The sequence below is a fragment of the Waltera sp. genome (genome assembly GCF_046969025.1).
In the GTDB taxonomy this organism is placed as follows: Bacteria; Bacillota; Clostridia; order Lachnospirales; family Lachnospiraceae; genus Acetatifactor; species Acetatifactor acetigignens.
The window spans coordinates 1-51457 of sequence record NZ_JBKVQF010000026.1 but is presented as its reverse complement, the minus strand read 5'-3'; the positions used below and the strand labels follow the sequence as shown (position 1 = coordinate 51457).

At 46.6% G+C, this 51457-nt stretch carries 43 protein-coding genes, 1 CRISPR repeat array and 1 riboswitch; of the genes, 5 read left to right on the top strand and 38 right to left on the bottom strand.

Translation table 11 applies throughout. The features are described 5' to 3' along the window. Positions 1 to 54: 54 nt before the first annotated feature. From ACLTOH_RS13135 to ACLTOH_RS13100, 8 genes are all read right to left on the bottom strand, one after another. Positions 55 to 507 (bottom strand): signal peptidase II, encoded by a 453-nt coding sequence (locus ACLTOH_RS13135; protein WP_412224237.1) that lies wholly within the window; start codon positions 505 to 507, stop codon positions 55 to 57. Positions 508 to 555: 48 nt separating this feature from the next. Continuing rightward, positions 556 to 1557 (bottom strand): helix-turn-helix domain-containing protein, encoded by a 1002-nt coding sequence (locus ACLTOH_RS13130; RefSeq protein WP_412224236.1) that lies wholly within the window; start codon positions 1555 to 1557, stop codon positions 556 to 558. Positions 1558 to 1711: 154 nt separating this feature from the next. Beyond that, on the bottom strand, positions 1712 to 2347 hold the full coding sequence (locus ACLTOH_RS13125; protein WP_412224235.1) for a GNAT family N-acetyltransferase: 636 nt from the start codon (positions 2345 to 2347) through the stop codon (positions 1712 to 1714). Between the two features lie 90 nt (positions 2348 to 2437). Beyond that, on the bottom strand, positions 2438 to 4534 hold the full coding sequence (locus tag ACLTOH_RS13120; protein WP_412224234.1) for a M28 family peptidase: 2097 nt from the start codon (positions 4532 to 4534) through the stop codon (positions 2438 to 2440). A 51-nt stretch (positions 4535 to 4585) separates the two neighbouring features. Then, complete coding sequence (locus ACLTOH_RS13115; RefSeq protein WP_337631519.1) at positions 4586 to 6025, bottom strand: methyl-accepting chemotaxis protein; 1440 nt, start codon at positions 6023 to 6025, stop codon at positions 4586 to 4588. A 251-nt stretch (positions 6026 to 6276) separates the two neighbouring features. Continuing rightward, entirely contained in the window at positions 6277 to 8025 is a 1749-nt protein-coding gene (locus ACLTOH_RS13110) for a methyl-accepting chemotaxis protein (RefSeq protein WP_117466526.1), read from the bottom strand. A 199-nt stretch (positions 8026 to 8224) separates the two neighbouring features. Beyond that, positions 8225 to 9556, bottom strand: a complete 1332-nt coding sequence (locus tag ACLTOH_RS13105; protein ID WP_412224233.1) for an MATE family efflux transporter — start codon at positions 9554 to 9556, stop codon at positions 8225 to 8227. 69 nt (positions 9557 to 9625) lie between these two features. Continuing rightward, positions 9626 to 11038, bottom strand: a complete 1413-nt coding sequence (locus tag ACLTOH_RS13100) for an alanine/glycine:cation symporter family protein (RefSeq protein ID WP_412224232.1) — start codon at positions 11036 to 11038, stop codon at positions 9626 to 9628. Positions 11039 to 11113: 75 nt separating this feature from the next. Further along, a riboswitch (glycine riboswitch) is annotated at positions 11114 to 11233 on the bottom strand. A gap of 135 nt (positions 11234 to 11368) precedes the next feature. Here ACLTOH_RS13100 and ACLTOH_RS13095 point away from each other — a divergent pair. Further along, complete coding sequence (locus ACLTOH_RS13095) at positions 11369 to 13033, top strand: GGDEF domain-containing protein (RefSeq protein WP_412224231.1); 1665 nt, start codon at positions 11369 to 11371, stop codon at positions 13031 to 13033. 778 nt (positions 13034 to 13811) lie between these two features. On the opposite strand, the gene ACLTOH_RS13090 is transcribed toward ACLTOH_RS13095, so the two are convergent. From ACLTOH_RS13090 to ACLTOH_RS13070, 5 genes are all read right to left on the bottom strand, one after another. Then, positions 13812 to 15140 carry an MATE family efflux transporter gene (locus ACLTOH_RS13090; RefSeq protein ID WP_227062249.1) on the bottom strand — a complete coding sequence of 443 codons (1329 nt, stop codon included), beginning with the start codon at positions 15138 to 15140 and terminating at the stop codon, positions 13812 to 13814. Positions 15141 to 15150: 10 nt separating this feature from the next. Then, on the bottom strand, positions 15151 to 15603 hold the full coding sequence (locus ACLTOH_RS13085; RefSeq protein WP_227062227.1) for a MarR family winged helix-turn-helix transcriptional regulator: 453 nt from the start codon (positions 15601 to 15603) through the stop codon (positions 15151 to 15153). Between the two features lie 204 nt (positions 15604 to 15807). Continuing rightward, positions 15808 to 17280, bottom strand: coding sequence for a C69 family dipeptidase (locus ACLTOH_RS13080; protein ID WP_412224230.1), 1473 nt, complete (start codon positions 17278 to 17280; stop codon positions 15808 to 15810). A gap of 74 nt (positions 17281 to 17354) precedes the next feature. Then, entirely contained in the window at positions 17355 to 18665 is a 1311-nt protein-coding gene (locus ACLTOH_RS13075; protein WP_412224229.1) for a glycoside hydrolase family 28 protein, read from the bottom strand. Positions 18666 to 18788: 123 nt separating this feature from the next. Continuing rightward, positions 18789 to 19469 (bottom strand): class I SAM-dependent methyltransferase, encoded by a 681-nt coding sequence (locus ACLTOH_RS13070; protein WP_242993684.1) that lies wholly within the window; start codon positions 19467 to 19469, stop codon positions 18789 to 18791. Positions 19470 to 19705: 236 nt separating this feature from the next. On the opposite strand from ACLTOH_RS13070, the gene ACLTOH_RS13065 reads away from it, so the two are divergent. Beyond that, positions 19706 to 20671 (top strand): tRNA dihydrouridine synthase, encoded by a 966-nt coding sequence (locus tag ACLTOH_RS13065; protein ID WP_412224228.1) that lies wholly within the window; start codon positions 19706 to 19708, stop codon positions 20669 to 20671. Between the two features lie 21 nt (positions 20672 to 20692). Here ACLTOH_RS13065 and ACLTOH_RS13060 read toward each other — a convergent pair whose 3' ends face one another. Beyond that, positions 20693 to 21748: a transglutaminase domain-containing protein gene (locus ACLTOH_RS13060; RefSeq protein WP_412224227.1), complete on the bottom strand. Its 1056-nt coding sequence runs from the start codon at positions 21746 to 21748 to the stop codon at positions 20693 to 20695. 189 nt (positions 21749 to 21937) lie between these two features. Here ACLTOH_RS13060 and ACLTOH_RS13055 point away from each other — a divergent pair, with 189 nt between their 5' ends. Continuing rightward, positions 21938 to 22492 carry a hypothetical protein gene (locus ACLTOH_RS13055; protein ID WP_337545851.1) on the top strand — a complete coding sequence of 185 codons (555 nt, stop codon included), beginning with the start codon at positions 21938 to 21940 and terminating at the stop codon, positions 22490 to 22492. A gap of 33 nt (positions 22493 to 22525) precedes the next feature. Here ACLTOH_RS13055 and ACLTOH_RS13050 read toward each other — a convergent pair whose 3' ends face one another. From ACLTOH_RS13050 to ACLTOH_RS12980, 15 genes are all read right to left on the bottom strand, one after another. Then, positions 22526 to 23542 carry a metallophosphoesterase gene (locus tag ACLTOH_RS13050; RefSeq protein ID WP_337545853.1) on the bottom strand — a complete coding sequence of 339 codons (1017 nt, stop codon included), beginning with the start codon at positions 23540 to 23542 and terminating at the stop codon, positions 22526 to 22528. Between the two features lie 24 nt (positions 23543 to 23566). Next, positions 23567 to 24727: an aromatic amino acid transport family protein gene (locus ACLTOH_RS13045; protein ID WP_337545855.1), complete on the bottom strand. Its 1161-nt coding sequence runs from the start codon at positions 24725 to 24727 to the stop codon at positions 23567 to 23569. A gap of 39 nt (positions 24728 to 24766) precedes the next feature. Beyond that, complete coding sequence (locus tag ACLTOH_RS13040; protein ID WP_118538654.1) at positions 24767 to 25153, bottom strand: type II toxin-antitoxin system HicB family antitoxin; 387 nt, start codon at positions 25151 to 25153, stop codon at positions 24767 to 24769. A gap of 1 nt (position 25154) precedes the next feature. Then, positions 25155 to 25343 carry a type II toxin-antitoxin system HicA family toxin gene (locus ACLTOH_RS13035; protein WP_118538655.1) on the bottom strand — a complete coding sequence of 63 codons (189 nt, stop codon included), beginning with the start codon at positions 25341 to 25343 and terminating at the stop codon, positions 25155 to 25157. Positions 25344 to 25619: 276 nt separating this feature from the next. After that, on the bottom strand, positions 25620 to 25805 hold the full coding sequence (locus ACLTOH_RS13030; protein ID WP_118538657.1) for a hypothetical protein: 186 nt from the start codon (positions 25803 to 25805) through the stop codon (positions 25620 to 25622). Between the two features lie 56 nt (positions 25806 to 25861). Continuing rightward, a CRISPR array of direct repeats spans positions 25862 to 29901; the repeat unit is 32 nt; unit sequence ATTTCAATCCACGCTCCCACGAGGGGAGCGAC. 174 nt (positions 29902 to 30075) lie between these two features. Next, positions 30076 to 30366 (bottom strand): CRISPR-associated endonuclease Cas2, encoded by a 291-nt coding sequence (cas2, locus tag ACLTOH_RS13025; protein WP_118538659.1) that lies wholly within the window; start codon positions 30364 to 30366, stop codon positions 30076 to 30078. Between the two features lie 8 nt (positions 30367 to 30374). Then, positions 30375 to 31406 (bottom strand): type I-C CRISPR-associated endonuclease Cas1c, encoded by a 1032-nt coding sequence (gene cas1c / locus ACLTOH_RS13020; RefSeq protein WP_337545210.1) that lies wholly within the window; start codon positions 31404 to 31406, stop codon positions 30375 to 30377. Then, the gene (cas4, locus tag ACLTOH_RS13015; protein ID WP_178025717.1) at positions 31403 to 32068 is read right to left on the bottom strand and encodes a CRISPR-associated protein Cas4; all 666 of its coding nucleotides are present in this window, start codon (positions 32066 to 32068) and stop codon (positions 31403 to 31405) included. Before cas4 ends, cas1c begins: the two co-directional genes overlap by 4 nt. Next, positions 32068 to 32979 (bottom strand): type I-C CRISPR-associated protein Cas7/Csd2, encoded by a 912-nt coding sequence (gene cas7c / locus ACLTOH_RS13010; protein ID WP_337545211.1) that lies wholly within the window; start codon positions 32977 to 32979, stop codon positions 32068 to 32070. The genes cas4 and cas7c overlap by 1 nt, the downstream gene beginning before the upstream one ends. Further along, entirely contained in the window at positions 32980 to 34710 is a 1731-nt protein-coding gene (gene cas8c, locus ACLTOH_RS13005; protein ID WP_337545212.1) for a type I-C CRISPR-associated protein Cas8c/Csd1, read from the bottom strand. After that, the gene (gene cas5c, locus ACLTOH_RS13000) at positions 34707 to 35369 is read right to left on the bottom strand and encodes a type I-C CRISPR-associated protein Cas5c (RefSeq protein ID WP_337545213.1); all 663 of its coding nucleotides are present in this window, start codon (positions 35367 to 35369) and stop codon (positions 34707 to 34709) included. The genes cas8c and cas5c overlap by 4 nt, the downstream gene beginning before the upstream one ends. A gap of 237 nt (positions 35370 to 35606) precedes the next feature. Beyond that, positions 35607 to 37766 (bottom strand): CRISPR-associated helicase Cas3', encoded by a 2160-nt coding sequence (gene cas3, locus ACLTOH_RS12995; protein WP_337545214.1) that lies wholly within the window; start codon positions 37764 to 37766, stop codon positions 35607 to 35609. 23 nt (positions 37767 to 37789) lie between these two features. Further along, on the bottom strand, positions 37790 to 38725 hold the full coding sequence (locus ACLTOH_RS12990) for a hypothetical protein (protein WP_337417903.1): 936 nt from the start codon (positions 38723 to 38725) through the stop codon (positions 37790 to 37792). 160 nt (positions 38726 to 38885) lie between these two features. Next, the gene (locus ACLTOH_RS12985) at positions 38886 to 40343 is read right to left on the bottom strand and encodes an aldehyde dehydrogenase (protein ID WP_118538675.1); all 1458 of its coding nucleotides are present in this window, start codon (positions 40341 to 40343) and stop codon (positions 38886 to 38888) included. A gap of 181 nt (positions 40344 to 40524) precedes the next feature. Next, positions 40525 to 41862: a sodium-dependent transporter gene (locus ACLTOH_RS12980; RefSeq protein ID WP_337415084.1), complete on the bottom strand. Its 1338-nt coding sequence runs from the start codon at positions 41860 to 41862 to the stop codon at positions 40525 to 40527. 202 nt (positions 41863 to 42064) lie between these two features. Between ACLTOH_RS12980 and ACLTOH_RS12975 the strand changes: the two genes are divergently transcribed. After that, positions 42065 to 42940, top strand: coding sequence for a LysR family transcriptional regulator (locus ACLTOH_RS12975; protein ID WP_118538677.1), 876 nt, complete (start codon positions 42065 to 42067; stop codon positions 42938 to 42940). A 123-nt stretch (positions 42941 to 43063) separates the two neighbouring features. Here ACLTOH_RS12975 and feoB read toward each other — a convergent pair whose 3' ends face one another. Then, on the bottom strand, positions 43064 to 45403 hold the full coding sequence (gene feoB, locus ACLTOH_RS12970) for a ferrous iron transport protein B (protein ID WP_227064595.1): 2340 nt from the start codon (positions 45401 to 45403) through the stop codon (positions 43064 to 43066). A 202-nt stretch (positions 45404 to 45605) separates the two neighbouring features. On the opposite strand from feoB, the gene ACLTOH_RS12965 reads away from it, so the two are divergent. After that, positions 45606 to 47108 (top strand): methyl-accepting chemotaxis protein, encoded by a 1503-nt coding sequence (locus tag ACLTOH_RS12965; RefSeq protein ID WP_337417899.1) that lies wholly within the window; start codon positions 45606 to 45608, stop codon positions 47106 to 47108. Positions 47109 to 47346: 238 nt separating this feature from the next. On the opposite strand, the gene ACLTOH_RS12960 is transcribed toward ACLTOH_RS12965, so the two are convergent. The 8 genes from ACLTOH_RS12960 to ACLTOH_RS12925 all read right to left on the bottom strand — a co-directional run bounded on the left by ACLTOH_RS12960 (position 47347) and on the right by ACLTOH_RS12925 (position 51294). Then, a complete protein-coding gene (locus ACLTOH_RS12960; protein WP_412224226.1) occupies positions 47347 to 47736 on the bottom strand; it encodes an SWIM zinc finger family protein in 390 nt (129 codons plus the stop codon). 97 nt (positions 47737 to 47833) lie between these two features. Next, positions 47834 to 48271, bottom strand: coding sequence for an NUDIX hydrolase (locus ACLTOH_RS12955; RefSeq protein ID WP_302768463.1), 438 nt, complete (start codon positions 48269 to 48271; stop codon positions 47834 to 47836). A 21-nt stretch (positions 48272 to 48292) separates the two neighbouring features. Continuing rightward, the gene (locus tag ACLTOH_RS12950) at positions 48293 to 48775 is read right to left on the bottom strand and encodes an NUDIX hydrolase (RefSeq protein WP_302768461.1); all 483 of its coding nucleotides are present in this window, start codon (positions 48773 to 48775) and stop codon (positions 48293 to 48295) included. 36 nt (positions 48776 to 48811) lie between these two features. Further along, complete coding sequence (locus tag ACLTOH_RS12945; protein ID WP_302768459.1) at positions 48812 to 49324, bottom strand: hypothetical protein; 513 nt, start codon at positions 49322 to 49324, stop codon at positions 48812 to 48814. A 365-nt stretch (positions 49325 to 49689) separates the two neighbouring features. Then, on the bottom strand, positions 49690 to 50172 hold the full coding sequence (locus ACLTOH_RS12940; protein ID WP_302768457.1) for a GNAT family N-acetyltransferase: 483 nt from the start codon (positions 50170 to 50172) through the stop codon (positions 49690 to 49692). Positions 50173 to 50187: 15 nt separating this feature from the next. Beyond that, positions 50188 to 50406, bottom strand: coding sequence for a GrpB family protein (locus tag ACLTOH_RS12935; RefSeq protein ID WP_337415087.1), 219 nt, complete (start codon positions 50404 to 50406; stop codon positions 50188 to 50190). Positions 50407 to 50785: 379 nt separating this feature from the next. Next, a complete protein-coding gene (locus ACLTOH_RS12930; RefSeq protein WP_117467112.1) occupies positions 50786 to 51010 on the bottom strand; it encodes a hypothetical protein in 225 nt (74 codons plus the stop codon). Further along, entirely contained in the window at positions 51007 to 51294 is a 288-nt protein-coding gene (locus ACLTOH_RS12925; protein WP_117467114.1) for a hypothetical protein, read from the bottom strand. The genes ACLTOH_RS12930 and ACLTOH_RS12925 overlap by 4 nt, the downstream gene beginning before the upstream one ends. Positions 51295 to 51457 lie beyond the last annotated feature (163 nt).

Here is a 51457-nt window from a genome sequence, read left to right as displayed (position 1 = left end):
CCGCGTTTCTTATACCCTGCCAAGGGCTACGGGATTATTTCACTAACTTTCAATTTACAGCATTCCAAGTGCCGATAGCAACGCACCGATGATAATGCAGAAATCTGAGCAGTTGAAGACGATCTTGCGGAACGCCTGCCATTTCACCGGGAAGCTCACGTAATCCACCACGTAACCTCTGCGGAGGCGGTCATAGGTATTGCTGAAAGCACCACCAAGTAACAGTGCTAGTCCCAGTCGCAGCAAATTGTTGCCTCGACGTCCCAGGCTCACAATAAAGACAACGGTCAATAGCAGCGTAAATGCCAGTGAAACAGCAGCCACCAGACGCCTTCTCTTCTGTCCGGCATTGAGCATCATGCCTTTATTGTAATGTTTGCGGATCAGCAATTTTCCCCTGCAGATCTCTCGTTCTTCCCGCTCGTCCACATGCGACTCTATATAATTTTTTAAGAAAAAATCTCCCCAGAAAATTCCTGCCAGTATCACAAGGCATACCACTGTCATATATTCCGCTCCTTATTCACGCCGTCCGTATTTCCCCTTGCAATCCGCTTATTCGCGCTCTGCTTTCCGATTCTTTATCTTCAAAAACGCCAGAAGTGCCCCATACAATACTCCGGCCACAGGCCATACGACCCAGGTAATGTCCCAACGCATCGTCGGCAGGCTGATAGCCAGATAAACCGCTGTCCAGACACACCAGTAAATTGCTGTCACATGCTCATACTTCCGGTTAACTGCCTTATTCTCCACAGTATAATCCCCCTCCTGAAGCAATTTCTGATAACCGCCCCAGATAATACCGGACCACACGAACAGCCATACAGCGATCGCCACTACAATGAGCAAAGCATCCGTAGCAAGGATTACCGCATAACCATTATTCCCGAAAAAAATAGATACTGCCAGCAACGGTACCACTCCCAGAATACACAATACAACACCCAGGGTTATGCAGATCCGGTAGGTTCCCGCAAATGTTTCTTTTGCTTTCTCCACGATTCCGGACACCCCATATTGCAATGTCAGCTTTTCTTTTTCCAGATATTCATATTTATTATACGGGATTCCGGTGAGAAGAAATACCGCTACCGCAACTACCACCATCAGTAACAGTACGATGAGACCGATTCCTCCTGCGACATTTTCTGTAACCGCTCCTCTTTTGGCACCTGCCATTCCCAACAACCACAACAATACAACAGGAGAGAGCACACATAAGGATACCGCCGGAGCAATCCGGGCAGCATATTTTTTCGTAGCTTCCAGAAAAGTATTAGCTTCCTCCACCGTGATCACTTTGCCCTCTGTGATCTCCGGTGTCATTCCATCGGTGAATTCCGTCTCTTCCATTTCATCTTTTAATAAGTAATCCGTAGTAACTCCGAACAACTGGCTCATACTGACAATGCGTTCCAGATCCGGGATTGAGGCTCCGCTCTCCCATTTGGATACAGACTGTCTGGAAATGTCCAGGCGTTCTGCCAGTTCCTCCTGGGACCACCCATATTTCTTACGCAACATTATTATTTTTTCTGACAGGATCATTTTCATTCTCTCCTTCTTTTATTAACGTTTTCTTGTGCACACATAGATCGTCGACATAGGAAAATCATAACAAAAGAGCCGGTTGACAACTACCAAGTGCCCTTGAAATTTTGTCAACCGGCAGTTGCGTTTCCGGATTTTTCTGAAATTTTCAGCAATATTACTGTACTTCACGGATCAGACAGTATTGCTTTAACGGGAAATTCTTCTCCATCACACCATATACTTTGAATCCGAACTTTTCATAGAATTCCACGTTTTTTGGATTATGTGTTTCGAGGGAGATCATCAGTTCGTGCTTCTGGGCATAGCCAATGGCTTCCTCCAGAAGCTCCGCTGCAATTCCGTGATGCTGCATGGTGGGATCCACTGCCAGATAAATGATGTGCAGCCGTTGGTTCTGATGCAGCTGATCCGTCCAGCTGGAATTCAGATAATCCTCACCCTTCATAAAATTCCGAAATGTCTTTAACGAAGGGTCCTCCTTGATCAGATAGGAATCCGTCTGTAAAGCAGCCATGGCCTCTGTAAAATAGAACTGAAATACATTGTACGGCTCCGCTTCATCCGATACCACCAATACACTGTTCAGATCCGCGCTGTCTGCGAAGATCTCACAGGTCGCATAAAATTCATCCATGTCACATTTAAACAGCTCCGGCATCAGATTTTTACGGACTTCCGGATCCGGAATCAGCGTCTCGTACAACGGATCGTGTGCAAAGCACTGATTCAGCATTTTCTCCACTTTCGGAAGATCTTCCTTCTGCACACGATATAGCTTATCACTTTCCATAATTGTATTTACTGTTATCTCCTTATTATGATGATATCGATCCCCGGCTTTGTTGCCTGTGGATCGTTCCGTGCTCTGCTCTCGCCATCATTACAATTCGAATATCTCTGTCACAGATCTCTCCATTTGTTGCACGATATTCATCAGGCTGACCACAAGCTTGCTGCATGCATGCTCCAGGCTGGTAATTTCTTCCCGGTAGTCCATTTCCTTCATACCGGATCCTGTCAACATCTCCAGTTGTTTTTCTTTTTGGAGAAGCTGCTTGACCGTTCCATATAGATTTTCATGCTCCGGCAGCCTTCCGTAACCCCATTTCAGGCGATCCTTCGGCTGATGGAATACATAATCCGTAAAATGCCTATATACTTCTTCATCAAAATTAAAGGCATAGGCATTGTTGTCTACCTGATAAAGCTTACGAAGTGCGGAGGAAAGTCTCTGTTCCTTCAGATTTCTCACCGCTCCGCCCAGAAGTCTCAGATTTGCACTGCATATCTCATGAGGATACAACACATTTCCGTACCAGTCAATCCGCACAAAAGCGTCCTGCTCCTGTTGGAACCTTGCGAGCAGCTTCTGTTCCAGCGGTCTGATCTGCCGGAAAAGTTTCTCCGCCTCGTCGTATTTTCCATCTCTAAGCAACTGTTTGTAGTTACGGTTGTATTCCTCTACCGCTTCATATTCCTCCCGGCATCTTCTGAGTGCCCGGTCACTTAAAGTCTCCAGTTCCTCAATTTTTTCAAGCAAAACCCGTTTTTTCTCTCCCAGCTGCCCCGCCACATCGGCGCGGTAGCAGATTTCCCGACACTGTTCCAAGCCCTTGCGAATCCGCTGCACCACCGGTGAAAACTGCAACGGTACCACTGCCGTTTCATCGAGTGCCAGGATCAACAGGGCAAACAGCTCATGATGCAGACGATATACCTGTTCATCATAAAACTCATCGTTATCAAACTGAGAATGGTAGTGGGTCTCCATAAAGCTTCCGCCGGTGAAATCATTTACCATGGACGGTACACCTGCGATCGCCATGGAAAAATCATCCGACCAGGTCTCGATCGGAGATGTCACTGCTGTCTCTTCCGGATAGGCTATCGTCAGATTCGGCAGATCCGCCAGATATTCCGCCAGAAAGCTGACGTATTCATAGCAGCTGCGGATCCTCGCTCTGGTACCATGCGCCAACGCCGGGAGTTCAAAGTTCAGGTCTGCGATCACCTTGCCCACCCATTCGGGATGTGCGGTGAATATCTGCTCATAAGCTCCCGTAGACCAGTCGAAATTGGAATCCACCACGCCCCATTCCTCGGATGCCATGGCACAGATCACAATGGTATTGTTCGGTTGAAAACCACTGTCCAGCAACGCCTTTGCAATACCAAACATCAGGGCGACCGCTGTATTGTCATCCTGGAATCCGTCAAAATAGGAGTCATAGTGGGCAGACAAAAGCACCATGCGGTCAGGATGTTTTCCGGGAATCCTTCCCACAATATTATAAGTCGTGCAGTTTCTGGTCACCCTGGATTCCGCATCAAAGGTGACCGTTATTTCCTCCTGATCACGCAGCAGCTCCAGCAGGCCGGCCGCATCTTTTCTGGAAATGGAAAAAGCGGGAGCATCCTCCGGTCCGGCGATATCCTGTGCATTCAGAGCTTCATCGTCGATTTCGCCGTAGCCGCCGCTCTGCACTGCGATCAAGGCTGCTGCTCCCTTCAGATGTGCCTGGTATACCGGATAATTGATCCACCACTCATCCCTCTGGTTAATCTCCACCAGTACCAGTTTATCCCTGACATCTTTTCCCTGATAGTCCGTCTCCGTTCCTTTTCCCAGATACATCATGGAAAATTCCTTCGGGCCATCGGTGACAAAGGTTGTCTGATAGGCTCCCAGCTCTGCTGACACGGTCTCCCCGGCTGCATTCGTATAGCTTAACGCCGCCTTATGAAATTCCCAGCCGTCTACCGTCACGGCATCCTTTGTAACCTCAGACAGTCCGATTTTTTCCATTTCTGTCTTCAGCATCTCTCCGGTCTCAAATTCTGCCTTAGAACCCGCCGGGCGATACCCCAGTGTCGGATGTGACCGGTATTGTTCCATTCGCTTTGCCAGTTCATACGAATACGGTATATCCAGATTCTGTAACACCTTTTTCTGTAAAGTCACCCCGTTGTCATGCATATTCTGTCACTCCTGTTTCTATCCTGTCCGTTCTGTCACAGGAACCGTTACTTATTTTTTTACCATAGAATTCATATTTTCAGTAATTTTCTGCAGAATCTCTCTGTTTCTCTCTTCCGCTTCCAGTGTCTCACTGGCATGGGCAGACACTTCTTCCGTAGTCGCTGAGATTGTCTGAATGGAATCCACGATCTCCTGGTTGGCTGTTTTCAGAGCTTCTACTGTCTGAAGCATCTCACCCAGATTATCCACAATCGTATAGCTGCTGTCTTCAATTGCCGTGAAACTGTCCGCCGCACGCATCGTTCCTTCCCTTTGGCTGCCGATACCGTCTATCATCTGACGGATGACCGTCACCACTTCTCCAATCGCTCCGGATACATTTTGGATCAACTCCGCGATGTTACCGGTAGCATCCTTTGTCTGGGTGGCCATTCCCGAAATCTCCGTCGCCACTACGGAGAAACCGCGGCCGGCTTCACCGGCTCTGGCTGCTTCTATGCTGGCATTCAGCGCCAGAAGACTGGTCTGATTAGCTATTTTGCTGATGATTTCCACGATGGAATGCATCTCCTGCATATAATGATCCAGCGTTTCCAGCTTCTGTGCCGCCAGTTCACTGTTTCTTGCAGAATCCTCTGCCTGCTCCTTCAGACCTGTCATCTCTTCTTTTCCGGCATCCAGCATTTCTATCGTATGTTCCATATTGCTTCCGATCGTCTCTGCCACTTCACCCACAGTATTTACTTTTTCCTGAATAGCCTCCGTCTGGGACGTCTGCTGCTGAATCGCCGCTGCAGACTCCCCGGAACCTGCAGACACCTCCTCCATGGCTGTTTTGGTACTGTCAAAAGCAGTTTCCAGTTTATTCAATTCCGCTGTGATATCAGCTACTGAAGTCTCCATCCGGCTGCTCATTTCCATGACCTCACGTAAGGTTGCTTCCGCGCGGTCCTGCGCAGCTGTAATGCTCTCTATATTTTCATCGGTGTTCTTCTGGTTGGATATGGTAGCATAGATGGATGTAATGCACAGCAGAATCATTACCGAAATCTGTATAAATCCTGCGTCCTGCCCCAGATAGCCAAATCCCCCTTGTGTGGCTCCCAGGAGCACCACCAGGATATTCTCTACCACCGTCCCCACATTAATAAGTGCAAATGCCTTGACATCATGATAAGGCATGACTGCAAACATCATGGGAATTACAAATGCATACACCATGTTGCACTGTGCCGTAAAAAGCAGCACCGTATAAAACAACGCAAATCCGATCAGTGACAGATGTTTTATAGCTTTGGTTGCATGATCCCTCTTCCAACAAATAAATTCTGCAAGAACCGGTATGATCCCAAGAAGCATCAGCACTACCAATACCGGAACCGACACTGTGTGTTCAACAAATCCGATCACGCTAATGAAAAGCATACATGCATTGATCACACCATGTGCTATCATGGCCACCCGGTTACTTCGTTCCAACTCTTTCATTTGCATTCTCCTTCTCTCCCGTATGATATTATGCCAGGTTCAAAAAGTCTAAGCCCATATGAGCTTGCTTATAAGTGGGTGAAAGACCTTAAATTCATAACGTAATTCCTCACATCCCTTATATTGTAATTCATGATGGTATCCCCGTCAATAAAGCACACGAAAATGCAGTCCGGTTTTCTATGAAAAACGGACTGCATTTTCTGTCATTTATATGTTATCTCCCTGCCGGACAGCTTCCAGCACCCTCTTTATACCTTGAAAACATCCAGTACCTTTTCCAGCTTATCCGCTAATGCCAACAGGTTCTCAGAAGAATTCATCAGTTCTGTCATGGTATCACTCATGCCATGAGCCGCCTGCATGGTACTGTCTGCGGATGCTGCATTCTGTTCGGAGATTGCCGACAATCCTTCCACTACATCACGGATCGCACTTCCGGACTGTCCTAAGACATCCATCTTCTCCCGGATACCGTCAATATGCTGCAGGGAATTCTCCACACCATCCGCTACTGCCGCAGTCTTCACACCGGTCTCCTCTAACTTGCTCTGCTGGTGATTCATGTTGGCTTCCACTTCACCCATGATCTCCACCATTCTGCCGGAAGACTCCATGATATTTTGGATGATCTGCTGGATCTCGGTTGCGGAGCGCTTAGACTGGTCAGCCAGCTTACTGATCTGCTCTGCTACCACTGCGAAGCCTCTTCCCGCTTCTCCGGCTCTGGCTGCTTCAATGCTGGCGTTCAGTGACAGCAGATCTGTCTCGTCCGCAATATCCTGAATCATGGATACTGCCTTGGTGATATTCTGAATTGCTCCGTTCATATCCGTAATCTGTTCCGCTACCCGCAGGACGGATTCCTTGGTGCTCTCGTTGGAGCCGTTCAGTTCCTTCATGATCTCTTCGGAAGCTTTCTCCGCTTCTGCCATCCTGCCGGCATAATCCGTCAGAGATTTTACTTCCTCAGATATATATTCGATCTGCTCGCCGATACGCACTACATTTTCATTAGCATCCGTTGTCTCATTGGCCTGATTCCTTGCGCCGTCTGATATCTCGCCGACAGCATGGTATACATCATTCACAGATTCCTGGGTATCCTGTGCCATCTTGATCAGTTTGTTGGAAGATGCTGTCAGATCATCCGCGGAATCCTTGATCTCTGTTACGATCGAACGGAGAGTTTTTTGCAGTTTTACAGAAATACGATATACATCCCCAAGTTCATCCTTTTTACGGCACTGCTTTTCATCCGGCTCTGCATCCAGTTCTCCGTTCACGATCCTGCCTAGGAAATGCTTCGTCTTCTTCATGGTCTTCACCATGCTACGGGATAATACGCTTACCAGCGTTGCCGCCACAAGAACACATGCCACAGCGATCAGAATAATATCCTTCACCTGCATCGAGATTGTATCCTTGACATTCTGCATCGGCGTCGCCACTTCGATGGCACCGATCACAGAGCCATCAGAATTGATCAATGGCTGATAATATACATAATAATCTACTTCGGAAATGTTGCAGTCCGTCAGGAACAAAGCCTCCCCAGTCTGAATCTGTGCATAGACATCGTCTTCCAGCGCCGTACCGTTAATACGTCCTCCTTCCGGCTTGGTCAATGTCGTGATCAGACGCATATTTCCATACAAAAAAGACACCTGGAAGCCTGTCTTCTCCTGCAATCCATCGATCAACTGTGTCTCCCCGGAAATGGATGTGCCGCCCTTGCGCACCTTGCCTCCCTTATCTCTGGTGTAATCGCCTTCATACAGATTCGTGTAGGTTTCATCCACACTGACACCAACGATCTGCAGAGACTGCTCAATCTGTTTCTCAATTCCGGTCTCTAATGCTTTGGCCCCCACCGTAGCCACCAGTGCACATACAATGATCATCGGCAGAAGGCTTAACGCCAGTATCTTTTTCGAAATTGTGAAAAATGGCTTTTTGTTCCCTTTTACTTTCGTTTTCTTATTCTCTGTCTTCTTCATACTTACCACATCTGCCTTTCTGTAAAAGACTTTATCACATTCGGTCCGTCTCGAAAACGTTTAAGTATTTTCTCGGTAAATTCATTGTAACATTTTCCATATAGTAATACAATTCGACAAAATTACAAGTATTTTATTGTTAAATTTGGTCATTTTTCCTTAACGTTAAGTAAAAATATCTCTTTTGTTTACGAAACAGTTAAGTTTTCTGCTTCCAGACCGGCATACGCAGTATCTTTATCAATAGCGGAATGATCATAATAAACCACACAATAGGCTCCGCTGCGATGACACCCGGGTATCCGAACATGGGAACCAGCGTCGCCGCGATCACAATTTTCCCTATCATTTCCAGCGAGCTGGAGATCAGCGGTACGATCCGTTCTCCCAGTCCCTGCATGGAGTTTCTCACAATACAGATTACCGCCGTCACATAATAGAACAAAGTATCTACCTTGAGATATAACGTTGCATTGTAGACCACTTCCGGGTTTTCACTGCCCGTGACCAGCCATACCAGCCAGTCACCGATGGTATAAGCAGTCACAATATTAAGCGTACACCAGATGCAGGTATAACCGGTTGCCAACAGGATTCCTCTGCGGATCCGTTCGATTTTGCCGGCTCCCAGATTTTGTCCGCAATAGGTCGCCATTGTCTGACCGAAGACGCTGAACATGATCATGAAGATCTCGGAGATCTTGCGGGCTGCCGTATGGGCAATGATAATATTCTGTCCCAGCTTATTGATGGAGGTCTGCAATGTCAATGTACCGATATTGACCAGCGAGCTCATGAATCCCATGGAAAGACCGGAGCTTAACATATTGCGGAGCATTCCGGCATCCTGCAGCTTCATATCATCCACACGTATCCGCAGAATTTCATACTTTTTCCACAGATAGACCGCACACACCACCACAGCGATCAGCTGCGACAGCACAGTAGCAACTGCGGCACCCAGCACTCCCATATGCAGCACCACGATCAGAAGCAGATCTCCTCCGATATTCAGCACCACCGACACTGCCAGCACGATCAGCGGGGTCACGGTATCTCCGATTGCTCTTAAGGTCGCCGATAATACATCATATAATAAAGTAACAACAAGTCCCGCTATGATCACGGACACATACTGTGTTGCTGTGTTCAGCAGATTTTCCGGCACATTCAGAAATCTGAGGATCGGCTGCAAAAATACAAGCCCTCCTATCGTCAGTACCACAGCTGCCAATAGGCCAAGCACCAGAGAATTGCCCAAAGATCTGCGCAATCTGTCCATATCCTTCGCTCCGAAGCACTGTGCCGAAATAATAGCAAAGCCATTGCACATTCCCATCAGGAATTGTACGATCAGATTGCTCAGCGTCGTCGTGGCCCCCACTGCCGCCAGGGCATTATCTCCCAGAAAAGTACCTACGATGCGGGTATCTGCCAGACTGTAAGTAAGTTGCAATAAATTGGCCAAAAAAATAGGAAGGGCAAACGTCAGTATCAAAACTGACGGTCTGCCCTTTGTAAGATCTTTCATATAGTTCCTCACTTCTACACTTCCGGGAAAAATATAGATTTTCCCGCGTGATAGGGCTACAGAACTTTTTTAAAACTTTTTCTTGGCATTGTCAAGGTATTTCTTGGTCTCAGCCACCACAACACCGTTTAATGCCAGCAGTGCGATCAGATTCGGGATCGCCATCAGACCGTTGAAGATATCTGCGATGGTCCATACTGCCTTAACAGTCATGTAGGGTCCGATGAATACGCAGGCAATGTAGATCCAACGGTATACTTTGATCGCCTTCGGCTTCTGACCGATCAGGTATTCCAGGCATCTCTCACTGTAGTAATCCCAACCGAGGATCGTGGTAAATGCAAAGAATACCAGGCATACCATCAGGATAAAGGATGCAATAGAGCTGTTAAAAGGCAGCCCCTGCTGGAAAGCTCTGGTGGTAACATCCACGCCGTCCAGACCTACGTTCCAGGAATCGGTAATTACGATCGTAAGACCGGTCATGGTACAAATGATCAGAGTATCAATGATGGTACCCAGCATTGAGATCAGACCCTGTTTGGCAGGAGAGTCGTTCTGCGCTGCAGCCGCTGCGATCGGTGCACTACCGATACCTGCTTCGTTGGAGAAAATACCTCTCGCAATACCCTTCTGCATTGCCATGATAACCGCTCCCAAAGCTCCACCGGCTACGGCACGCATACCAAACGCACTCTGTACAATGGTCACGATAGCTGTCGGAATGGCAGTTACATTAAAGATCAATACTAACAGGCAGGATACCACATAAGTCACTGCCATAAAAGGAACGATGACCTGTGCCACGGTGGAGATACGCTTTAATCCACCGATAACTACCAGTGCCACGCAGATGGTCAAAAGGATTCCGGAGATCACCACGCTCCAGGAATAGTCCATGCCGAAGAGCTGTACGGTATGTGCATTATTTGCATCGAAGAAATTATGTACCGCACTGGTGATACCGTTGATCTGGGTAAAGGTTCCGATACCGAACAATCCTACGCATACACCCATAAAAGCGAAGATCTTCGCCAGCCATTTCCAGCTCTTACCCATACCGTTCTCGATATAGTAGAAGGGTCCACCGATGATGTGTCCGTCCTCTGCTACCACACGATACTTCACCGCCAGCAGACACTCGGAATACTTCGTAGCCGTACCTACCAGCGCAGCGATCCACATCCAGAACAAAGCTCCGGGGCCGCCTGCTACAATAGCCGTTGCCACGCCAACGATATTACCGGTTCCGATGGTAGCGGACAATGCCGTACACAGTGCCGCAAAGCTGGATACTTCGCCGTCTTCGCCCGACTTTTCATTGGCAATTAAGTGTTTGATTGCATGGGGAAGCTTCGTGATCTGCAAAAAATGAAGTCTGGCTGTAAGAAAAAGACCGGTCGCCAGAATGAGGACGATCAGGGGGATGCCCCAGACGAAATCATCCACTGTGGTCAGAAAGTTACTAATCATGTCTAACATATTCCCTCTCCTTCCGTCACCTCTTGTGACGTCCTATCGTAGATTGATTTCTTCCGAAGAGAATGGGAATAAGCATATAGATGCTCTGTCCTTTTGCCTGAGAGATTGGCAGCTTTACTGCCGTACACCTTCGGCGCCTTCTATACGGAAATATGATAATTGCTTTCCGTGGAAGGACTCTCCAGAGTAAATCTTTACCGCGCTAAAGCGGCAACAAAATCACAATAGCATACTTTTTCACCCATTGCAACTTTTTTTTATCTTTAGTCATTGATCTGACCAACACAGGCATTGACTTTTATGGTACCTAATTACTATAATATAATTCATATGAATACTAACACGAACAATCACAAAACTTCATATTCCATTATACGTGGACTGTTTTTCCTGATCATGTGTTCTGTGATTTTTACGGTACTGTACTACAGTCTGCCCAAACAGAACCGTGAGCCGGCAATATCGGATTATATTGACTTTTCAGAAGGCTGGACCACCTCCGATGGAAGCCCCGTTGATTTTTCCCATATCAGCGGCACCTGCACAGTGACCAAGAAGCTTCCTGCGCTGACTCACGACATGGCACTTTTCTTTTTTTATAAAAGTTCCAATGTCACGATCCTGATAGACGACCGGCAGATCTATGAGGCCATACGACCGGAGGGAGTTTTCTTCGGCAAGACGCCGGGAGCCTCTTATGTCTCTCTGCCCATCTACCGGGAAGATTCCGGGCGCACGCTCACCCTGGTGATCGATAATCCTTACGGAGACGGCAGTGGCAAGATCAATCATATGTACCTGGGACGTAGTGAAGATATCCTGATAAGCCGCATCCGCGACAAGGCACCCGGATTCGGCATCAGCTTCCTGATCGCCCATCTTGGTCTGGCATTTATCCTGTTTTATCTGCCATTACACAAGAAGCACATCATCGGCAGTGAGATGCTTTATCTGGGATTATTTGCTCTGAATACCGGTATCTTTATGTTGGCAGATAACCGTATGCTGCAGCTGATCCTGCGTAACAGCCATATTTATCATACAATTGCGGAACTTTTTATGATGCTGATCACCATTCCACTGTTTCTGTACCTTGGCAAAATGTATACAGAGTACTCCCCTGTGATGGTACAGACAGTATGCCTGATCAGTGTCATGGATTTCAGTATACGTTTCTGCCTGAATCTGACCGGTCTCAAGGACTTCCATGAAAGTCTTCGTCTGACCCATATTACTTTTGGCATTCTGATTGCACTTGTTATCTATGCCATCGGCAAGGGGTTTTATCAGAATCAAAGGCAGCATCTGAAGCACAATCTATATCATAACCTTGGAATTCTGTGTCTGTGCTTTGGCGTTCTACTGGATATCCTGCTGCTATGGTTCGGCAGTGCTCCCGAGACCAGCTTCTTCACACGGATCGGTGTGCTTATGTTCCTGATCATGGAAGCAGTCCAAGTTACCCTGCGCCTCATGACCAACTATCAGGAAGGTGTTCGCATGCAGCTGCTCAGCCGCCTGGCTTATCGCGACGGTCTGACCGACCTGCTGAACCGTACTTCCTATATGGAAGAATTGAAAAGACTGGACGCATCCCATAATTTTCATGTGTTGCTGGCACTGTACGATGTGAATAGCCTCAAATATGTGAACGACACCTACGGTCACCAAAGCGGTGATGAAATGATCCGCCGGGTAGCGGATACTCTGTCGGCACATCTTGGTTCCTTAGGAAAATGTTACCGGATTGGCGGAGATGAGTTCGTATTCCTGTCGACCGTATCCGATTCCGAAAAAGAATTTCTCAAGCTGCAAAGAGATTTCGAAGCGTCTCTGGGAACTTTGAAGCTTCCTGACGGTTCCGAGCATCCCATTACTGTAGCCATGGGATATTCCGTACTGACCCATAATATGCCTCGTTCCATGGACGATATGGTCCGGGAGGCCGATGCCAGAATGTATGAGGCGAAACGACGAATGAAAACAGAAAATTGATCATAAGATTGGCAGCGTTTTTGCTGACAATCTTATGAATAGCGTGGCTCATTGCAGAGAACTGCCAACAAATGTGGAGTGCCCTTTGCGAAACATTTATGAATTGGGGACATGGCTCGTAACGTAGGGTTGCCATAGCCCCCACGCAGAAAGGACTGCCCCCCGGACTCGGATGCTAGCTACAACTGTGGATTTTCTAAAGGAAAGTGGTCAAGTGTTTCTCATCATGACGGGGCCGCCTTTACGCTGCCATCCATGTCGCTTACCGGCTAACGCGAACATCGTGTTCGCGTTGCCCCTGCGGCTTAACCACTTTCCAAGAAAATCTCACAGTCTCCGCCGCATCTACGCCCGGGGGAGCAGTCCTTTTCTGCTGGAAACCTTCCGCCTCAGCGTGGACACAGGTGATAGGAACAAGCTTCTCTGTATCCTTAAACCAAGGTATGGGGCGTTACGCACAATATTTGATAATTAAGCCCCGCTATCGTAAGACTGCCGGGGCTTAATTGACTAAATTTGATGATTACGCCCCGCGTATCGTAAACTGCCGGGGCTTAATTGACTAAATTTAATGATTACGCCCCGCGTATGGTAAACTACCGGGGCTTAATTGACTAAATTTGATGATTACGCCCCGCGTATCGTAAACTACCGGGGCTTAATTGACTAAATTTAATGATTACGCCCCGCGTATCGAATAAGACAGCGATTTGTGCGCAAGCGCCCATCGCTGTCCTCACTATGCCTATGCGCGGCTCATTGCCCGCGTAACTCTCAATTAACTACGCTTGGCAGCATGTTCCAAATAGAGAAAAAAAGCCACATTCAGAACAATGCCCACTGCAGTAGAGATGGGGGCTGCGAGGCCGATATTGGTGAGACTTGCGTCCGGTTGGATACTCATATAGTAAGCAAAAGGAAGTCGGACGAGAAGTGTCTGGATCAGTCCCTGAAGCATGACCCACACGGTCTTGCCATTACCGTTAAAATATCCCATCATGCTGAACAGCACAGCAGTCAATAGTGTCTCCGGTGCGAAACCTTTCAGATACTCATACCCTCTCTGCACCACTGCCGCATCCGCGGAGAAGATACCTGCCAGCAGATCCCCCCGGAAGAACACCAGTGAAAAGGCAAAGCATCCCACCAAAAGTCCGATGCCGATACCGGTGAACATGGTCTTCTTCGCCCGCTTCTGTTCTCCGGCACCTACATTCTGTGACACGAAAGAAGAAGTGGACTGCATCAGTGCACCGGGGATCAGCATGGCAAAGTTAACGATTTTGCATGCCACGCCGTAGCCAGAGGAAGCTTCCAGTCCCAGGCGGTTGACAAAGGCACACAGTGCCAGGAAAGAGCCTTGCGTCAGACACTCCTGCAAAGCTAACGGCAGACCAATCTGCAGGAATTTACCGCACTGGGGATTCAAACGGAAATCGTATCCGGTAATGGTAAAGGGCAGTCCCTTTTTCACAAGGCGTACAATTGCAAACACTACGCTCAATGCCTGTGCAAAAACAGTAGCCAGCGCTGCTCCCATGGCATCCATGCCCAGTCCTGCCACCAGCACCAGATCACCCACGACATTGACAATGCACGCCACGAATACAAACAGCAGCGGGGAATTGCTGTCACCCAGTCCACGGAAAATGGCTGACAATACATTATATGCCACAATAAAAAAGATTCCGGCACCGCAGATCCGGATGTAAGCAGCGGTCAGCCCTACCGCCTCTTCCGGTGCCTGCATGAGAACCGCAATAGGACGGGCAAAGCCCACCATAATTACAAACAGCACCAGCGAGATCGCTGCAAATACAACGGTTCCGCCGCCGATAATGCTGCCGATCTGATCCTCTCTCTTCTCCCCGAGATACCGGGCGATCAGCACGGTGATACCCATGGCCAGCTGAGTCACCACAAAGGTCACCAGATTCAGCACCTGACTGCCGGTGGATACACCGGAAAGTCCGGAGGTGGAGCCGAACCGTCCCACTACCAGCAGGTCTACCGCACCGTAAGCCGCCTGTAAGATTAAGGCTCCCAAAATGGGAACCATGAAGCGAAGCAACTTTTTCAAAATGCTTCCTTGTGTAAAATCCATCATGTCATTTTCTTTATTTTTCAAACTTCTCTCTCCTCTCGCACATCACCTGATAAAAGGTCTCTATGGTCTGTATCATCACTTTCGCATCTGCTTCGGAAATGCTCTCCAGATACGGTGCCAGACCGACAAAATAATTCTCATTATATTTTTCCGACAGTTTTCGTCCCTCTTCTGTCAGAGAAATATAGGTGATCCTGCCGTCTTCCGCCGCATTGGCTTTCCGCAGATACCCCTTTTCTTCCATTTCTTTTACTGTCCGTGTCACGCCGGGACGGGGGATATTCAGATAGTCACTGATATCTGAAATCTTCACAGCAACCCCCTGCCTCTCCATGATCTGGATCACATCCAGGAAATGAATATAAGAAGGTGTCACGCCTGAGGGCAGCGCCGGAAGCATCTCCCGGATCCGTTTTGCCTGATAACAGGCATCCAACATTCGTTTTATGGTCTGAACCGTCATTCTTTTTCCTCTCTGATATCTTTTTTCTATTCTTTAATTGTCTTTATAGTTACCACTAGTAATTATCTTTGGTAATTATATGTAAACATTTCAGATTTGTCAATGAGATATTTTCATAAACACAAAAACAGCAGACTCTTTTGGAGAATCTGCTGTTTTCCTTTCTCTTCATTCAGATCATGAAGTTTCCACCTGGATGATTGTTTACGCATCCGATCTGGCATAGGCATTTTTCATCTGTCCGCTAAGTTCGTACAGTACCTTGTCCAGCGTGTCGGCTGCTGCCTCCCGCAGCATTTGGGCCGTCTTTTCGTTGGCTTCTTCCTGCAATTTCTTACATTTGCCCTCATCGTTCTCCTGCGCCAGCAATGCATCGTAGTGATTCAGGATCACATGGCTCTTCGCCGCCACCTTTTCCTGATAACGTTCGATATGGAACACGGATTTGTTGTAAGAAGCATCGGCCATGGCTGCGATCATACGGCTCATCCAGTAGAAGTTCTCCGTGGAGACTTTTCCGGTGGTCGCTGACAGGTACTCAGGTGTCCTATCGATGCCGGTATAAAAAGGTGCCAGTACATTAAAGGCATTAGAGGCCAGCGCCAGCCACTGAACCGGCTCTCCCTCCGGACGCATCTGGATCAGGGTCAAGACGTCATTGCGGTTGATGCCGATGGAACGATAGGCTCCCCGCATGGACTTATCTCCATAAGCCGCATAAGGATCGTAGGGCGTTCCCTGATAATGGGAAGACAGCACATATTTCACATCTTCCACCGTGATTTTCTTCTCCGGCACCATGCACCAGGGCAGATCATCGGAAAACGGTGTGTACTCTGCATTCGGGCCATCCCAGATCTTTGTACGGGGATTCAGGGTCCGCAGCATATACCAGGCTCTTGCGGTATTGTATACATGGTCGGAATCGTCATGGCTTCCAAAGGCATCTCTGGCGGAAAAACTGCCGTCCTGTGACAGATCCAGGTAGTTCTTTTCAATAAATTCTTTCAGATCCGCGGAACACATATGCTCCTTTTGCTCCGTCAGCGCATCTTCCAGATCAAAGGCATCGATTCCGAACTGGTTCGGCATCACCACATAAGCGTCGTCCGGCACTCTCCGGGCGATCCAGTGATGGCCGCCGATGGTCTCCAGCCACCAGATCTCGTTTTTATCGGAAAAAGCAATCCCGTTCATCTCGTAGGTACCGTATTTCTCCAACAGGCTTCCCAGACGTGTGACACCCTCTCTGGCACTGTAAATGTAAGGAAGCACCAGAGACACAATGTCCTCCTCGCCGATGCCGCCGGAGATCTCTTCCACACCATCCTTCGCCGGAACATATTCCACCAGTGGATCCGCTCCCAGAACTCTGGCATTGGAAGTGATGGTCTCTGTGGCCGTCATGCCCACACCTGCCGCATTGACACCGTGCGCTGCCCAGATACCCTCTCCGTCCAGTGCATTGGGGACTGCGGTATAACGCATGGGATCCTCCGGCAGATTGATCTCCACATGGGAAAGCACGGATTTGTATTTTTTCGGCTGTTCTTCCGGATGCACCACAACGAATTTCTTCGGTGTGAACTGCCCCGAAGGAGAATCGTCATTCCGGGCGATCATGGTGGAACCGTCATAAGATGCTTTTTTTCCTACTAATATGGTTGTACATGGCATAATCATTACCTCCTGATACTGTGTTTCAAAATTTTCTTCTCCGGCACCGGAAATCTGTGTTCCAGTCCTGGCACTTATGCCAGCTTCTGTCCGTTAATGACTACATTTTGAATTGTCTCCGGCCTGCCCTGTAAAGGCTCGATCTTTGTGAACTGTCTGCAGCCGGTGACTTCAATATTCTCCATCTGCAGATTTCTGAAATACGGGATGTCGTCCTCATTTTCCATGGCAATGGTCTCTTCCCGGTTCAGGGAATTGAGCACATAGGACATGGTCAGGATCACTGCCTCGCCCTTGATCTCGCTCATATGGATATTGCGGAGAGTGATATTTTCCACCACGCCGCCGCGGCCCAGCGCACTCTTCATGCGGACACCCACATCGGTTCCCACGAAAGTACAGTTCTCCACCAGAATATCCTTTACTCCGCGGGACATCTCACTGCCGATGACGAAGCCGCCATGGCCTTCGTTCACCAGACAGTCATGGATGTAAACATTGCTGCAGGGCCCCTGAATCTTGCGGGCAATGGCATTTTTGCCGGACTTCATGCAGATGGCATCATCTCCGGTCTCAAAAACACTGTGATGAATATGCACATTAGTGCAGGACTCCACATCAATGCCGTCACCGTTCTGGGCATAATAAGGATTGCGGACCTGTATATGCTCCACCGTAAGGTTCTCGCAGAAATAGGGGTGGATATTCCATGCCGGAGAGTTCATGAACGTTACGCCTTGCAGAAGCACATTTTTGCAATGGCGCAGACTGATCATCACCGGGCGGTAAAAATCATAATAAGGTGCCGCAGCAGCCAGTGCTTCCTCGGTGTTTCCCTGAATGTTGTGGTGATTTCCTTTTAAAATCGACTCTGTGGGCATCCAGATCGCTGTTTCTTTCGTCTCTAACACATAAGGGCTGATGGTAAACAACGTATCCCACTGTTTTTCCGTCATCTTAAACTTCTTGATCGGACGCCATTTATCACCGCTGCCGTCAATGATACCATCTCCGGTGATGGCGATATTTTCAGCATTTTCCGCTGTGATGGGAGACACGGTACGGATGCAGTCCTGCCCTTCATAACTGGTAATGCGCAGGGGATAATCCTCTTTGGACTTGATGAATTTTAACATAGCCTGACTGTCCAGATGAAGATTGACACCGCTTAACAGCCGGAGCGGAGCCACCGCCCAGATGCCTGCGGGAACTCTTACCGTACCGCCCCCCTGCTCCGACACTTCGCAGATCGCGCGGTTAATGGCCTCCGCATTGTGTCTGCCGGTCTCGATCTGCAAATCGCCGCTCTTCGCGCCGTATTCTGCTATGGACACCTCCCGGTCCGGGAACTGGGGAATTTCTACTTTATAATTCTGATTATACATGGTTATTGTTTTCTCCTTTGAATATTTTCATGGATACTTTCACATTTTCTATGTTTCTGATTCTAGCGTGTTCCGTTTCGGACTTCCACCCGGTTTTTGCGTTTTTCCGAAGGGTTCTACTGCTTATTTGTGCCCTTCCGCGCAGATCCAGTCCTCGCCGTCTTTTAAGTGAATCCGTACCTCTTCAAATCCTGCATTTTCCAGCAGTTCCCGGAATTCTTCCGGTGTGGGATTAAACAGATGGAATCTTTGAATGTTTTCCCGCACCTGTTCCGGCAGATCCTCCTTCTGGTAAATGTCGGCCACCAGTAAAAAGGTTCCCTGCTCCTTCAATACCCGGTAGACTTCTTTCAGATTTTCCGCGGGATCCGGCCAGAAATAAAAGCTTTCCACCGTAATGATCTTGTCAAAAGCATTGTCCGCAAAGGGCAGTTTTTCCACTGAGGCTTCCACGAGATCCATTTTTCCCTGCTGCAGTGCTTCTGCATTGGTTTTCCCGGAAAGCTCCAGTGAAGTGGCGGAATAATCCACTCCGGTCAGATGTCCGTCACGCACCTCTTCACTCATGCGTTTCAGAGTTGCTCCTCCACCGCAGCCGATGTCCAGAATCCGGTCATTTTCCCGGATCTTCCAGTGTTCCAACGCCCAGCCGGTCACTGCGTAGTGGCTTTCGTTCATGCGGCGCAGCATCTTCTCCCCATCCTCCCCGACCGGTTTCCCGGGGTTGCCGGAGATGGTGATCTCCTGCTGGGTGCGTTCGTTGGTGGTTAGGTTCATGGTATTATTCTCTGTTTTTTCAGTCATGATCTTTATTCCTTCTTCCAGCCGCTTTCTTTTTGGATCTTTGCGGTTTTCTTTGCAATTTTTACTATCTCTATTATAATAGTAACTGTTTATAATCATGTAAAGGGCAATCCCGTTATTGAGAATATCTCTGCATAAGGGATTTGGCAAAACACCCGATACAAAGTACAATCTGCGAAAGCATACGCCGGAAATGCAATGGAACGCTTGCAGGTTACGGAAAGGCATACATTTTTATGAAATATTATCTTGCCCCCATGGAGGGACTGACCACTTATAATTTTCGCACTAACTGGAACCGCTGTTACGGCGGCATGGACAAATATTTTACCCCTTTTATCTCCAATCGGCACATGAACAGCAGAGAACGCAACGATGTGCTTCCGGAACATAATGTGGGCATGTACACCGTACCGCAGATCCTGACCAATAAGGCGGAGGAATTTCTGTCGCTGGCAGAGCAGCTGGCCGGATATGGCTACCACGAGGTCAATCTGAATCTGGGCTGTCCTTCCGGGACGGTGGTGGCAAGAAACCGTGGTGCCGGCTTCTTAGGCACACCCCGGGAACTGGAGGATTTTCTGGACGAGATCTTCGAAAAATGTCCACTGGAAATCTCCATCAAGACCCGCATCGGCATGGACTACATGGATGAATGGGCTCTACTGCTTAAAATATATCAAAAATTCCCCATGAAGGAACTGATCATTCACCCCAGACTGCAAAAGGAAGGTTACAAGGGGACACCCCATCTGGAAGCTTTCGCAGAGGCGGTGGAAGCCCTGCAATGTCCGCTGTGCTATAACGGGGATATTACCTCTCCGGAGTCGCTAACGCAGATTCTTACGAAGCTTCCCAGTATCGATACGGTCATGATCGGCCGGGGAATTTTGCAGAATCCGGGATTATTGCAGGAATTGAAGGCTGCCTCCACGGAGAGTGTTGCGCTGCCGTCTTGTGAAGAGCGTCTGGCTGTCCTGAAAGAATTCCACACTTCCCTCCTGACCGGTTATCAGGAGATCATGTCCGGCGATACCAATACGCTCTATAAGATGAAGGATCTCTGGACTTTCTTAAGCCACAGCTTCGAATCTCCGGACAAATACGTAAAAAAGATCCGCAAAGCCACAGATGCCAGCGACTATAAGCTGGCCGTCAATGCGTTATTCCGGGAGTGCGCATTGAAGTCGGAGAATTCTTGATCCTGACATCATCCCATACCTTTATTCCCCGGTGTCGAACTGTTCTCCTTCGTTGGCGTCTTCCATGACGACCTCCGGCTCCGGGATGCCTGCATTTTCCACATAGCTGAAATGAATGACCGCCTGTGGCCAGTTGAAGCTGATCCGGGCGGTCTTCTGCCGCTCCTCGCCTGCCTTGCGGATCAGTTCCAACAGTTCCTGCAAGACTTCTCTGGTCAGATAGCCTCCCCGCCACTGGAACGTCATGGCCCGGCCTTTTTTCGCCATCTGCTGTGCTCTTTTATATACTTCTTCCGTTTTCGTAAAGGAAAGTTTTTTCTCCTTGTAATAAAAATGATCGTTGTCCGGACAGCCGGGTGCCGGGGCGATCAACGGTTCATGATCCCGGAACACTGCTTTATCTCCCAGATTGAAATAGTCGTAGCGGATCTCTCCGGGTGCTTCCGCATTGCCCTGATGTTTTCCCAATGTATTGTCAAATGTGGCATCCAGATGGTAATACTGCCCGCCGATCCGCACAATATTCCAGGTGTGACGGTACTTGATCCCTTTCTCCGGATTGTTGCCGCAGATAGCGATTACACACCACACACCCAGCGTATCACAAAGAACCTTCACCGATTTGGCAATGCCCTCGCAGACACCCACGCCCTGTCCCAGCGGTCCGATAATCTCATGGGAATAGGGCTTTTTCAACTTATCGTAGGTGATATTTTCGCAGATAAAGTCGTGAATGTACTTCTCTTTTTCCCACTCTGTGAACTTTGCGGCAGGTCTTGCCAGCTTTTCCACCCGGGACTGCATGGCTTTCTGATGTTCTCTGATCTTATTTTTCTCAAACAGATACTCCGGCACGAAGATGATATTGGGGGAGTCCTGATAATATCTATACCGATAACTCACTACCCAGAAGATCTCCGGATGATCCAGCCGCAGTCGGAAAAATACGTCATACAATTCTTCCGCCGGGATCCGCGGCAACTGGATCTCGTCTGCCAGCGCCAGCACTCCCTGCTGCATAGCGTGATAGGCGGCCTGCTGGGGCTTGTTCATTTTCTGATAGTAATATGGTTCCATGGTAGTTTCCTATTCTATTGTTTTCATCTGTCTTATTTTTACATTTTAACAGAAGGTTTTTCTTTTGGGTGGATGTTTTTGATATTTTTGATATTTTTTTGATATTTTTTGAAACTTTTGCAGCAGATGCATAGTCTAACCATCAGAGACCTGTAAGATATGGTTTTATTTAAGAGAGGAGTTTTACTTATGAAAAACAAAATGATCTGTGCACTTTTAACTACTGTGATGGTATTGTCTTTTGCTGCCTGTGGCAGTCAGGGAAATGCAGCAGCTTCGGCGGAAAGTACGGTGACTTCCGAAAGCGGTGCGGAGGCTTCTACTGCTGAAAGTTCTGCTGCTGAAGCTAGTGCTGAGACAACTACAGAAGTTTCTGCTGATGCGGCCAATGGTACTTCATATGAAGACAACTTTGCAGTTTCCACAGAGGATGCTGCCGCTTTCGCTAAAAAGATCCAGGATGCCGTAGCCGCTGAAGACCTGAATGCTCTCGCTGATCTGGTCAATTATCCGGTCTATGTTGCTCTGGGCGATGGCAGTGTGATCGAAACCAGGGAAGATCTGATTGCCTTAGGTGCAGACAAAATCTTCACCCCTGAATTGAAAGACTCTATGGCTAATGCTGATCTGTCCGAATTAAGCCCCAGTATGGCAGGCTTCACCCTCTACAGCACCGGTGACGGCCCCAACATCACCTTCAATGTCCAGAACGGAGTACTCGGCATCAGCGGTATCAATTACTAATTTCCGCTTTGAACCATTAAGGGGAGCCTTTCATCAGGCTCCCCTTACTCGTGTCGAAACAACCGTTGTCAACGGTACCATAGTGATATCTATGTTCCCGTTTGTCTTACGCGTGATCAGCGTGGCTCCCCGCTGGATATATTGCTTCGCGATGCCGGAATATCCCAGATAATCAATGGACATTCCGTAAGTCATGCGGATACCTTTATAGGTCAGTGACAACGTATTCAGATGATCGTGTCCACAGAAAATCCATTTCAGCCAGCCGTTATCCACCGCTTTTTCAAAAAAATGAGGTGGTCGGTTCGATATTCCGAAGTACTCGTCCTTTTCTCCGATACTGCCGTGTTCATAAATCACGCTGTGATCGCCCAATTTCATTTTCTCATAAGCTTCCTTAAATTCTGCGGGCGGCATGTGGAAAAATGCCATGGCAGGCACTTTTCTCTCGTTCAGTTTTTCCATGCACCAGTCCGTCTGATCCTCATGGATCCGGTCGAAACCGCTGAAAAACCAGCCGTCACCATACATGTTGGAATCCAGCAGAATCAGCGGAAGTAACAGTTTTCCCTGATCATCTGTGAGGTCTACTACAAAATTCCCTACGCCGGTAATGGGATTCTGAGGACTGTGTTCATATCTTCCTTTGGTAAAAACAGCGTATTTCCCCGTGGCAAAAATCTCCGCCAGCTGCTCCTTATTGCAGGTGGAGCCCATTTCACAGTCATGGTTACCAAAGACCAGAGTATAGGGAATCTGAAAACCATCCAGAAATGCCAGCAGTTTTTCTGCCTGCTTTCGGTTGTTCATGGTACCGCTTTTCGGGAAAAACGGGAAAACAGAATCTCCGGTCAGGACGATCAGATCCGGTCCCGTCCGGCGGATCAGCTCCGTCACCGCTTCCAGCGCCAGTCTGTCCTTTTTCCGGGAAAACATGCCGAAACCAAGGTGCAGGTCTGTCAGCTGCAATATTTTATAATCTCTGTCCGTCGGGATGCAAAGAGAAAAAGTCTCTTCGTCCCGAATCTGAAAGTTTTTGGAAGTATACATAAGAATCTCTTTTCTTTTTGGGGATTAACTCAACGGGATCAATGCTCCTATTGCAGAAAGTACTGTTGAAATCACCATCAGCACCTGAAAAGGCACCGTGCCGATCACACCGCAGATAGGACTGCTGCCCGCCTTTTTTCTGGATTTACCGTATGTCAGCACCAGTATGATGCTCACCAGTACCACTACACCGCTCATAATCCGGGTCAGAACAATAAAGCTGTTCACGCCAAACACCGCAAACAGGATGCAGGGAACTGTGGCGATCAGCCAGCTGATGCGGTTGCCGCTGCCGATCTGCTCATGGACCACATCGCGGAGGGCGAGAGTATTGCTCCAGAACGTGGTAAGTAAAGCAAACAGGGAAAATACGCCTGCCAGGATCATCGCCCAGGTACCGATACTTTCTCCCAACTGCATGTATGCCAGTTCTTTTTCCAGCGCTCCCTTGGTTCCCAGGAGAACCGTACCCGTTACGATCAGGACAAACACTGAGGAAAGCCCAAAACCGATGAAAATGGAACGACGGATCTGTTTCGCGTTGCCATCCAGGCCTTTCACCACCTGGATCACTGCCTGATTGGCGGAAGTTGCGAACACCACCATGCTGTACAGCGCCAGCAGATTATTCCAGTGGAACTGTGCCCGTTGCAAAGAATTCAGCGGATGCAGAAAAGTTCCTACCGTCATCACTGCCACAATTCCCATGAGGACAATGACTGCGTACTTCTGTGCGATGCCTACGGCTTTCATGCCGATAAATACCACAACTCCGGCGATCACATAGTACAAAACCTGCGCCGCCACAAAAGGCATTCCGAACCAGTTCACAAAAATCTGGGCGCCACCGTTGATGTTGCCGCTGACACCGATCATAATTGCCAGCCCATAGACAATAAATACGCTCCAACTGAAGATCTGCTTCATTTTCCCATGAAACAGCTCTCCTTCAAAGCTTTTCACTAGTTGGACACCACCATTATTGTAAGACAACTCAGCAATGATCAGGTGCAGGATCACGTTCACACAATAGGCGATCAATACCATCCACACGACATCCAGCATGCTATTTTTCGTGGCAAGATACGGAACGGCGATGATGCCAGTGCCGATGCTGTTGCCGACGATCATGCTGATGGCTTCAAAGGTCGTGAGATGGGCTTCGGATTGGATGGGGTGGGACATGGGGAGGACCTCCTTGGTAAAAATACTGATTTTCTATAGTTATAAAAGTTTAGCGGTAAGTGCTTCCTGCAATACTTTGGAGCAATTGATTCCTCGCTTATCGGCAAGTTTGGACATCCATGCCGGAAGCGAGACATTTTTGCGAACTGCCTTGGTGTCAGTCATGCTACGATATTTTATAGTGTCTGCCTGAATGATCGTAAGAATATCTGTCGGTAAATGAGGAATCTCTGACTGCGGTGTAGGCTCATTCGGAGTAATTTCCTCATCTTCCAGACCAACAAGACAAAGATTCAATGCATCTGTAATAAGGGCAATCGCCTCTGCCAAAGTCGATGCTGTAGTAATACACCCGTCCACATCCGGAACCTTTGCATAGAAAGTGCCATCTTTTTCAGTAATAACTGCGGTATATGTGTATTGCATGTCATTTGCCTCCTTCTATATTTGCTTCTTTGAAGATATAGCGCATATCATCTTCATTAAAATCATGACGTTTTACAGGAATTGTCTGCTTGGTATTCGGTTGAAAATACAAATCATGACTTGCTCCATGTCTTTTAAAAATAAAACCGTTCTTTTCCAATTCTTTAATTGTTTTCTTTCGTGGATGCATTCTTTTCTCCTTTTATATTATACACAATCTTACACAAAATCAATAGCGAAATACACAAATTTACACAAAGCCATGCGACATAACATTAAAAATTCAAATTGTTACGTAGGAAATATAAATAGATTTTCTTAAAACTGACTTTAAAAGATATTGTAATTATCAACATGTTGTACAATATCAGACATAAAATAGAATAGTATAAGAAATTATTACAATCTGTTTTGATTTCAATATAAAGTATTTCTTGTCTGTAAATAAAAAAATCCAAAGAACTAATTATGCTTTCATGTTCTCTTCTTGCATCCAAAGTGGCATATAGTTTCCATCTTTTTGCTTATAAAAATTTTTACTCAAATATCTGTTTTCCATCTCGTATTCTTCCGGTGTCATTCCGTTTCTCCAAAATAGGGCTTCCATATGCGTTTCCGTTGCCCAATCACTTTGCCTAACCGTCTTACTCAATTAGATATCCTCCTTCTATGTAATCACATAGTACATGATATACGATTGTCTTTTCTATTTCAATGGTCGCTCCCGCAAGGGGAGCGACCATGTTGAAAAAACAGATTATCCCCATCGTCCGTGCATTTCAATCCGCGCTCCCGCGAGGGGAGCGACAACAGATTGGAGGCAGTCCGGATGAAGACAGAAATATTTCAATCCACGCTCCCACGAGGGGAGCGACTTCCTGACGCCGGAGTCCGCAGTCTAACATCAGATATTTCAATCCACGCTCCCACGAGGGGAGCGACGGAAAGCTCTTCGCAGCACACGCTGTATTGACATATTTCAATCCACGCTCCCACGAGGGGAGCGACAATTGGCTTGCACGCCATTTACGCTACCCCGGTAATTTCAATCCACGCTCCCACGAGGGGAGCGACGTACAACGGGGCAAAATATTTTATTCATTGCGCAGATTTCAATCCACGCTCCCACGAGGGGAGCGACCGCAGTACCGGACGATTATCCACAGTATTGTGTATTTCAATCCACGCTCCCACGAGGGGAGCGATGGTAATATGCTTCTGCAACTTCTGAGTACCGTAATTTCAATCCACGCTCCCACGAGGGGAGCGACCAGACAAGTACGCAATCGATATTAACGATTTTGTATTTCAATCCACGCTCCCACGAGGGGAGCGACTTGGCAGACTAACGAGATGCAGAAAAGTCACAAGATTTCAATCCACGCTCCCACGAGGGGAGCGACATACGCCCAAAGCGCGACAGAAAATGTGGATGTATATTTCAATCCACGCTCCCACGAGGGGAGCGACCTAAGGCAATCGGCGTCGACGTGTCAAAAATCATTTCAATCCACGCTCCCACGAGGGGAGCGACAAGCCGCCGATTCCATCCAAGCAAGAAAAGGAATTATTTCAATCCACGCTCCCACGAGGGGAGCGACAAAGCAATATCGTGCAAAAACAAACGTAAATGCAAAATTTCAATCCACGCTCCCACGAGGGGAGCGACAGATATCAACTTATCCGGTATTGTGGCGACAGAAATTTCAATCCACGCTCCCACGAGGGGAGCGACTTCCTGTGCAGATAAACATTCTGCCTGCTCTTTTTATTTCAATCCACGCTCCCACGAGGGGAGCGACGATCGCACGCGTAGAGCAGTAGTGTAAGCCATGGTAGATTTCAATCCACGCTCCCACGAGGGGAGCGACCATTGTGTATATTGTAAATTGTGACGGATAACGGGCGCGTGCTGGAAGCAGAGTACTTGAATTTCAATCCACGCTCCCACGAGGGGAGCGACCTTAAAGATCGGTGGCGGTGCAGCTCCCATTGAGAATTTCAATCCACGCTCCCACGAGGGGAGCGACGGATAACGGGCGCGTGCTGGAAGCAGAGTACTTGAATTTCAATCCACGCTCCCACGAGGGGAGCGACCTTAAAGATCGGTGGCGGTGCAGCTCCCATTGAGAATTTCAATCCACGCTCCCACGAGGGGAGCGACTGGAGGAAAAGATATTATCGGAGGAGCTTCAGAAATTTCAATCCACGCTCCCACGAGGGGAGCGACGGATGAATGCCGGGCATGGAAAGAGAAGCATAATGCATTTCAATCCACGCTCCCACGAGGGGAGCGACCAAACTGCTTTGATCATTGCCAGGGAGAGATGGATATTTCAATCCACGCTCCCACGAGGGGAGCGACGCTTACAGATTTGGGTTATGAAGTGCAGTTTAAGATTTCAATCCACGCTCCCACGAGGGGAGCGACGGATGTGTAGCCATGTAGAGTAATTCACCGTTCTATTTCAATCCACGCTCCCACGAGGGGAGCGACTTTTAAGGACTGCTACAGGCTTTTGTGCTGGATATTTCAATCCACGCTCCCACGAGGGGAGCGACAGTATTTTCATTTCTGCTCAAAGATGCTGAAAAAGATTTCAATCCACGCTCCCACGAGGGGAGCGACGACTTTCCCTGGAACATTCCGTTCCACATATAACTATTTCAATCCACGCTCCCACGAGGGGAGCGACCGTAGGTATCATAGACCGGAAAGAGATCCTCTATTTCAATCCACGCTCCCACGAGGGGAGCGACTGTTGGTGATGCTATCTGCTTATATGAGTTGATAATTTCAATCCACGCTCCCACGAGGGGAGCGACGCATGGGAGCGCTAACCAGTATAAAAGCAATCTCATATTTCAATCCACGCTCCCACGAGGGGAGCGACGTCTTGATACTAAAGCCATGAAGTGCAACAACAAAATTTCAATCCACGCTCCCACGAGGGGAGCGACAGCGGTAGAAAACCCGGTGGGAATTATAAGTGGGATTTCAATCCACGCTCCCACGAGGGGAGCGACGATTCTACTCTAATATCTGCTAAATAATTAGGCTATTTCAATCCACGCTCCCACGAGGGGAGCGACGGTAATGTGGTTGCTACTTGTTCAACACCAAAATATATTTCAATCCACGCTCCCACGAGGGGAGCGACTGTTGGTGATGCTATCTGCTTATATGAGTTGATAATTTCAATCCACGCTCCCACGAGGGGAGCGACAGGCAAAAGATCATATAAAAAGGAGTTCCAACATATTTCAATCCACGCTCCCACGAGGGGAGCGACCAAATACAGTAAAACCACCAAAATAACATTCGAGATTTCAATCCACGCTCCCACGAGGGGAGCGACGGTAAAGATTATTTTATGGGTGTCTACGAGCACATTTCAATCCACGCTCCCACGAGGGGAGCGACGACTTTTCCATCTACAGTGATTCCAACACTCTTTTGATTTCAATCCACGCTCCCACGAGGGGAGCGACTTCCTATACCGGAGGCTATGGTGGTAGTGTTACCGATTTCAATCCACGCTCCCACGAGGGGAGCGACGGTATAGTTACTCATTCGCTACACCTCCGACAAATATTTCAATCCACGCTCCCACGAGGGGAGCGACGGCAGACTATGAAAAGCGCATGGCAGCCAACAGATTTCAATCCACGCTCCCACGAGGGGAGCGACAATTTATTCCATTTTGTTAGTCCAAACTGCTCTATTTCAATCCACGCTCCCACGAGGGGAGCGACGACTTTTCCATCTACAGTGATTCCAACACTCTTTTGATTTCAATCCACGCTCCCACGAGGGGAGCGACCTATTGCATCTGTAGACTGGTATCAGATTGGACAATTTCAATCCACGCTCCCACGAGGGGAGCGACGCCGGTGTTGCTGTCAGATATGGTATCCGATGGCTATTTCAATCCACGCTCCCACGAGGGGAGCGACTGCTTGCGAAGCTCTTGCAGCAAAAACTGTTGTATTTCAATCCACGCTCCCACGAGGGGAGCGACGAATGGGGAAAATAGATACAAGCGGATTAAGCAATTTCAATCCACGCTCCCACGAGGGGAGCGACAATCGCACCACTTTTTATTATCTTCCAGTTTCTCTTATTTCAATCCACGCTCCCACGAGGGGAGCGACTCTGATCTAGTAATGAATATTTATAATAGAAATCATTTCAATCCACGCTCCCACGAGGGGAGCGACCTATTGCATCTGTAGACTGGTATCAGATTGGACAATTTCAATCCACGCTCCCACGAGGGGAGCGACGCCGGTGTTGCTGTCAGATATGGTATCCGATGGCTATTTCAATCCACGCTCCCACGAGGGGAGCGACTATTTCATATTTTCCAAGTACGCCGCCGCAATCATTTCAATCCACGCTCCCACGAGGGGAGCGACGCAAGTGCATCATCTCCTCTCCTGTGGTATAATATATTTCAATCCACGCTCCCACGAGGGGAGCGACGCATAAGCTACGCGCTGCACATGGCAATTATTAATTTCAATCCACGCTCCCACGAGGGGAGCGACCAAACGACGACTGCACAAAGCTCTCGAATTCATCATTTCAATCCACGCTCCCACGAGGGGAGCGACGCAAACGCAGCCAAGCTGGGACGATACCTCATGATTTCAATCCACGCTCCCACGAGGGGAGCGACCCAGTGTGTCTGTGTAGTCCCAATCATCCCCGATATTTCAATCCACGCTCCCACGAGGGGAGCGACAGCAATTTTCGCCAAAAAGTTCTCTTTTCTCTCAGCAAAAATTGTCTAAAATATTTAATCTTAACAACAAATTATTTTAATTAAAAATATCTTTGTATGTTATTTCAATAAATCGCATAATTTATAAGGTGCGAATCCCCCAGGCATTTTATGTATGCTTGGCTTTCGCATCAGTTACAAAATCAGTGTCTGATCCGGGGCGATTCCTCTGTCTACCCCGATATGTTCAATCTTGGTCTGATATTTATTACCCAGATAGTAGAATCGAAGACTGTCCTTTTCTGTATCAATAATATCCTCAAGTGTTGCCTTCAATGCAATGCTCTGAGCATTATCCAAAATACATTCAAACACAGAATTCTGAACTCTTCTGCCATAATTAACGCATTGTTTTGCCACTTTGCGTAATCTCGCTTTTCCGGTCGCATTTTCTGTGTTGACATCGTATGTGATCAATACTAACATATCGCACCTCACTTCCACAGGAATGCAGGATAACCGTCCAGATCCCCACGTAGATACCGCGCCAACAGCATTGCCTGCACATAGGGTACCATGCCCCATTCCAACTTTTCCTGCAAATAGGGATGCGTTATGGTTTCTTTTTTACGATTCTGCCACTCCGTCAGTATTACCTTTCGTCCATCATCATCCAGAAGAACCGCGCCGTTTTCTTTTTGGGTAAAATTTTTAGCTGTGATCATCCGCTTATTTACCAACGACAGCACAAAGCGATCCGCCAGCACGGATCTTAGTTCCTCCATCATATCCAGTGCCAGCGATGCTCTACCCGGACGCTCTGTGTGCAGATATCCCACGCAGGGATCTAACCCTACGCACTCCAGTGCAGATGCTTCCATATTTGTCAGTAATGTATACACAAAAGACATCATTGCATTCATTTTATCGATGGGCGGTCTTTTATTCCTGCCTTGAAATGTAAAATCTTTTTTCTGCTGCAGAATCAATTCGTCAAACACGCTAAAATAAATACTGGCTGCCTCTCCTTCATATCCCCTGAGTTCGTCCCTGGATGTGCTATTCTGAATCAACATCAGAGAATTTTTCAGCATTTCAGATGCCTTTTTTACCCGCTCTGCATCAATCTGCATACTATGATCTCTGACTGCCCGCTCCAGAACCCACCTGGCATTATGTACTTTTCCAAGGATACAATTTTGAGCAATCTCCAATCCCACCTGTTCATCTTTGCTGCTGGCATACTGTTGTTCCCGCAGAATCACGTTACCCCGCACTTTCCCGGTGACCCGTGCCAGGAATTTTCCCTGGGGAGTCATGTAACACAGAGAAATATTTCGTTCTGCACAGGCACCCATAAGTGCCGGGCTGGTTCCCCGATATCCGAATGATACAATTCCCTCAAGATTATGCAGCGGAACTCTGCCCAATTCTTTCTTGTCATCATAAATTACAATATTTTCACCATCCAGAGCAAGATAACTGTTTTCGGAAGTAACATATAACGTATTCAATAATTTTTTCATACGTTTTCCTCCATAAGTACCTGATCCATATAGTTTTTCACAGAACCGGTTTTTGCAAGTCTTGGCATGCAAATCTCCTTTAAAGAGCAGGAAGTACAGTGCTTTCCCATCTTTACTTTCGGTGTATACCGCCGTTCATAATATTGATGCATTTCTTGAAACATCTCACGCACTTTGCTGCGAAGTTCTTCCGTGATCTCCACGATTTCCCTCCGTTTTGTCTCTCCGTAAAACAGTGCACCTTCCGGAATCTGTGTGGAAAACATTTCTTCCAGGCACATTGCCTGCGCCGCTAATTGTAATTTGTCTTCCTCTGTGATCTTCGGCTTTCCCTTCTTGTATTCGATCGGATATACCGAAAAATAGCCCCTGTGCCCATGCAGGCGGATTCCATCCCCACATCTATGGAATTCCACCACATCACACTCACCCGTGACGCCCATTTCTCTGGACGCCACGGGTAATGCTCTCGCTATGATTGTGTCTCTTCTTTTTTCGGTAAGATATGGATCATGTGCTTTCTTATGCATTAATTCACCGATTACCGTATGTTCATTTTCAGCCCACTGTTGCTCTATATGGATCAGCGCCCACTGTCTTTTACAGAATCTGAAGTGTTGGATCCCGGATATCATAAGATAATCATCTTCTGCATATTCCATTAATTCATCCTTCTTACTTCCACGGAATCAGGAATCTGTTCCTCGTGAACGGTAACCGTATAGTCCTGATATTTTCTGGGATATTCCACGCCCTCGTTTCTCTTTACTTCTACGGCATCGAACAATTTATAAGCCGGGCAGTCTCCCAGTTCTTTGCTATGCTTGAATACAATCAGTTCCCGCACTGCCATATTGCCTCTCGCTGCAGAGTGGTCTACCTCGAACATATTAAGAATTGCTTCCCATAACAGTTCCAGATCGTCTTCGGAAAATCCAGTTACTTTCCGTGCCAGATTTGCGGAAATATAGCCTTCTGCACGATACAGACCGTAAGGAACAATGGTCTTTCTTCCCATCTCTGTATTCTTGTTTTCCGCATCTTTCTCTGTGGTGATAGCAACTCTGGTGATGGTTACTTCCTGGCTGATGATCGGATCGATACTTCTGGCAAATCCAATCTGCACGGGTCCTCTCACCTGACCGCAGTTCAACGATGCTTTTACAAAAGTAGTCATTACGGCACCAAACGTACGGATATCATAGAAATTCCGGCACATATAATCCTTCAGTTTAAGATCTACACCGGGATCATTTTTCTTTAACTTTTTAAGTTCCTCTGTCACCTTTTTATCATCCGTTTCGGTGATTCCCATATCCGCACAGGCTTCTCTGTCACTGCGATTTAAGGGTACATCTTCTTTGATGTAAATCTTATATCCCTGAGTATCCTCTTTTACGGTCTCGACATAATTGCGGATCTTACGTTTCAGGCAGACATCCGTTACCAAGCCCAGTCCGCTCTCTGGATCGACTCTTGGCATATTGCCCGCATCAGGATCTCCATTGGGATTACCGTTCTCCACATCAAATAATACTACGAACTCATATCTGTTTTTAATAGCTTCACTCATTTATTTGTCCTCCCCTTTTTTATATTTTTCCTGCTGTTGATGATAGTAGCCAAGTGCAAACTGCCCCTGCTGTTCCAGGGATAAGCGTTTCGGGAAATCGTCAAATTTGCCCATAATTTTCCCAACTTCTTTTTCGTAATAGACTTTCGCTCCGCCTTTATCTCGTTCCAACTTTTTCATATGGCTGTTTTTCAGTTTGAGCAACACCGGGAAAATAACTGCCGGCGTAGCACATGCGGAATTAAAGTAGCGGTCATGAATTGTCGTAGTGATTGTCGGGTTTGCTTCTTTTTGTATGCTTTCCAATACGGAAAACAATCTTCCCAATACATAGGCTATATCATTGCGGTCTTCGTTCAATCCCATGAGATTTTCTCCTTTCATACAATTATAATTTTTGATCAAAACTGCTTTGATGATAGCAACACGTTTCCAGTTCACGTTACCGCACTCTGCCCGAATGCGGATCAGTGTGTAGGTATACAGACTTGCCGGATATCGTCCGCCCGACAGAATCGCCTGCAATACAAGGGCTGCCATGTTCGGAACCGGTGTCTTATCTTTTGATTTCTGATTCACGGTTTCATTCAGCATGTCACGAATCCCCAGATAATCCTGTTCTTCCCATGCCGGTTTTACAATCTTGAGCCGCTCATAATGGTCTGCTATATTCTGTATGATTTTCCCAAACGAATTTACATAGAAAAAACGGACCGACAATCGTGCTGCATTTGGTGCCAGCGCCAGTATGTAAAAATTCTGTTTCGGATCCATCTCCGCATCTTCTAAGTAAACCCTGGTGCCTTCTTTCAGGCTGTCGAAAATGTCCTTCAGTTTTTTCTGATTATCTTTCGTGGGTTTAAACATATTCAGAAAACACTTCTGATACTGCTCTTTACCGCTTTCTGCCCAGTACACGATCATGGAATCCCCCAGGGAAAAGGTGTAATCCCGCTGGGACAGCAGATAATTCAGTGCCGTGGTATATGCAAATTCCGCATATTTTCCCACCGGCGCATTATAACTCTGTTCCTTTCCATAAGACTCAAATGACGGTGCATTGAATGATACCAGCGCCGCTCCGCTGGACTGTGCCCCGGGTACTCCTTTGATTGCTTTATGGATTCGTGATATCTCGGCTTTTTTACCGGTAACCAGGCAAATGCCGTTATCTTCTCCACCATTCCGCGCCCGATAGTTTTCCCAACAGTCTCGAATCTCCGGATCTTCCTGTGCTTCCTGCCCTTCCACAGAGAAAATAAGATTGCCGCCTTCTGTCAATTCTTCCCAGTTTTCCCGAATCACAGGATGTTCTGATGCTTTCTGCGGATCCCATTTTTCAAAATAGGCTAAAATTGCCCGGGCTGTTTTTCCCTGTGCAGATTGCAGAATCTGTCCATGCTTTTCTTTCGTCGCCTGGAAGCAATCCACTACACGTGAGTTCGTTCCATCTGCGTCAATACCCAGCATATACTTGGAATTGTCGCACAGAAAATTAGCTGCCACACCGGAAGATCTGGTCACCATCTCCGGCACGACGAGATTTGTCGGTACCCAGACTACTTTCTTACCACGCATATCCTCTATTTTTCGGGAAGTAATACCTATGATATCCCCCTCCGAAGACAAATTGATTTCATAGGACACTTTCGCATGGCACCATCCCAACCTGGATACTTTCCCCTGTTCTGCCAGATTTTCATAGTATTTTACCAGTGCCTGTAGTATCATCGCAGCACCTCGCAATCTCTCAGATCCACCACGCCGTGACGCATTATTGCCCGGAAAAACATAGGTTTGATATCTTCCGGATCACTGTAATCCATGTCAAACAGCATGATGCCAAGATCTTTTTCTTCTACTACATCATAGGCTGTGTGAATCTCTTCTTCCTCGCAAAGAGCAAAATGTGCCGGGAATTCTCTACAGCCGAAGTATGGCATGCTATAGCATTCTCCTCTTCGTAATCGTCTCATGATAATGTCCTTGAATTTTCCGGGATTATCAGAATCCTTTGCTTTTGGCGTGATTTCGAAATGTGCCTCAATAACATACGAAACATTGCATAGCAAAACAGACGCACGCTGTACAATCTCCTCCTTGGTGCATATATACAATGACTTACCGACTCCATTATACGCATCTAACATTTTATTTTTTGAAATTTTACTGATTACTTCATTTCGTCGTACACTTGTAAATTGAATAGGGTTTTTGACATAGATTTTGTCGATGATCCACCGCATTCCCGGATGCCAGTAGATGGCTTCCAAAATACCGCGTGCCGCTGAGGGCGTGATGATGTCATAGCTGTAGCGTTCTGTCTTAAGTTCGGGTCTTGTAAATAGTGCATAGTCTCCCCATACATTTACTTTTACTCCGACTCCCATTTATTCCACCTTCTTTCCACAATGAAAGTGCTGTTCCCGTTTACCGTTCCCTTGTAGTACTACTTTCTGTCCGACAATAATCCCCCCTTATAAAATACTGTCTTTTTGTAGATATGTTATGACAATATTTTAGATTATCTATATTTATCTGACAAATTTAATATACTATGATTTTCTTTATAAAGCAATAGCGGTACACTTTTCCATCGTGTACCGCTACTTCCATTTCCTGCAATATTAAAACATCATCATTCCACCCAATTCCACTTCCAGTTTCAATCCGGTGTCTTCCCGGTATTGTTCCTCCTGCGTCAGCACATAAAAATCCTGCGCACCCAGATCTACCGCTTCTACCATCCCCGCATCACGCATTTCTTCAAACAACATATTCCGTTTCTCATATTCCCCTTTTTTCCGAACACTTACACAATACTGCCCTGCTTTTCGCATACGGCTCTTCGTCAGTCCCTGCTGTAGAATCTCCTGCAAAAGTGCCTCCGCTTCCGGTTCTCTGTTGATATATACCGTAACTGTATTTTCCTCAATCAGATTAAATTCTCCGGCTACTGTTGCAAATTGATAATTTCCGTCCTTGAACTTGTCCAATATTTTCTTTATATCCAGGCTTTCGCCCTTGATGCGATATAGTCTCCGAAAATATTCTGTGATATTATCCAGTGCAGTAATATCTCTGCCCTCCGCCAGCAGATTTTTCGTCGTGTCGATCTGCTGCCGCTGTCGGGATACCCTTTCCTTGTCTTCCCACTGGAAGATGCGGACAATGCTCTCTTCCTTTCCTCTTTTATCATTTCGATTACAACGTCCTGCTGCCTGAATAATGGAATCCACACCGGCTAGTTCCCGATATACCGAAGTAAAATCCAGATCCACCCCGGCTTCCACGAGACTGGTCGAAATGACGATACATTTTTTTCCTTTTTTGTCATCCAAACGTTCTCTAATCTCCGCAAGCACCCGTTTCCTATGCACCGGATACATAGTGGTAGACAAATGATAAACGCCCTCTCCCTGCAGTTGTTCGTAAAGCCGCTGCGCCCTTTTCCTCGTATTCACGATACACAGTGCATGCCACTCCTGCTGCAATTTTTCCGCCATTTCCTCTTCTGTGACAGTATCAATATTCTGATAGGTTACCCTTTCAAAAAATCGAAATTGTTCCTCTCTCCGTGGGCATAATTCCCGGGCAACATACTTTTCAGGCAGAAACTGCTGTAATGCCGGCTGTGTCGCCGTACACAGTACGATACTCGTGCCATATTGTTGCAACAGTTCCTCTATCATTGCCATGCACGGTTTCAAATAATTCGCAGGAAGCATCTGCGCTTCATCGAATATGATGACACTGTTTACTATATTATGTAATTTCCTGCATTTGGAGGACTTATTGGCATACAGGGATTCAAAAAACTGGACATTTGTGGTAACCACCACCGGTTTATCCCAGTTTTCCGCTGCCAACTGCATGGGTTTGAACTCCTCCGAGCTCTCATAGTCTACATTGCTGTGATTTTCCAACACATTTTCACTACCCAGGATTTCCCTGAACACCTGCGCATTCTGCTCGATAATACTGGTATAGGGAATCACATAAATCACACGGTCCATATGGTTCTCCACCGCATGCTGCAACGCAAAGGCCAGAGAAGCCACAGTTTTGCCACCACCGGTGGGTACCGTAAGCTGAAACAATCCTTTGGAGGACTTTCCCATTTCCAGACAGTTCCGGAGAATTTCAGATCGTCTTCCATCAATCGTAGTATCATTCCGATTTATAAGCCATTTTGCTGTGTAATTTTGCAATTTCTCCAAAAGAACATCCATGCTCTCTCCGGAATCCCTTTGAACCGTTCCGTTGTTCATAAACTGTTCTGTATCCAGAAAATCGGCATCCACCAGGCAGGAATACAGCATGCGGATAAATACACTCAGCGCAAAGTTTGGATCCTTTTCCGGATTCATGGCAATGGGTGGTGTGGTAATTTGAGGGATTTCTATTTCCTTTTCATACGCACTGTAATCGCACAACCTTTTCTTAAGTCTCCCCAGTAAAGAGGACGGTAATCCCTCTCGTCCCAGATCCGGCAACCCTGCATGATGCCCTGCTATGCAGTAAGTCAGAAGCCAATAGCAGCCATCTAAATTTTCGCAGACCTTCGCCCCGGCAGTGGAATGATCCACCCGGATATCCAGATTTTCTTTGATCTTCTTTTGAAATTCCGCGGAATATTTTCCAATGTCATGTAACATTCCACAACAATATCCCCAGTCCGCTTTCCTGAATTTTGCAGCAAATTTTTCTGCAAGCTCTGCGGTTCCCTGTAAATGTTCTTTTACTGATTGCTCTCTGTCCCCATCAATGTGTGCAAGGTATTCCATGTTCTTCCCCTCTTTCCTACAATCTATTCCTTCCGCTCCGGCAGCATCCCCTTGATCTTCACGCCACTCAGATCCACATCCAGCACGATCTTCACCATCCAGAAGAACAGTAACAGCACCAGCATCGGGATCACGCAGGAAGTAATGATCATCACGGCAACCGCCTCGATAAAGTGATTCAGGGAATTCTCCACCTTCTGTACCAGATCTTCGGTAGAAATCGTCACATTTTCCACAACATTTGCCACTGAATCTTTAGCGCCGGAAATGGCATCTTTTGCCCAGTCGAAAATGTTTGAGACAGATCCGGAGTTATTGTTTTCCTTCTCCTGCACGTTACCTGTAACAGTTCCAGGAACTTCTGTTGTTCCGATTCCGGTTGTTTCCGTCGCATTAGTGTCATCCACCACGCCACTGTTTTCCAGTATATTCTGTGTGTTCCTGGCATCCTCAATGGTAGCTTCGATCTGGGCCTGATAGGTGTCTCCGATGAGGTCGGATATCTTCACACTGGCAGGCACCACGAGGGAGATCGCCAAGCCAAACACCGCCAACTTTGCTGCCAGTTTTCGTACCGTGGCATTTGCAAAGATCAGATTGAATATCCACAAGCCACAGGCAATCGGAATCAGGTAGGTAAATGCCACATAGCCGGTAATCGTCACGAGATATTTTTCCAGATAGATAGCGCAGAGGACCACCAGCAGATATCCGCTGACATCTGCCATTTTCTCCGCGATGGGCGTTGCCGTGTCTCCCGGAAGCAATGTGATCAGCGCCGAAGTCACCGTGGATGCCGCCGTCAGCTCCATGACCGTCTGTTTTTTCTCATCCAGAGAGGCTATGGTTTTCTGGTGATTTTCCGGGGCGGAGGCGTATTTTCCGATAACGGTTATGGATAGAATAGCGACCAACAGCAAAATCACTGCCGTAATGCATTTTTGTTTGTTAAAGTTCATGTGATTACCTTCTTTCCTTCTCGATTTCGATATTATTTCCCACAAATACCCTGCCATTACATTTTTCAGGACGTAATATGAACTATACGCTACACTTTTCAGGACGTAATCCAATGTTATCTTACACTTTTCAGGACATAACTTCTATTTTAGGATGACGTTACTTCAAAAATCTCCGTAACATCTTCTCTTTCATCTCATCATACCTCTGGTACCGTATCGGCAGATCCGTCCATGTCTTTTTATCCACAATACTTCTATAATGGCTGAAAGTCTCGAATCCGGCGCGTCCATGGTAGCCGCCCATGCCGCTCTCGCCCACGCCGCCGAAGGGCATGGCGCTGGTGGCTAGGTGGATGATGGTGTCGTTGATGCAACCGCCGCCAAAATGGCAGTGATCCAAGATCCGTCTCTGGGCTTTTTTATCTTCACTGAAGAAATACAGTGCCAGCGGATGAGGATGTTCCTCCACACAGCGGATTGCCCAATCCACAAAGTCTCCCGTGGCTGCATGCGTCCCGGAAGCATCCCTGCAAAAATCATTTTGTGCAACACCTTTCTCTGCATCATGTGCATTATACGTCAGCACCGGCAGGATCGGTCCGAAGATTTCTTCTCCCATCACGGCATCTTCCCAGGTCACATCCGTCATCACTGTGGGAGCAATCCGCAAAGTCTTTTCGTCATACTGCCCGCCGCAGACGGTCTTTTCCGCATCCATCAGCCCCAGCAGTCTGTGAAAATGCTTTTCGTTGATGATTTTTCCATAATCCGGATTTTGCAGGGGATCCGCACCAAACTGTCTCGAGATCTCCGCCCGGATAGCTTCCACCAATCGGTCGCGGATCCTAACATCACACAACACATAATCTGGTGCCACACAGGTCTGCCCGCAGTTTAGATATTTTCCGAATACGATCCTCCTCGCCGCCAACGGAAGCTTCGCCGTAGCATCCACGATGCAGGGACTTTTCCCGCCCAGCTCCAGCGTCACCGGGGTCAAATATTCCGCAGCGCTTCTAAGCACCTCCCGTCCCACGGTCTTGCCTCCGGTGAAAAATATCATATCAAACCGCTGCTGCAATAATGCCTGATTCTCCGTTCTGCCGCCGGTGATCACAGCCACGTATTCTATCGGAAAACATTCTTCCAGAATATTTTTCAGCACAGCTGCCGTCGCCGGAGCATATGCACTGGGCTTCACCACCGCCGTATTTCCGGCAGCTATGGCATCGATCAGCGGATCCAGCGTCAGTAACACCGGGTAATTCCAGGGGCTCATGATCAGCACGGTGCCATAGGGTGACGGAGAGCGAAAGCTTATCGCTGCGAACTGTGACAGCGGTGTCGGCACTCTCTTTTCCTGCATCAGCCCCCGCAGATGTTTCTGCATCCAGGTCAGCTCCGAGAGCGTCAGTCCGATCTCGCACATATAGCTCTCCATCCGGCTTTTTCCCAGATCCTGTTGCAGTGCAGCATTCAGTTCCTCTTCATGGCGCTGCAGGGAGGCCTTTAATTTTCCCAGCTGTTCTGCCCGAAATTTCCGGGAAAGTGTGGCTCCCGTAGCAAAATATTCTCTTTGTCTGTTCAATATCGTCCGGATCTCCTGCTCTGTCATAGATGTCTCCTGCTTCTATTCTTTATACTGCCATAACTATTCACAAAACCACCTCTGAATAATTACATACTACCCAATTTTGAGTCTCGGTGCAACCGCTTCCCTGCTCATCCTATACACAAAAACGGCAGAGTTCTCACCCCACCGTCGTTTGTCTCTTCCTATCTTGATCTCATTTCTCCTATTTCCACGCAAAATTCACTATTCCGTACACATAAATGAACAACACCGCCGCCGGAACAAAATACTTGAACACCGGCTTCATCCAATGCTGCACTTTCAATCCTTTTCCCTCGTTGGCTTCCTCCAGGAATTTGTCCCAGCCCCAGCCGACCTTATAACAGCAAAATACTGCCAGCAGGATCGAACCTATGGGCATGATATTGTTGGACACCAGGAAATCCCAGAAGTCCAACCAGGTCGTTCCCGCCGCAAAGGGCTGAAAATGGATCACGCTGAAGCCCAACGCCGTTGTCAATGCCAACAGAAACGTTCCCACACCGCAGACGATACATCCTACCGGTCTCGACCATCCGGTCAGTTCCCGGACCATGGCCAGAATATTTTCACACACGCCTAGCACTGTGGACATGGCTGCGAACACCATGAACAGGAAAAATAAGGTTCCCCACCATCTGCCGCCTGCCATGTTGTTAAATACTGTCGCCATAGTATCGAACAGAAGGCTGGGACCCGCCGTCACTTCCACATCATAAGTAAAGCATGCCGGAAATATAATGATACCGGCAATCACTGCCACCAGTGTATCCAGGATAATAATATGGATAGACTCACCCATGAGAGAACGGTCCTTGCCGACATAGCTTCCGAAGATCGCCATACCGCCCATTCCCACGGACAATGTGAAAAATGCCTGATTCATGGCGCCCACCACCACAGAACCGGTGATTTTGGAAAAATGAGGGATCAGATAGAAGCTCAATCCCTCTCCTGCTCCCGGAAGTGTAAAGCTGTGCACCGCCAGCACCAACATCAGCACGATCAAGGCTGACATCATATATTTGGTAATACGTTCCAGCCCACCCTGCAGATGGAAGCTTAAAATGACAAAAGCGATCAGTAAGGTGAACAACAGATATGTCACATTCACCGAGGGCGTCGTGATCATTTTTTCAAATCCGAAATCCTGATTCTGCCCTGTCAGAAATTTTACAAAATAATAGAGGATCCATCCGGACACCACCGCATAGAAAGCGATCAGCGCAATGTTTCCGATGAGACAGACGATGCCCCACAGATTCCATTTGCCCCTGCCGCCGGATAATTTCCGATACATATAAAGTGGACTCGTCTGCGCCGCACGCCCCACGGAGAATTCCATGATCATGGTGGGCAGGCCCAGCACGATCAGGCAGATCACGTAGATCAGCATGAAGCTTCCGCCACCGTTCTGCCCGCACATCCACGGGAATTTCCACACATTTCCGCAGCCGATGGCGCACCCCGCCGACAGCATGATAAATCCCAAACGACTCCCCAGTCTTTCTCTGTTTTCCATACCCATGATCCTTCCCAAAACTACTTATTCTAAACATGGGATACGACATATATTTTTGCTGTTTTCCCATATTTTCGCCATCTTTTCACATTGACAGCCCTATTTTCTCATTATATAATTTTCTTAAATATTTGAAAAACAAATTATTTACATTGCATTGATCGAAGAATTGAATTTACAATATAGAAAGAGTATCTACCCTATGGATGTCAAAAATCTGGAAACCTTTGTTATGGTGAACGAACTGAAGAGCTTTACACTGGCGGCCGGACGTCTGGGTTATACCCAGTCCACCGTATCCTTTCAGATCAAACAATTGGAAAAGGAGCTGTCCATCCCTCTGTTTGAACGGATCGGGCATACCGTAACCCTGACCAACGAAGGGGAGAAGCTGTTACCCCTGGCCCAGCAGATTCTGCGGCTTGCTGCGGAAGCCACCCACATCAGCGGTAATACCGCCCCGGAGGGTCTGGTGCGGATCGCCATTGCAGAGTCCCTGGCCAGCTGGGAATTTCACAGCCGTTTTAAGGATTTTCATGAAAAATATCCGGGCATCCGCCTGAAGATCATTGCTACCAGTACTGACGAAATGTTCCAGATGCTGGGGCAGAATCAAGTGGACATTGTATACACGCTGGACCGCCGTATTTTTAATCACAATTATGTGACCGCTTTCGAAGCTCCAGTGGATATTCATTTTGTCACCGGTGCCGGTCACCCCTTAGCCGGACAGACTCAGATCACCCTGGAACAGATTTTGGAATATCCGCTGATCCTGACGGAGAAAAACATGAGTTACCGGGCTGCTCTGGATGATCTGCTCTCCCAAAACGGTAAGGAGACAATGCCCATCATGGAGGTGGGCGATACCCAGCTGATCCGCAATCTTCTGTGTCAGGGTCTCGGTATCTCCTATCTGCCGGAGTTCGTTGTAGCGGACGATCTGGCAAAAGGAAATCTCGTCAGCCTCCCCATGACGGAGATTCAGCCGGATATCTGGCGGCAGCTTTTATATCATAGGAACAAATGGATCTCACCGGAACTGAAATGTGTAATAAAATACCTGCAGGAGGAATAATCCCCTGCAGGTTTTCTATTATATATGGATGCCGGGGGCAAAAGCCCCACCTTTAATTCCTACGAATTGTTTCGTGCTGCGCACTCCCACACTTCTATCCAATATTCGCTTATCGAGGAATTTTCATCCCAGAAGCATTCCGATTCCATGTACCAAAAAGGCTGCCACCCATGCCACAAGACACTGCCAGAGTACCACGGCAATGGCCCATTTTCCACCCAGTTCTCTGCGGACAGAAGCGATGGCTGCCACGCAGGGCGTATACAGCAGACTGAATACCAGTAATGTAGCGGCTGCCAGCGGGGTAAGTACCGTGGCAATGCTGTCGCCGAACAATACTTCCAGGGTTGCTACCACACTTTCTTTTGCCATAAATCCGCTGATCAGAGACGTACAGATCCGCCAGTCTCCCAATCCCAGCGGCCGGAACACCGGAACCAACAGACCTGATAGCATTGCCAGCATACTGTTGGCTGAATTCTCTACCAGATTCAGTTTCAGATCAAAACTCTGTAAAAACCATACTACAATCGTTGCAATGAAGATCACAGTAAATGCCTTCTGTAAAAAATCTTTCGCCTTTTCCCACAACAACTGTCCTACATTTTTCGCTCCGGGCAGACGATAATTAGGCAGTTCCATTACAAAAGGCACCGGTTCTCCCTGGAACAACGTGCCCCGATATAAAAATGCTACCAGAATTCCCATAAGGATACCAAACAGATACAATGCCGACATGATCAGTCCACCCTTTCCCGGGAAAAATACGCTCACGAAGAACGAATAAATCGGTAATTTTGCAGAACAGCTCATAAACGGAGTGAGCAAAATCGTCATTTTACGATCTCTCTCACTGGTCAGCGTCCGCGTCGCCATGACTGCCGGAACCGTACAGCCGAAACCAATCAGCATGGGTACGATGCTTCGTCCGGACAGACCGATCTTTCGAAGCAACTTATCCATCACGAATGCCACACGGGCGATATAACCGCTGTCTTCCATAAGTGAAAGGAAGAAAAACAAGGTCACCACAATAGGCAGGAAACTCAATACGCTGCCCACCCCGGTAAAAATACCGTCGATCACAAGACTTTGTACTGCACTGTTGACATGGGCCGCTGTCATGGCTGCATCCGCAAGTTCTGTCAGTCTGCCGATTCCCAGTTCCAAAAGCCCTTGCAGCCAGGCTCCGATCACATTAAATGTCAAATAAAACACCAATATCATGATCACAATAAAACAAGGGATTGCCGTATATTTTCCGGTAAGGATCCGATCGATCTTCTCACTGCGGATCCGTTCTTTGCTTTCCTTCGGCTTTACTACCGTCTGTTCACATAATCTCTCGATAAAATCAAACCGCATGTCCGCGATAGCCGCACTCCGGTCCACACCACGCTCTGTCTCCATCTGGCAGACAATATGCTCCAGCATTTCTTTTTCATTTTCATCCAGCTGCAGCTTCTCCAGAATCAGATGATCTCCTTCAATGGCTTTGTTGGCTGCGAAACGCAGGGGCAGCTTTGCAGTCTCCGCATGATCCTCGATCAGATGCCCCACCGCATGGATGCAGCGGTGTACGGAACCATCATGATCGTTTTTATCGCAGAAATCCTGCCGCAGCGGCCGTTCCTGATATTTTGCGACATGGACTGCATGGCGGATCAGTTCGTCCACACCTTCGTTTTTCGCAGCAGAAATGGGGATTACGGGTACTCCCAGGAATGCCTCCATGGCATTCACATCGATGGAACCGTGATTGCCGGTGACTTCATCCATCATGTTCAGGGCTACGACCATGGGAATGTTCATTTCCAACAACTGCATGGTCAGATACAGATTACGCTCGATATTCGTCGCATCCACGATATTAATGATAGCTCTGGGTTTCTCATACAGGATAAAATTACGGGATACGATCTCTTCACTGCTGTAAGGGGACATGGAATAAATACCGGGCAGGTCTGTCACCAAAGTATCCGGATACCCTTTGATGGAACCGTCCTTACGGTCTACGGTAACTCCGGGGAAATTTCCCACATGCTGATTCGAACCGGTGAGCTGATTGAACAGTGTAGTCTTGCCGCAGTTCTGATTTCCCGCCAGGGCGAACGTTAATGTCGTTCCCTCCGGCAAAGGATTCTCATCTTTTTTCGAATGGTATTTTCCATCCTCACCTAATCCCGGGTGCTCCGCATCCGTCACCCGGTCCAGCCCTTTATGTTCTCTTGTTCTCTTCGATATAGGTGCGATCTCGATCTGATCCGCTTCCGCCAAACGCAACGTTAGTTCATAGCCGTGCACCTGCAATTCCATGGGGTCACCCATCGGAGCCAGCTTTACCACCGTCACCTCCGCTCCCGGGATCATACCCATATCCAGGAAATGCTGTCTGAGTTCTCCGGAACCACCGACGGTTTCGATCACGGCGCTTTTACCGATTTCCAATTCTTTCAGTGTCATAACACTTCTGTATCCTTTCGTATCTCAACATTTTAATGTTCTGTGTTGTAACAGAAGTATTATAGCGCATTTGGTATTGAAAATCAGTATCAATTTGTTTTTTTTATTTCCATATTTTTTTAAAAAATGGAACAAAAATGTAGAAAAAATTGATGAAAGCAGTTACAATTAAAATAGTATCAATAGAAAAGGGAGGGAACTTATGAATATGAAAGAAAATAATAAATATCGTTATACGAATACTTCGGAACGCAATATCAGAATGAACCGGTTCTATATTATCGCTTCTTCGCTTTTGGCGATTGTTTTCCTGTTTTATCTGTGGTTAAAACTGATAAATCACAACATTTCGCCCATTGTTACATACGCAAATACCATTCTGATCGCCGTTTTCTGTGTGGTAAATGTCGTGACACACCTTCGAAATAAGGCGACACGACTATTAAAAGTCTTCGCTACCATCGAGATCGGCATTGAGTATCTGTTGGTTGGTTTACAGACAGATGCAAGTTTCATTCACTATGCGCTGATCGCCATTTTCATATTACAGATTCCTTATTATGAGAAAAAATCTCTGAAGAAAACCGCTTTGGGATTATTCGTGCTCTACCTGATCGTCATGATCGTTCAGGCCGCGAAGGGAATCTACGGTCAGGATGTGAATGCCGTCTGCTCTACCCTGCTGGTATTCCTGATCGGAATTATTATTCTGGAGACCGGTAAGATCACAATACTTTTTAATAATGACGCCATCGGTTCTTCCCGGGAAGAACATAACCATGTAAAAGAAGTACTGGATAATATTCTGGACGTATCCCAGACCGTACATCAGGAGACCACCAAAACCACAGATCTTATGAACCAGCTGGTACAGACGACGGAATCCGTTGCCAACAGCATGCAGGAGATCTCCGATGCCACCAATATGACTGCCACCAGCATCGAAGAGCAGAGTCAGATGACCGGTACGATTCAGAATGCTATCGAGCAGACCAGTCATATCTCCGAGCAGATGGTGCAGATCGCCCAAGATTCTAACGAAAGCATCCGTAAGAACATGGCTGCTATGGAATCCTTAAAACAGCAGTCCGCCATGATCAAGGATACCAACCATTCCGTCACCGACGCCATGGCAAAATTACAGGAAAAGACAAAAGAGGTGGAAACTATCGCCGGAAGCATCATGGCAATCTCCGGTCAAACAAATCTTTTAGCTCTGAACGCTTCCATCGAAAGTGCCCGTGCCGGTGAAGCCGGACGCGGTTTCGCTGTTGTAGCACAGCAGATCCGTCAGCTGGCAGAGCAGACCAAGAGTTTTACCGAAGAGATCACCAAGATTACCAACGATCTGAATACCAATGCCAACATGGTAGTCAACACTATCAACGGTTCCATCGAAGCTACCGAACAGCAGGGCGAAAAGATACTGGCCGCTTCCGAGACTTTCGAACAGCTGAACAAAAATATGGAAGCACTGGCTTCCCAGGTAGAAGAAGTAAATCACCACATTCTGGGATTGTCAGAATCCAATAATAAAATTATGGAAAACATCTCCCATCTGTCCGCTGTAACCGAAGAAGTTACCGCCAATGCCGAGCAGGTACACACCATGAGCCAGAACAACCTGGATTACGCAGAACAAGTAAAAACGGCGGTAGAACATATCCGCTCTACCACCGATGAGATGGAGACGCAGGAGGGTTAGACCTCCTGCGTTTTTGTTTTGCTATTTCAATTTCATTCACAGTATGCTCACTGGTAATCATGAGATAATTACTGCCTATCGTATATTCCCGCTCTATGTATTTCTCCGTTATCGGAAACATATCCTGTATCCCTTGACGTAACTCTAGGCTATATTTGCAATGTGGAAAACCGGAAGCTTAGGCTTTCGGCTTTTTCTGTATGGATGCCGTGGTACTCCGAACTGCTTTCTCCACCTCTTACCAATATCTGTTTCTAATGTCTTCCAGTTCCACAAGTGCGTCATATAAACGTTCTTGCAGTTCTTTTTTGGAAAGGCTATTCACATACTCACTAAGTTCTTTATAATGCAACCGTTCTCTTTCTTTTTCCTCTTGCTCCCATTCCTCTACCTGTCTTAAAAAATCCTTTGCAGCTTTGGGCTCTGCTGTAAACAGCAACGCAATCATATGCTTGCAGATGATGCGCCTGCCTTCCGCAAACGGACAATTACAGGATGATTTTCTGGGATGCATTTTATCTATATGCACTGAATATTTATTTCCTTCGCTTCCGGATACTACTCCGTCATATGTTTCCTCACCGGATTTCTTCCATGAGCACACCATTTTTCTTTCATAATAATCCATGCCGCACCAGACGGAATTACCACTGGCCATTTCTATTAATCCCATTCTTATGTACCTCTCTATTTTCCAAACAAGGATCTGTTGAAATCAGCTTGTGCTAATCACAATTTTTCATCTGCAAATACTTCTCTATCAATTGAGGTTGTATCAACGGATATGTCCACGCCTCCGGCAGTTCCTTCAAAAGCACTATCTTCTCTATCTCGCTATGCAGTTCTGTCGCAAATTCTGTTATCTCCGCATAGCAAAGTAGCCCAAAGGATTCTTCTCCCGTATCATTTACTCTGGTCTTTCCGGTTACAGAATATACACACAGGGGCTTCATATCGAACCTGACAGCACCGGTTTCTTTCTGCAACTCTCTTTTCGCCGTTTCAAGAATGCTTTCACCGGCTTCTCTATGTCCACCCGGAACTTCATAGGTGTCTCTTTCTTTATGCTTGCAAAATACCCATTTTCCATTGCTCTGTGAGACAATCACCGCAAACTTCAACAGGGAATCATCCACTGAGTCATAAAATTTTACTTCCAGCATTTTCTTTCCATGTCCTCTCAATTAAATCTGCTTCGAAACAAAATGCACCGTTTCTTTTCTCTGCTCAAGTATGTAAGGTATCAGTTCCAATGGATATACCTTCGCACCCTTCCTTAATTCCTCCAGTGAAACCCAGCAGAAGTCCAGATCGACTCTCTCATGATCCAGTTCATCATATCCATGAAACACCCCATTCATGGGAATACCATCGTCCAGTAAATGAACATTATAATACAAACAGATCTGATGACAGGGTTTCTTCCCCCACGGAAAATAAATTTCACCTATAGCCAACAGATTGTCTACCTCTATCTTCGCATGAAGTTCTTCTTCAAACTCCCGTTTCAACGTTTCCATGCTGGTCTCCATAGCGGCGACATGCCCGCCGATGATAGCGTAGGCGTCATTTTTCGGACGCTGCAACAGGATTTTTCCCTTATGGATCAATATACCACCGACCCTGTAGGAAAATACAAAATCATCGTTTTTAAATAGAATGTCCATGGAATCTCTCCTTACATCAGATATATTCATCATGTCTTATCTAAATTTTAAAATCAAAAATGTTATTCCCACCGAAATCATCATGATTCCAAATAAAATGGCCAAAGCAATCCCCTTTGCGTTTTTCTCCATAAATCGGATAGGTGTCCCATACTTTTCGTCGATATTTGCATCTCTTCGCTCGTTCCTGATATTCTGCTCCCACTCCAGATCCTTCAGTTTCATATATTCGTCATAATGGCGTTTTTCCAGACGATCTTCCTCTTCCCGTAGCAATAATTCCAGGTTTTCTTTATAAGAAGCCCCACAATTACTGCACCCCTTTTCATCCGTGCTTTTTCCCCTTATCTTGTTAGCGCAGTATTCGCAGGTAAATTCATAATCACTTGCGGGTTTATAAACCGGAGACTCTCCGATTTCAAAGTTGTAATATTTGTGGCGTATCAACTTATATTTTTGAATTGCCTGCATCGTATTGCTTATATATTCCATTTCCTGTGCTATGGCTTTCTCCTGGGATTTCATATACTCTAAATACTTTTGTTGCATGGCCCGTTTCTTTCGCTGATACTCTTTGTTATTTCCGAAATTGCCTCCACAGGTGGGACACTTTTCGTCTCTGGAAGATATCATGGATCCGCAAAATTCACAGGAAAAATCAAAATCCTCCTGAAAATGATCCTTTTTGTATGAAATATACTTAACCGGTTTCAGATCTTTCCGGGCTCGGGTCGGAAAGAAGAACAGATATATAAGTAATAGAAAGCCAAAAGTGATTGCTATATTAAAAAATACTGTAGAAAACAAACTGAAGAATTCCATGATAATGCTTCATTCCTCTTTCGTATCAGTCATAATATTTTAAATATAATGTAGTTCTAAACATCATACTGCCATATCAAAAATTATCAACTTTATAGTTTTATCTCCAATTCAAGGCAATTCCATTCTTCCCCCATTACAGTATACTTTTCTATTTCATTTTGCGGCACATCTTCAAAGCCTATTGCCTTATAGCAATAATAAGCTGGAGCATTATTTTCAAAAACTCCCAGTGAAACCTTGTCTGCACCAAATATTTCTTTGGCATATTTTAAGCCTAATTTCAACATATTTTTTCCATATCCCCGTCCGCATTTTTCCGGATCAACAATTACAAAGCCAAACCGTAATTCCTCAAAGGATTCCCTCGGTCTTCTCATAGTAAAGAAACCTACTATCTTATTATCATCAATAGCAGTAAATGCCATAAGATTACTTACCGTATTGAACTGCTCCACAGAAATTGGATATTCCCCTAAAACTCCTGCTGTCCATTTATAAAAAGATGTCTCATCCTTTATCCATGACATAATTATTTTCGCATCATTTTTATTATAGGGTCTTAATCTTAACATACTTACCGCACTCTCTCATTCGTTTAAAATTTTATTTATCATATCCTGCTTGCCATTTGTGTACACAGCCCTATCGCCTGCATACTTACTTTCCAGTTCTTCCTTTAACTTCTGATACTGCAAAGCCACGTCACCATTAGCATTAAGATAATCCCTGAAACGAATATAATTTTTCCACTCGGTTCCGTTCCATTTCACAACGTGAATATGGTGTGTCCTGATATCCTTTTCCATATCACCCATACTCTATGGTTTTCTTTGCAATCTGTTGTACTTCCTTATACTCCAATGTGATTTCCCTCTTCTGCACTTATTATTTACCAAAATTCACTAAGTAAATAGCAATAATCAAGATTATAAACTTAACACGCTTATAAGTTTATAACATAAAACCTAGAGGATATTGAAACAATATCCTCTAGGTCTAATATTAATCCTTATTCAAACTCTGCTCCCATTTCATATATCCACCATATTTTTCTACCATTTTTTATTTCTTTTTGCATGAAATTTATATCTTTTATCATCTTGTCTATATGGTTTCAAAACTTTTTAGAACCAGATTAGAACCACAATCATTCAGTAGAACCAGAGTTGATATCCGTTCAAGAATCTAATCTTCCAACATATCCAACAGCATCTGATAATGCCTCTGTCCAATATGTCGACCTGCTCTCTGCAAACCCGAAACACATTCCTTCACCTCATCCGAGGTAAGTTCATGTTCCTCATATACTGCCTGTGGTATAAGCACATTTTCAAATAGCTTTTTCAGCAAATCAAGTCTTTCTATTTTAAGCAATGATATTAATGGTGTTGTATCCGATACAACTATCATACCATTGCCCCCTTTTTCAGTTGGCGGTATGTTTCCAGTTCTGTATCCAGATCATCCATGGTCATATCAAAATAAGAATACCCCAGCTTATCGTAGATGTCGATAAGTTCTGATTTCCTTATCCCCAGAATTTCTGCTGCTCTTCCGTGGGAAATGGTCTGATTTGCTATATAAGGATATAATAAAAGTGCGTTTCTGGTGAGTTCTGTTTCTGTATTTGTATCAGCCAGGTACTTCTTCATTCCTGCCGGTACTCTAATGGTTATAGATTCCGTTGTTACCACGCAATCACATCCTTCCTGTCCCTATCTGTCAAAATCAATTTCAATTTTGTTACTTACACCTATATTATACTCATAAATCCCCTATTCATCAATCATTTTTCTGTTCTGGTTCGGGTAAATTTACTGTAGGAAATTAATAGACAGAGCATCCTTGAGATATGTT

Coding starts and splice junctions, on each gene's coding strand:
- ACLTOH_RS13135 (WP_412224237.1), bottom strand. CDS start 507: ATGACAGTGGTATGCCTTGTGATACTGGCAGGAATTTTCTGGGGAGAT.
- ACLTOH_RS13130 (WP_412224236.1), bottom strand. CDS start 1,557: ATGAAAATGATCCTGTCAGAAAAAATAATAATGTTGCGTAAGAAATAT.
- ACLTOH_RS13125 (WP_412224235.1), bottom strand. CDS start 2,347: ATGGAAAGTGATAAGCTATATCGTGTGCAGAAGGAAGATCTTCCGAAA.
- ACLTOH_RS13120 (WP_412224234.1), bottom strand. CDS start 4,534: ATGCATGACAACGGGGTGACTTTACAGAAAAAGGTGTTACAGAATCTG.
- ACLTOH_RS13115 (WP_337631519.1), bottom strand. CDS start 6,025: ATGAAAGAGTTGGAACGAAGTAACCGGGTGGCCATGATAGCACATGGT.
- ACLTOH_RS13110 (WP_117466526.1), bottom strand. CDS start 8,025: ATGAAGAAGACAGAGAATAAGAAAACGAAAGTAAAAGGGAACAAAAAG.
- ACLTOH_RS13105 (WP_412224233.1), bottom strand. CDS start 9,556: ATGAAAGATCTTACAAAGGGCAGACCGTCAGTTTTGATACTGACGTTT.
- ACLTOH_RS13100 (WP_412224232.1), bottom strand. CDS start 11,038: ATGTTAGACATGATTAGTAACTTTCTGACCACAGTGGATGATTTCGTC.
- ACLTOH_RS13095 (WP_412224231.1), top strand. CDS start 11,369: ATGAATACTAACACGAACAATCACAAAACTTCATATTCCATTATACGT.
- ACLTOH_RS13090 (WP_227062249.1), bottom strand. CDS start 15,140: ATGATGGATTTTACACAAGGAAGCATTTTGAAAAAGTTGCTTCGCTTC.
- ACLTOH_RS13085 (WP_227062227.1), bottom strand. CDS start 15,603: ATGACGGTTCAGACCATAAAACGAATGTTGGATGCCTGTTATCAGGCA.
- ACLTOH_RS13080 (WP_412224230.1), bottom strand. CDS start 17,280: ATGCCATGTACAACCATATTAGTAGGAAAAAAAGCATCTTATGACGGT.
- ACLTOH_RS13075 (WP_412224229.1), bottom strand. CDS start 18,665: ATGTATAATCAGAATTATAAAGTAGAAATTCCCCAGTTCCCGGACCGG.
- ACLTOH_RS13070 (WP_242993684.1), bottom strand. CDS start 19,469: ATGACTGAAAAAACAGAGAATAATACCATGAACCTAACCACCAACGAA.
- ACLTOH_RS13065 (WP_412224228.1), top strand. CDS start 19,706: ATGAAATATTATCTTGCCCCCATGGAGGGACTGACCACTTATAATTTT.
- ACLTOH_RS13060 (WP_412224227.1), bottom strand. CDS start 21,748: ATGGAACCATATTACTATCAGAAAATGAACAAGCCCCAGCAGGCCGCC.
- ACLTOH_RS13055 (WP_337545851.1), top strand. CDS start 21,938: ATGAAAAACAAAATGATCTGTGCACTTTTAACTACTGTGATGGTATTG.
- ACLTOH_RS13050 (WP_337545853.1), bottom strand. CDS start 23,542: ATGTATACTTCCAAAAACTTTCAGATTCGGGACGAAGAGACTTTTTCT.
- ACLTOH_RS13045 (WP_337545855.1), bottom strand. CDS start 24,727: ATGTCCCACCCCATCCAATCCGAAGCCCATCTCACGACCTTTGAAGCC.
- ACLTOH_RS13040 (WP_118538654.1), bottom strand. CDS start 25,153: ATGCAATACACATATACCGCAGTTATTACTGAAAAAGATGGCACTTTC.
- ACLTOH_RS13035 (WP_118538655.1), bottom strand. CDS start 25,343: ATGCATCCACGAAAGAAAACAATTAAAGAATTGGAAAAGAACGGTTTT.
- cas2 (WP_118538659.1), bottom strand. CDS start 30,366: ATGTTAGTATTGATCACATACGATGTCAACACAGAAAATGCGACCGGA.
- cas1c (WP_337545210.1), bottom strand. CDS start 31,406: ATGAAAAAATTATTGAATACGTTATATGTTACTTCCGAAAACAGTTAT.
- cas4 (WP_178025717.1), bottom strand. CDS start 32,068: ATGGAATATGCAGAAGATGATTATCTTATGATATCCGGGATCCAACAC.
- cas7c (WP_337545211.1), bottom strand. CDS start 32,979: ATGAGTGAAGCTATTAAAAACAGATATGAGTTCGTAGTATTATTTGAT.
- cas8c (WP_337545212.1), bottom strand. CDS start 34,710: ATGATACTACAGGCACTGGTAAAATACTATGAAAATCTGGCAGAACAG.
- cas5c (WP_337545213.1), bottom strand. CDS start 35,369: ATGGGAGTCGGAGTAAAAGTAAATGTATGGGGAGACTATGCACTATTT.
- cas3 (WP_337545214.1), bottom strand. CDS start 37,766: ATGGAATACCTTGCACACATTGATGGGGACAGAGAGCAATCAGTAAAA.
- ACLTOH_RS12990 (WP_337417903.1), bottom strand. CDS start 38,725: ATGAACTTTAACAAACAAAAATGCATTACGGCAGTGATTTTGCTGTTG.
- ACLTOH_RS12985 (WP_118538675.1), bottom strand. CDS start 40,343: ATGACAGAGCAGGAGATCCGGACGATATTGAACAGACAAAGAGAATAT.
- ACLTOH_RS12980 (WP_337415084.1), bottom strand. CDS start 41,862: ATGGAAAACAGAGAAAGACTGGGGAGTCGTTTGGGATTTATCATGCTG.
- ACLTOH_RS12975 (WP_118538677.1), top strand. CDS start 42,065: ATGGATGTCAAAAATCTGGAAACCTTTGTTATGGTGAACGAACTGAAG.
- feoB (WP_227064595.1), bottom strand. CDS start 45,403: ATGACACTGAAAGAATTGGAAATCGGTAAAAGCGCCGTGATCGAAACC.
- ACLTOH_RS12965 (WP_337417899.1), top strand. CDS start 45,606: ATGAATATGAAAGAAAATAATAAATATCGTTATACGAATACTTCGGAA.
- ACLTOH_RS12960 (WP_412224226.1), bottom strand. CDS start 47,736: ATGGATTATTATGAAAGAAAAATGGTGTGCTCATGGAAGAAATCCGGT.
- ACLTOH_RS12955 (WP_302768463.1), bottom strand. CDS start 48,271: ATGCTGGAAGTAAAATTTTATGACTCAGTGGATGATTCCCTGTTGAAG.
- ACLTOH_RS12950 (WP_302768461.1), bottom strand. CDS start 48,775: ATGGACATTCTATTTAAAAACGATGATTTTGTATTTTCCTACAGGGTC.
- ACLTOH_RS12945 (WP_302768459.1), bottom strand. CDS start 49,324: ATGCAACAAAAGTATTTAGAGTATATGAAATCCCAGGAGAAAGCCATA.
- ACLTOH_RS12940 (WP_302768457.1), bottom strand. CDS start 50,172: ATGTTAAGATTAAGACCCTATAATAAAAATGATGCGAAAATAATTATG.
- ACLTOH_RS12935 (WP_337415087.1), bottom strand. CDS start 50,406: ATGGAAAAGGATATCAGGACACACCATATTCACGTTGTGAAATGGAAC.
- ACLTOH_RS12930 (WP_117467112.1), bottom strand. CDS start 51,010: ATGATAGTTGTATCGGATACAACACCATTAATATCATTGCTTAAAATA.